The organism is Clavibacter sp. (assembly GCF_014802555.1).
Classification (GTDB): domain Bacteria; phylum Actinomycetota; class Actinomycetes; order Actinomycetales; family Microbacteriaceae; genus Clavibacter; species Clavibacter sepedonicus.
The window spans coordinates 1-49,815 of record NZ_JAAVCB010000060.1; the positions used below are offsets into that span (position 1 = coordinate 1).

Annotated in this window: 45 protein-coding genes; 20 read left to right on the forward strand and 25 right to left on the reverse strand. The window is 72.5% G+C overall.

The features are described 5' to 3' along the window. Positions 1 to 108: 108 nt before the first annotated feature. Positions 109 to 1,077, reverse strand: coding sequence for a UDP-glucose 4-epimerase GalE (galE, locus tag HDR73_RS06450; RefSeq protein ID WP_012298081.1), 969 nt, complete (start codon positions 1,075 to 1,077; stop codon positions 109 to 111). 34 nt (positions 1,078 to 1,111) lie between these two features. Beyond that, on the reverse strand, positions 1,112 to 2,419 hold the full coding sequence (gene manA, locus HDR73_RS06455) for a mannose-6-phosphate isomerase, class I (RefSeq protein WP_012298080.1): 1,308 nt from the start codon (positions 2,417 to 2,419) through the stop codon (positions 1,112 to 1,114). 165 nt (positions 2,420 to 2,584) lie between these two features. Between manA and HDR73_RS06460 the strand changes: the two genes are divergently transcribed. The 3 genes from HDR73_RS06460 (at position 2,585) to HDR73_RS06470 (ending at position 6,652) form a co-directional block, all read left to right on the forward strand. Beyond that, positions 2,585 to 3,763 (forward strand): acyl-CoA dehydrogenase family protein, encoded by a 1,179-nt coding sequence (locus HDR73_RS06460; protein ID WP_287136293.1) that lies wholly within the window; start codon positions 2,585 to 2,587, stop codon positions 3,761 to 3,763. Between the two features lie 99 nt (positions 3,764 to 3,862). Then, positions 3,863 to 5,311: an O-antigen ligase family protein gene (locus tag HDR73_RS06465; protein WP_223842711.1), complete on the forward strand. Its 1,449-nt coding sequence runs from the start codon at positions 3,863 to 3,865 to the stop codon at positions 5,309 to 5,311. Positions 5,312 to 5,359: 48 nt separating this feature from the next. Next, positions 5,360 to 6,652: an O-antigen ligase family protein gene (locus HDR73_RS06470; RefSeq protein WP_012298077.1), complete on the forward strand. Its 1,293-nt coding sequence runs from the start codon at positions 5,360 to 5,362 to the stop codon at positions 6,650 to 6,652. Positions 6,653 to 6,688: 36 nt separating this feature from the next. Here the strand turns inward: HDR73_RS06470 and HDR73_RS06475 are convergent, their stop codons facing one another. The 5 genes from HDR73_RS06475 to HDR73_RS06495 form a co-directional block, all read right to left on the reverse strand. Continuing rightward, positions 6,689 to 7,159, reverse strand: coding sequence for a GtrA family protein (locus HDR73_RS06475; protein WP_012298076.1), 471 nt, complete (start codon positions 7,157 to 7,159; stop codon positions 6,689 to 6,691). 137 nt (positions 7,160 to 7,296) lie between these two features. Beyond that, the gene (locus HDR73_RS06480; RefSeq protein ID WP_049791887.1) at positions 7,297 to 9,135 is read right to left on the reverse strand and encodes a hypothetical protein; all 1,839 of its coding nucleotides are present in this window, start codon (positions 9,133 to 9,135) and stop codon (positions 7,297 to 7,299) included. A 135-nt stretch (positions 9,136 to 9,270) separates the two neighbouring features. Then, positions 9,271 to 11,289: a glycosyltransferase gene (locus HDR73_RS06485; RefSeq protein ID WP_012298074.1), complete on the reverse strand. Its 2,019-nt coding sequence runs from the start codon at positions 11,287 to 11,289 to the stop codon at positions 9,271 to 9,273. Continuing rightward, entirely contained in the window at positions 11,289 to 12,452 is a 1,164-nt protein-coding gene (gene glf, locus HDR73_RS06490) for a UDP-galactopyranose mutase (RefSeq protein ID WP_012298073.1), read from the reverse strand. The genes HDR73_RS06485 and glf overlap by 1 nt, the downstream gene beginning before the upstream one ends. Positions 12,453 to 12,519: 67 nt before the next feature. Continuing rightward, positions 12,520 to 13,368: a glycosyltransferase gene (locus HDR73_RS06495; RefSeq protein ID WP_012298072.1), complete on the reverse strand. Its 849-nt coding sequence runs from the start codon at positions 13,366 to 13,368 to the stop codon at positions 12,520 to 12,522. 263 nt (positions 13,369 to 13,631) lie between these two features. Here HDR73_RS06495 and HDR73_RS06500 point away from each other — a divergent pair, with 263 nt between their 5' ends. Together HDR73_RS06500 and HDR73_RS06505 are read left to right on the forward strand one after the other, a co-directional pair. Then, positions 13,632 to 15,392 carry a hypothetical protein gene (locus tag HDR73_RS06500; RefSeq protein ID WP_041464357.1) on the forward strand — a complete coding sequence of 587 codons (1,761 nt, stop codon included), beginning with the start codon at positions 13,632 to 13,634 and terminating at the stop codon, positions 15,390 to 15,392. Between the two features lie 91 nt (positions 15,393 to 15,483). Beyond that, the gene (locus HDR73_RS06505) at positions 15,484 to 16,482 is read left to right on the forward strand and encodes a glycosyltransferase family 2 protein (protein WP_012298070.1); all 999 of its coding nucleotides are present in this window, start codon (positions 15,484 to 15,486) and stop codon (positions 16,480 to 16,482) included. 42 nt (positions 16,483 to 16,524) lie between these two features. On the opposite strand, the gene HDR73_RS06510 is transcribed toward HDR73_RS06505, so the two are convergent. Continuing rightward, the gene (locus HDR73_RS06510) at positions 16,525 to 17,487 is read right to left on the reverse strand and encodes a glycosyltransferase (protein WP_012298069.1); all 963 of its coding nucleotides are present in this window, start codon (positions 17,485 to 17,487) and stop codon (positions 16,525 to 16,527) included. After that, entirely contained in the window at positions 17,484 to 19,700 is a 2,217-nt protein-coding gene (locus HDR73_RS06515; RefSeq protein ID WP_133064110.1) for a glycosyltransferase family protein, read from the reverse strand. The genes HDR73_RS06510 and HDR73_RS06515 overlap by 4 nt, the downstream gene beginning before the upstream one ends. Positions 19,701 to 19,995: 295 nt before the next feature. Here HDR73_RS06515 and HDR73_RS06520 point away from each other — a divergent pair, with 295 nt between their 5' ends. Further along, a complete protein-coding gene (locus HDR73_RS06520; RefSeq protein ID WP_012298067.1) occupies positions 19,996 to 20,847 on the forward strand; it encodes a glycosyltransferase family 2 protein in 852 nt (283 codons plus the stop codon). A gap of 45 nt (positions 20,848 to 20,892) precedes the next feature. On the opposite strand, the gene rfbA is transcribed toward HDR73_RS06520, so the two are convergent. From rfbA to HDR73_RS06535, 3 genes are read right to left on the reverse strand one after another with little or no spacing between them, the layout of a single operon-like run. Then, complete coding sequence (gene rfbA, locus HDR73_RS06525) at positions 20,893 to 21,756, reverse strand: glucose-1-phosphate thymidylyltransferase RfbA (RefSeq protein ID WP_012298066.1); 864 nt, start codon at positions 21,754 to 21,756, stop codon at positions 20,893 to 20,895. Between the two features lie 3 nt (positions 21,757 to 21,759). Next, positions 21,760 to 22,365 (reverse strand): dTDP-4-dehydrorhamnose 3,5-epimerase family protein, encoded by a 606-nt coding sequence (locus HDR73_RS06530; protein ID WP_012298065.1) that lies wholly within the window; start codon positions 22,363 to 22,365, stop codon positions 21,760 to 21,762. A gap of 25 nt (positions 22,366 to 22,390) precedes the next feature. Then, on the reverse strand, positions 22,391 to 22,843 hold the full coding sequence (locus tag HDR73_RS06535; protein ID WP_012298064.1) for a GtrA family protein: 453 nt from the start codon (positions 22,841 to 22,843) through the stop codon (positions 22,391 to 22,393). Positions 22,844 to 23,020: 177 nt separating this feature from the next. Here HDR73_RS06535 and rfbB point away from each other — a divergent pair, with 177 nt between their 5' ends. From rfbB to HDR73_RS06560, 5 genes are all read left to right on the forward strand, one after another. Then, positions 23,021 to 24,010, forward strand: a complete 990-nt coding sequence (gene rfbB, locus HDR73_RS06540; RefSeq protein WP_012298063.1) for a dTDP-glucose 4,6-dehydratase — start codon at positions 23,021 to 23,023, stop codon at positions 24,008 to 24,010. Then, on the forward strand, positions 24,007 to 24,861 hold the full coding sequence (gene rfbD, locus HDR73_RS06545; RefSeq protein ID WP_012298062.1) for a dTDP-4-dehydrorhamnose reductase: 855 nt from the start codon (positions 24,007 to 24,009) through the stop codon (positions 24,859 to 24,861). Before rfbB ends, rfbD begins: the two co-directional genes overlap by 4 nt. A 95-nt stretch (positions 24,862 to 24,956) precedes the next feature. Next, the gene (locus tag HDR73_RS06550; RefSeq protein WP_012298061.1) at positions 24,957 to 25,826 is read left to right on the forward strand and encodes an ABC transporter permease; all 870 of its coding nucleotides are present in this window, start codon (positions 24,957 to 24,959) and stop codon (positions 25,824 to 25,826) included. Further along, on the forward strand, positions 25,810 to 26,556 hold the full coding sequence (locus tag HDR73_RS06555; RefSeq protein ID WP_041464355.1) for an ABC transporter ATP-binding protein: 747 nt from the start codon (positions 25,810 to 25,812) through the stop codon (positions 26,554 to 26,556). The genes HDR73_RS06550 and HDR73_RS06555 overlap by 17 nt, the downstream gene beginning before the upstream one ends. 91 nt (positions 26,557 to 26,647) lie before the next feature. Continuing rightward, entirely contained in the window at positions 26,648 to 27,787 is a 1,140-nt protein-coding gene (locus HDR73_RS06560; protein ID WP_012298059.1) for a glycosyltransferase family 4 protein, read from the forward strand. Between the two features lie 16 nt (positions 27,788 to 27,803). Here HDR73_RS06560 and HDR73_RS06565 read toward each other — a convergent pair whose 3' ends face one another. The 3 genes from HDR73_RS06565 to HDR73_RS06575 form a co-directional block, all read right to left on the reverse strand. Further along, positions 27,804 to 29,153, reverse strand: coding sequence for an LCP family protein (locus tag HDR73_RS06565; protein WP_041464354.1), 1,350 nt, complete (start codon positions 29,151 to 29,153; stop codon positions 27,804 to 27,806). Further along, entirely contained in the window at positions 29,150 to 29,674 is a 525-nt protein-coding gene (gene purE, locus HDR73_RS06570; RefSeq protein WP_041464353.1) for a 5-(carboxyamino)imidazole ribonucleotide mutase, read from the reverse strand. Before purE ends, HDR73_RS06565 begins: the two co-directional genes overlap by 4 nt. A 126-nt stretch (positions 29,675 to 29,800) precedes the next feature. Further along, on the reverse strand, positions 29,801 to 30,976 hold the full coding sequence (locus HDR73_RS06575; RefSeq protein WP_407637328.1) for a 5-(carboxyamino)imidazole ribonucleotide synthase: 1,176 nt from the start codon (positions 30,974 to 30,976) through the stop codon (positions 29,801 to 29,803). A 111-nt stretch (positions 30,977 to 31,087) separates the two neighbouring features. Here HDR73_RS06575 and HDR73_RS06580 point away from each other — a divergent pair, with 111 nt between their 5' ends. Beyond that, a complete protein-coding gene (locus HDR73_RS06580; protein ID WP_012298055.1) occupies positions 31,088 to 31,579 on the forward strand; it encodes a GtrA family protein in 492 nt (163 codons plus the stop codon). 49 nt (positions 31,580 to 31,628) lie between these two features. On the opposite strand, the gene HDR73_RS06585 is transcribed toward HDR73_RS06580, so the two are convergent. Further along, positions 31,629 to 32,423 carry a PH domain-containing protein gene (locus HDR73_RS06585; protein WP_012298054.1) on the reverse strand — a complete coding sequence of 265 codons (795 nt, stop codon included), beginning with the start codon at positions 32,421 to 32,423 and terminating at the stop codon, positions 31,629 to 31,631. 3 nt (positions 32,424 to 32,426) lie between these two features. Beyond that, positions 32,427 to 33,209 carry a biotin--[acetyl-CoA-carboxylase] ligase gene (locus tag HDR73_RS06590; protein ID WP_041464352.1) on the reverse strand — a complete coding sequence of 261 codons (783 nt, stop codon included), beginning with the start codon at positions 33,207 to 33,209 and terminating at the stop codon, positions 32,427 to 32,429. 101 nt (positions 33,210 to 33,310) lie between these two features. Here HDR73_RS06590 and HDR73_RS06595 point away from each other — a divergent pair, with 101 nt between their 5' ends. Both HDR73_RS06595 and HDR73_RS06600 read left to right on the forward strand, forming a co-directional pair. Next, on the forward strand, positions 33,311 to 34,930 hold the full coding sequence (locus HDR73_RS06595) for an acyl-CoA carboxylase subunit beta (protein ID WP_049791884.1): 1,620 nt from the start codon (positions 33,311 to 33,313) through the stop codon (positions 34,928 to 34,930). Next, on the forward strand, positions 34,927 to 35,160 hold the full coding sequence (locus HDR73_RS06600) for an acyl-CoA carboxylase subunit epsilon (protein ID WP_012298051.1): 234 nt from the start codon (positions 34,927 to 34,929) through the stop codon (positions 35,158 to 35,160). Before HDR73_RS06595 ends, HDR73_RS06600 begins: the two co-directional genes overlap by 4 nt. A 292-nt stretch (positions 35,161 to 35,452) precedes the next feature. Here HDR73_RS06600 and HDR73_RS06605 read toward each other — a convergent pair whose 3' ends face one another. The 4 genes from HDR73_RS06605 to HDR73_RS06620 form a co-directional block, all read right to left on the reverse strand. Continuing rightward, entirely contained in the window at positions 35,453 to 36,475 is a 1,023-nt protein-coding gene (locus HDR73_RS06605; RefSeq protein WP_012298050.1) for a DUF8320 family protein, read from the reverse strand. Then, positions 36,472 to 37,773 (reverse strand): sensor histidine kinase, encoded by a 1,302-nt coding sequence (locus tag HDR73_RS06610; RefSeq protein ID WP_223842710.1) that lies wholly within the window; start codon positions 37,771 to 37,773, stop codon positions 36,472 to 36,474. Before HDR73_RS06610 ends, HDR73_RS06605 begins: the two co-directional genes overlap by 4 nt. Before the next feature lie 34 nt (positions 37,774 to 37,807). Beyond that, positions 37,808 to 38,512, reverse strand: coding sequence for a response regulator transcription factor (locus tag HDR73_RS06615; RefSeq protein ID WP_041464349.1), 705 nt, complete (start codon positions 38,510 to 38,512; stop codon positions 37,808 to 37,810). Between the two features lie 98 nt (positions 38,513 to 38,610). Next, positions 38,611 to 39,858: a class I SAM-dependent RNA methyltransferase gene (locus HDR73_RS06620; protein ID WP_041464348.1), complete on the reverse strand. Its 1,248-nt coding sequence runs from the start codon at positions 39,856 to 39,858 to the stop codon at positions 38,611 to 38,613. Positions 39,859 to 39,942: 84 nt separating this feature from the next. On the opposite strand from HDR73_RS06620, the gene HDR73_RS06625 reads away from it, so the two are divergent. Then, positions 39,943 to 40,614 (forward strand): Maf family protein, encoded by a 672-nt coding sequence (locus HDR73_RS06625; protein WP_012298047.1) that lies wholly within the window; start codon positions 39,943 to 39,945, stop codon positions 40,612 to 40,614. Between the two features lie 10 nt (positions 40,615 to 40,624). Here the strand turns inward: HDR73_RS06625 and HDR73_RS06630 are convergent, their stop codons facing one another. Continuing rightward, positions 40,625 to 41,152, reverse strand: a complete 528-nt coding sequence (locus HDR73_RS06630) for a hypothetical protein (protein ID WP_012298046.1) — start codon at positions 41,150 to 41,152, stop codon at positions 40,625 to 40,627. Positions 41,153 to 41,274: 122 nt separating this feature from the next. On the opposite strand from HDR73_RS06630, the gene HDR73_RS06635 reads away from it, so the two are divergent. Continuing rightward, entirely contained in the window at positions 41,275 to 43,044 is a 1,770-nt protein-coding gene (locus tag HDR73_RS06635; RefSeq protein ID WP_012298045.1) for an acetyl/propionyl/methylcrotonyl-CoA carboxylase subunit alpha, read from the forward strand. Between the two features lie 80 nt (positions 43,045 to 43,124). Here the strand turns inward: HDR73_RS06635 and HDR73_RS06640 are convergent, their stop codons facing one another. Beyond that, complete coding sequence (locus tag HDR73_RS06640; protein WP_041464347.1) at positions 43,125 to 44,567, reverse strand: NAD(P)H-quinone dehydrogenase; 1,443 nt, start codon at positions 44,565 to 44,567, stop codon at positions 43,125 to 43,127. Between the two features lie 90 nt (positions 44,568 to 44,657). Here HDR73_RS06640 and HDR73_RS06645 point away from each other — a divergent pair, with 90 nt between their 5' ends. From HDR73_RS06645 to HDR73_RS06660, 4 genes are all read left to right on the forward strand, one after another. After that, positions 44,658 to 45,485: a purine-nucleoside phosphorylase gene (locus HDR73_RS06645; RefSeq protein WP_012298043.1), complete on the forward strand. Its 828-nt coding sequence runs from the start codon at positions 44,658 to 44,660 to the stop codon at positions 45,483 to 45,485. Beyond that, positions 45,482 to 47,185, forward strand: a complete 1,704-nt coding sequence (locus tag HDR73_RS06650; protein ID WP_012298042.1) for a phospho-sugar mutase — start codon at positions 45,482 to 45,484, stop codon at positions 47,183 to 47,185. Before HDR73_RS06645 ends, HDR73_RS06650 begins: the two co-directional genes overlap by 4 nt. A gap of 70 nt (positions 47,186 to 47,255) precedes the next feature. Then, positions 47,256 to 47,912 (forward strand): MerR family transcriptional regulator, encoded by a 657-nt coding sequence (locus HDR73_RS06655; RefSeq protein WP_012298041.1) that lies wholly within the window; start codon positions 47,256 to 47,258, stop codon positions 47,910 to 47,912. Beyond that, positions 47,909 to 48,952, forward strand: a complete 1,044-nt coding sequence (locus HDR73_RS06660) for a hypothetical protein (RefSeq protein WP_012298040.1) — start codon at positions 47,909 to 47,911, stop codon at positions 48,950 to 48,952. Before HDR73_RS06655 ends, HDR73_RS06660 begins: the two co-directional genes overlap by 4 nt. Here HDR73_RS06660 and HDR73_RS06665 read toward each other — a convergent pair. Together HDR73_RS06665 and HDR73_RS06670 are read right to left on the reverse strand one after the other, a co-directional pair. Next, the gene (locus HDR73_RS06665) at positions 48,901 to 49,173 is read right to left on the reverse strand and encodes a PTS sugar transporter subunit IIB (RefSeq protein ID WP_012298039.1); all 273 of its coding nucleotides are present in this window, start codon (positions 49,171 to 49,173) and stop codon (positions 48,901 to 48,903) included. The two genes, HDR73_RS06660 and HDR73_RS06665, sit on opposite strands and share 52 nt — an antisense overlap. Continuing rightward, a complete protein-coding gene (locus HDR73_RS06670; RefSeq protein ID WP_012298038.1) occupies positions 49,170 to 49,619 on the reverse strand; it encodes a PTS sugar transporter subunit IIA in 450 nt (149 codons plus the stop codon). Before HDR73_RS06670 ends, HDR73_RS06665 begins: the two co-directional genes overlap by 4 nt. Between the last annotated feature and the right edge of the window lie 196 nt (positions 49,620 to 49,815).

Below are 49,815 nucleotides of genomic sequence, written 5' to 3' on the forward strand. Positions count from 1 at the left end.
CCGACGCGCTTGACCCCTTCATCGAGCACTACAACACTGAACGAATCCACTCAAGCCACGGGCTCACGCCCGCGGCCCGAGTGTCACCAACGTCATGACCCAGTACAGCTAGACCGCGGTGCCGGCCTGGCGCGCGTCCCAGGCGCTCGTGACCATGTCGTCCAGGGAGTGGCGCATGGCCCAGTCGATGTCGCGCGCGGCGAGCTCGCCGGAGGCGACGATGCGCGCCGGGTCGCCGGGTCGGCGGTCCTCCACCTCGGGCTCGAACGCGATGCCCGTGGCGCTCGCGATGGCCGTCATGATCTCCCGGACGCTCACGCCGGCGCCGCTGCCGAGGCAGTACACGGGCTCGACGGGCTCCCCCGCCTCGAGGCGACGGGCGGCCGCCACGTGCGAGGCGGCGAGGTCGACGACGTGGATGTAGTCGCGGACGCACGTGCCGTCGGGCGTCGGGTAGTCGCTGCCGTAGATGCGGGGCGAGCGGCCGTCGAGGAGCGCGTCGAAGACGAGCGGGAAAAGGTTGTGCGGGCTGGTGTCGAAGTAGCCCTCCTCGCCGGATCCGACGACGTTGAAGTAGCGCAGCGACGCGTGGCGGAGGCCCGCGGCGACGCCCTGGTCGCGCAGCAGCCACTCGCCGATGAGCTTCGACTCGCCGTAGGGCGACTCGGGCGCCTTGGGCGTCCGCTCGTCGACCAGGTCGACGTGGGGCGTGCCGTACACGGCGGCGGAGGAGGAGAAGACGATGCTGTCGACGCCCGCTCGCTCCATCTCCTGCAGCAGGACGGCCGTGGCGGTCACGTTCTGCTCGTAGGTGTGGAGGGGGCGGCGCACGGAGACCCCGGGGTACTTGTAGCCCGCCACGTGCACGACGCCGCGGATGTCGCCGGAGCCGAGGACGCGGGCGAGGAGCTCGCGGTCGAGCACGGATCCTCGGTGGAACGGCACGCCGTCGGGCACGAACGCCTCGTGACCGCTCGAGAGGTCGTCGAGGACGACCGTGTCGATGCCCGCGCGCGCGAACGCGGAGACGATGTGCGAACCGATGTAGCCGGCGCCGCCGGTAACCAACCATGTCATGCGGCAACCCTATCGACGGCGATCCGGCCGCCTGTCACGCGCCGTCGCCGTCGCGGCCGTCCGCGGCGGCGGCGGGCGCCGGGGTCGTCGCGAGGAACGCCTCGCCCTCGCCCGTCACGACGAGCCGGCCCTCGTCGGGCGTGACGTACACCGCGTCGCCGCGGCGGACGACGACCGTCGACACCTCGCCGCAGACCGTCATCTCACCCGACGTGCACAGGAGGATCGCCGGCCCGTCGACCGTGACGACGCTCGCGCCCCCGTCGCCGTCGGCCGCGTCGCGCGTGGCCGGGGAGACGTGCGCCAGCAGGAAGTCGGGCACGTCGGGCCGGTACAGGTCGACGCCCGGCGCCGTGCGCTCGGGCTCGAGGTACGGCACCGGGAGCGCCTGGAACTCGAGCACGTCGAGGAGCTCGGGCACGTCCACGTGCTTGGGCGTGAGGCCGCCGCGCAGCACGTTGTCGGACGCCGCCATGAGCTCGATCCCGAGCCCGTGCAGGTACGCGTGGATGTTGCCGGCCGGCAGGTAGAGGGCCTCGCCGCGGCGCAGCGTCACGCGGTTGAGGAGGAGGGAGGTCACGATGCCGGGATCCCCCGGGTACGCCGCGGCGAGCTCGCGCACGGTGCGCATCTCGGTCGAGAACTCGCGGCACTGGCGGTCGGAGGCGAGGTTCGCGAGCAGCGTGACGCGGTCGACGAGGCGGCGCACCTCGGATCCGCCGCCCATGAGGAAGGCGAACACGTCGCGCAGCACGTCCGCCTCGGAGCCCGTCAGGCGCGACAGCACCGTGCGGATCACCGCCGGGTCGGAGTCCGGCCCGGACGCGTCGAGCGTGAGCAGCAGCGTGAACACGTCGCGCACCTCCGCGAGCGGGCGGAAGCCGCAGAGCGCGTGGAACTCGTCGCTGAGCGCGAAGATCAGCTCCGGCTTGTGCAGCGGGTCCTTGTAGTTGCGGTGCGGGGCGTCGACGGGGATGCCGCGCTCCTCCTCGTGGCGGAAGCCGAGGCGCGCGCGGTGCAGGTCCGGGTGCGCCTGCAGCGAGAGCGGGCCGTCCGCCGCCAGCACCTTGAGGAGGAAGGGGAGGCCGGGGCCGTCGCCCGGGCGGAGGCCGTGGGCGAGCGGGCCGAGGGTCGTCTCGGGGTCGGCCTGGATCCACTCGACCAGCGTCGTCGCGCCGCCCGCGGACGCGGGGTCGACCACGCGGGTCGGCGAGCCGTCGTGCGCTCCGAGCCAGAGCTCCGCCTCCGGGCCGCCGGACGGATCGCGTCCGAGGAGCTCGGCGATGGCGGTCGTCGACCCCCATGCGTAGTCGCGGGGCGTGTTGGCGAGGGAAGTGAACACTTCGGGATCCTGTCGGGCTTGGCGGCTACCTACAACGCCCGAGGGCGCACGTCCTGTCCGGACGCGACCAAAGTACCAACCGATGGCGGCGCCGCCCGGACGCCGACCTAGGCTCGGCCGCAGGCGCCCGTCCCCGAGGGCGCCGACGAACCGCAATGGAGCATCGTGTCCCTCACCCCCCTCATCGGCGACTTCTACGGCTACGAGTCCCGGCTCGGCGAGCGCGAGAAGGAGTCCCTCGCCGACCTGCGCGCCTACCTCGAGGCCGAGGTCAAGCCGCACGTCAACGGCCTCTGGGCCCGCGCCGAGTTCCCCCGGCACGTGGTCGGCGGGCTCGCGGAGCGCGGCCTCTTCGGCATGCCGTTCCCCGAGACCCGCCCGTTCGAGAACTCGGCCGTGTACCGCGGCTGGGCGGCGCTCGAGCTCGGCCGCGTCGACGCGAGCATCGCGACCCTCGTCGGCATGCAGAGCGGGCTCGTGATGGGCAGCGTCGCGGTCGCCGGATCCCCCGGGCAGCGCGCCGAGTGGCTGCCCCGGTTCGCGTCCGGCGAGATCCTCGGGTCGTTCGGGCTCACCGAGCCGCTCTCCGGATCCGACTCCGCCCGCGGCCTCCGCACGATCGCCACGCGTCGCGGCGACGAGTGGAGCATCACGGGATCCAAGCGCTGGATCGGCAACGGCACCGTGAGCGACGTCACCGTCATCTGGGCCAAGGACGCGGACGACGGCCAGGTCAAGGGCTTCCTCGTGCCGAACGACTCCCCCGGCTTCCGCGCCACGCGGATCGAGGACAAGCAGGCCCTGCGCATCGTGCAGAACGCCGACATCGAGCTCGACGGCGTGATCGTGCCGGACGCGAACCGCCTGCAGAACGGCACGTCCTTCGCCGACACGGCCGCGGTGCTGCGCCTCACGCGCGCCGAGGTGGCGTGGGCCGCCATCGGGATCTCCATCGGCGCCTACGAGGCGGCGGTCGCCTACACGGGCGAGCGCGTGCAGTTCGGCAAGCCGCTCGGCGCGCACCAGCTCATCCAGGACCTCCTCGTCCGCAGCCTCGGCAACATCACCGCGTCCATCGGCCTGGTGACCCGCGCGTCGGAGATGGTCGACGAGGGGACGCAGTCCGACGAGCACTCGGCCCTGGCCAAGGCCTACGCCACCAGCCGGATGCGCGAGACCGTCGCCTGGTGCCGCGAGGCGTTCGGCGGCAACGGCATCGTGCTCGACTACGACGTGGCCCGCTTCTTCGCCGACGCCGAGGCCATCTACTCCTACGAGGGCACCCGCGAGATGAACACGCTCATCGTCGGCCGCGCGATCACGGGACACGCGGCCTTCGTCTGATGGGCAGCGGGGGCGTCCGGCGCGCGGGCGATGCCGGCGCCGCCGCCTCCGCTCCGCCCCGGCGGCGGGACGCGGGCCCGGCGGGATACCCTGATGGGCATGCCCACCGCCAGCCGCCGAGCCCTCCGGAGCTTCGCGACCTTCGTCCTCGTCACCACGTTCGCCGGTGACATGTGGCGCGACAGCCTCAGCTGGTGGGGCTTCGGCGCCATCGCGCTCGCCGTGCTGGTCACCTGCGTCACGCTGCTGATGCGAGCCCGGCCCCTGCCGCGCGTGCGCGTGCTGCCGATCCCGCTGCTCGCGTTCACGGGGATCGCCGTGCTCTCCATCGCGTGGTCGCAGTACCGGCCGGAGTCGGCGCTCGGCGTCCTCATCCAGATGTCGACGTCCATCGCCGCGCTGACGCTCGTCGTGCTGCTGTCGTGGTCGGAGATCGTGCAGGGGCTCGGCCGCGCGTTCCGCATCATCCTGGGGCTGTCGCTCGCCTTCGAGCTGTTCGTCGCCGTCGTGGTGCGCGGGCCGGTCATGCCGTTCTTCACCGACTACGGGCCCCGGGCGCCCGCCGCGTTCGCGTGGACCCGCGGGGAGATCCTCAGCGGCGGCCGGATCCAGGGCGTCGTCGGCAACGCGAACCTGCTCGCCATGGTCGCGCTGCTCGGCCTCATCGTCTTCTCGCTGCAGTACGCGGCACGCACGGTCCGCCGCCGCGACTCGGGGCTCTGGATCCTCGTCGCCCTCCTCACCCTGACCCTCACCGGCAGCTCCACGGTCCTCGTCGCGCTGATGATGACGGGCATCGTGGCCGTGCTCGCGCTCGTCGCCCGTCGCGTCGGCATCCGCGGTCGGCTCGTGCTGGCGGGCGGCGTCGTCGTGGCGGCGGTGGTGGGCGCGGGAATCGTCGCCACGCGCACGGCCGAGGTCTTCGAGCTCCTCGGCCGCTCCCCCGACCTCACGGGCCGGTTCCAGATCTGGGAGTCCGTGCTCGGCCTCGCGCAGCAGCACCCCGTGGTCGGCTGGGGATGGATCGGCTACTGGGCGCCCTGGGTGCACCCGTTCCAGGGGCTCGCCGTGCGCAGCGGGGTCACCTACCTGCAGGCCCACGACGCGTACCTCGACGTCCTGCTGCAGGTGGGGGCGATCGGTCTCCTCGCTTTCGCGTGCTTCGTCGTCACCACCTACGTGCGCTCCTGGTGGGCCGCCATCGACCGCCCGCAGCAACGCCGCGACCGCGTCGAGCCGTACTCCACCCTCGCGCTCGCGCCGCTGCTGCTCATGACCGCGCTGGTCGTGCAGAGCCTCGCGGAGAGCCGGCTGCTGTACGAGGGCAACTGGCTCCTGCTCGTCGTCATCGCGATCGTCACGAAGTCCGGCATGGTCGCGCGCGAGGACGTGCCGGGGCCGGCGGCCTCCCGCCGGCGCCCGGTCCCGTCCGAGGCCGTCGCGCCTGCTCCGGGCGCGCCGTCCCCCCGGTCGGGTGCCGCGCTGCCCGCCCCCGCGCCCGTCCCGTCCGCCCCGGCACCCGCCGCCGTCGACCCGCGCGTCGCCTGATCCGCGCGGCCGCCAGGTGCCCCGCCGACCGCCCGTGACCACCGGCGCATGACCCACCCCGCCCGACTGCCGCTCCCCGAGCGCCTGCCCGACCTCCTGGGGTCGGCGCGCTTCTCCGCGGCGCTCACCCACTGCATCCTCGGCACGGCGGTCCTGTCGCACGCGCTCCGGTCCACCGTGGGCTGGGCCGGGCTCGTGGCGATCGTGGCCGCCCTGGTGGCGATGGCCGCGGGATCCCTCGCGGCCAAGCGCGGCGACTGGGAGTGGCGGGGCCTCCTCCCCATCTCCCTGCTCATCCTGGTGGGATGGTGCGCCGCGACGCTCCTCTGGACGGCGTACCAGCCGGACGCCGTCGGCGGCGTGCTCCACCTGGCGGCGTCCGCGTTCCTCGCGGTCTACGTGGGCGTCGTCCGCGACCTCATCCAGATCGTGCGCGCGGCCGGGGACGTGCTGCGGCTGGTGCTGGTGTCGTCCCTCGCGCTGGAGGTGCTCGCCGGGCTGCTCATCGACGGCCCCATCCCGTTCCTCGGGATCCGCGGCGCGCTCGAGCGCCTCGGCCCGATCCAGGGGCTGCTGGGCGAGCGCAACGCCCTGGGGATCGTGGCCCTGGTCGCCGCCGTGACCTTCGCCGTGGAGCTCTCGACCCGATCCGTCTCCCGCGGCCGCGGCGTCTTCTCCCTGGTCGTCGCGCTCCTCGTGGCGTCGCTCACGCGGTCGTCGGTGGTCCTCGGCACGTTCCTCGTGCTCGCCGTCGCCGCGCTCGCGATGCTCGGCCTCCGGCACCTCGCGCGGCAGGCGCGGCCCCTGGCGAACAGCGCGGTCCTCGTGCTCGCGGCGGTCGTCGCGGTGCTGGTCGTGGCGTTCCGCTCCCCCGTGCTGCAGGTGCTGCAGGCACGGCCCGACTACCTCCAGCGCGTGGCGCTCTGGCGGGAGATGCTGCGCCTCATCGACCTCAACACCATCGAGGGCTGGGGCTTCGTCGGCTTCTGGCGTCGCGACGCGTACCCGTACACGGCCCTCGACCTCGTGAGCCGTGGTGCGCAGGAGACGGGCCGCAACGCCTACCTCGACCTCTACCTGCAGGCGGGTCTCGTCGGGCTGGCGCTGTTCGCCGCCTTCTGCGCCCTCGCGCTCGGGCGGTCCTGGGTGCTGACCACGACGAAGCGCGGCGTCGGCTACGTCTGGACCCCGCTGGTGCTCGTGGTCCTCGTGGTCGCGTCGCTCGCCGAGAGCGTCACGATCGTGGAGTGGGGCTGGGTGCTGCTCGTGATCTGCGCCGTCAAGGCCGCGCAGGGCCGCAGCTGGCGGCACGGGCTGCCGGAGCAGCACCGTCCCGGGTGACGCCCCGAGCGCGGCCGCGCGTCGGCGGCCGCGGGATCAGCGGACCGCCTCGTCGCGCGGTCGGCGGAACGAGAAGAACTTGTGGCCCGTGTAGGTGGCCACGGTGATCACGATGGTGACGAGGATCTGCGCGACGATGGGCTCGAGCGGCGTCGTCTCCACCACCAGCGGCAGCAGCAGCATGTTGGCGAACAGCGGCACGAGGTTCACCAGCGTGTAGCGGGAGAAGTCCGGCAGCAGGTTGCCGCTCACCTTGAAGACGAGCTTGCGGTGCAGGGTGAACGAGACCGGCAGCTGCACCGCCCACGCGATGATCAGGACGACGGGGTACGGGATCAGGTGGCCCCACAGCAGGTAGAAGAGCGCGAACCAGGCCGTCCCGAGCACGGTGTTGAAGCCGCCGACCAGCAGGAACGCGATGCGCTCGTCCTTGATCAGCCGGAGCAGGACGCCCGGAGGGGCAGTCTGCTCGCGGGGGGCCTCGACGTCGTGCGCGTGCTGGTCCATGTGTCTCCTCGCCGCGCCGGGCGCTCGAGGGGCCGGCCGGTGGGCCGCGCCGTGGTCGTCCGGTGCGGCCCCACTGTATCCGGTGGAGCCTGGCCGCCCGGTCGGGCAGCCGGACCCGCGGTGTCAGCCGACGCGCGTCACGCTGCGGCGCCGACGGGGATGCGCGCGAGTGCCGGCGGCCCCAGGACCGTGATGGGGGGCGTCGAGGTGCCCGCGATGGCGACGAGCCTGTCCCAGGTGGCGACCGGCCGTGCCTGCCCGCCCTGGAGGAGCGACACCGTGTCCGACGTGCTGCTCTTGACGAATACGGGCCCGCTCACCGCCCGGCCCGTGGGGTCGAGCGCGGCGCACGTGGTGGACGCGAGGTCGGTGACGGCGAGGCCGGTCGACCCCGGCGACGACAGCGCGACGACGTTCCCCTGCGTGGCGAGCGAGGTGACGCCGGCGCAGCGGACGAGCAGCGACAGGTCGGCGGCCGCACGCGGATACCCGTCCATCGTGGCGGGAGCGACGGTCGCGAAGGACCGCCCGAGGCCGAGCTCGGCGGTGACGGCGAAGTCGGGTACGCGGATCTTGCGGTCCAGCCCGTCCACCAGGAAGACGTCCGCGCTGTTGGAGGCCTTCGCCAGGGTGCCCGGCTGCAGCGCCGCGTGACCCGTGGTGTACCTGGCTCCCACCGGCGCCCGCATGGTGGCGACGAAGGGCGAGCGTCCCCCGTTGAGGCCGAGCACGGCGGCCCACGTGGAGACCGGGTACTTGACCCCTCCGCTGAGCAGGTAGGTGACGGGGCTGCCCGGGAGGACGAAGAAGGCGCTCATCTCGCCCGCGTCCGGCAGCGCCTGCAGCTGGCCGGGGTCGAGGTTGACGGCGTCCCCGCATCCGTACCCGTAGGAGGCGACGAGGTCGCACGAGGCGAAGCGGTGCCGACGGTCGGCCTGCACGAGGGCGACGGCGCCCGACGAGGGGTCGCGCACCAGCTCGGACGCGGCGATTCCGGTGCCGAGCGCGTCGAGGTAGGAGCGCGGGACCGTGCTGATCCCGCCGAGGGCGTCGAGGGACTGGTAGACCCCGAAGTCGGGGACCTGGTGCTTCTGTCCGCCGCTCACGAGGTAGACGGTGTCGTCCGTCGCCGTCTTCACGAAGGAGGACGCGGGTCCGTCGCTCGTGCTGCCGAACCAGTTGGTGTAGAGGCGCCAGAAGTTGCGGTTGCCGTACGAGGAACAGGAGTCGCCGGTGCCGTAGAGATTCCGCAGCGCCGCCGCGTTGGGCTGGTAGGGCGTGTAGATGTAGAGGCCGGCTGTGGCCTGGTTGCGGATGGTGACCTGCGAGGATCCGCAGTCCGCGTTCGGGTGCCAGAGGATGCGGTTGCTGCGCCCGGCCTGGTAGTTCCAGCGGGTCGGCGTGGACTGGTACACCTTGAACTGGTGCGCCGCGTTGTAGACCTGGTTGAAGAAGCCGTAGTAGAGGGAGTCGCACGCGGCCGTGTCCGGGCAGCCGTAGCCCGTGGCGCTGCGGAACTGGCGGTCGGTGGGCGTGCTGTCGGTGACGAGGCCCTGCTCCTTCTCGAGGAGCACCAGGAGCGCGGCCTGGCTGACCCCGCACGCGCGGCCGACCCAGTAGACGATGTCTGCTCCGCTGAGGCGCGACGCCTGGAGGCTCGAGCAGCGGCTGTCCGCGGAGCGCGCGGGCGTGTTCTCCACGTAGTCCTTGAGGCACACGTAGCCGGAGGCGCAGCTCGGGACGCGCGCCCGCAGGAAGGACTGGATGTCGCCCTGCGACATCGCGTCGCCGTCGTAGAACTTGGCGTCGCTGATGATCATGCCGGGGTCGAAGTCGGCACCCGACGCCGCCTGCGCGGGCTCGGCGGGGCCGCCGATCGTGCCCGTGCCGACGAGACCGACGCCGAGCGCGACGGCCCAGACGGCCAGGCAGGCGATCAGCCGCGATCGTCGGCGAGCACGCCGGACGTGGTCCACCCCGTTGTCCAACAAAAGATCCCCCTGCGTCCCCGTGCCATGAGATGCGATTCTCACACACGAGGAGGCATCCGCCGCACCGTGGTGCGGATCGGACGCCCCTCGACGTTCACCGGATGCCGGGTCGGAAGATGCCTACCCCTTGCGGCGCGAGGTCGTCGGCTGGTCGACGCCGAAGGTCCGGGCCCAGGACTCGGGGCTCGTGACCGTCGGCAAGGCCGCGCGGTACGCAGCCTTGAGCTGCGGCCACCGGGCGAGGATCCGCCAGCGGAGGACGATGCTCGTCCAGAGCATGCGGCGGAACAGCACCGGGTCGCGACGGTGCAGGAGCGCCGCCGACCCTTCCGCGTTGGAGACGAGCACGCTGTCGAACGAGGGGACGACCCACCAGCGGGCGTCCTCGAACGCGAGGTGCGCCTCTGGGCCGCGCGTCGCGGCCGGGCTGAGCGGGGCGAACGCGTGGCGCGCCACCGTGCGGGCGAGCCACACGATGCGGGCGATGCCCGAGGGGGCGCCTCCCCCGCGCCGACGCTGCGGCTTGTCCGGCGCGACGATCTCGGGCAGGGCGGCGCGGTCCTTGATGGGGACGCCGTCCGTGAAGCCCTTCGCCAGCTCCCGGGTGCGGGCCAGGCGCGTCACCATGTCCTGGTGCAGGCCGCGCGGCCCGCGGAGGATGTTGCGGTACGCCTCATGGCGTGCGGCGAGCGCGAAGTACTGCATCGAGACCAGGTGCCGGACGTCCGTGGCGAGGTTGGCCGTGAGGAACCGGCCCCCGCGCTCGTAGGGCGAGTGCAGCAGCGCCGCGATGAGGCGGTTGCGCGCGTGGAAGAACGCCTGCCAGTCCTGCGAGTCGTCCTTGTCGACCCAGGACACGTGCCAGACGGCGGCTCCCGGGAGCGTGACGGTCGGCACGCCGACCTCCTTCGCCCGCAGCGCGTACTCGGCGTCGTCCCACTTGATGAAGACGGGCAGCGACAGGCCGACCTGCTTGATCGTCGAGACGGGGATGAGGCACATCCACCAGCCGTTGTACTCGGCGTCGACGCGGCGGTGCATCCACCGGGTCTGGCGGAGGTTCGACGCGCTGAAGTCGTGGCGCGTGGGCGTGACGGGACCCCACATGAAGTTCCACATGTCGAAGCCCTCGGCGTACGCGTGGAGCTTGCTCTTGTCGTACATGTCGAACATGTGGCCGCCGACGATGGTGGGCGTCCGCGCGTAGTCCGCGAACTTCACGGCACGGCGGATGCTCTCCGGCTCGAGCGTGATGTCGTCGTCCATGACGAGGACGTAGTCGCTCGCGCCCTCCTTGAGCGTCTCGTACATGCCACGGGAGAAGCCTCCGGATCCGCCGAGGTTGGCCTGGTCGATGACGCGGAGCTTCGCGCCGAGCAGCTCCTGCGCCCGCGGGAAGGCGGGCTGGTCGGCGACCTTCTGGGTGCCCTGGTCGGTGACGTACACGTGATCGAGGAGCGCCGCCACGTCCGGCTTCTCGCCGATGTCGGTGAGGAGCTTCACGCAGTACTCGGCACGGTTGAGCGTCGTGATGGCGATGCTGACGGAGCCCGCGGCGCCCACCGTGGGCGCGGTGCCGGCGGGGGCGTACCAGCCGGCCTCGACGAGCGCGAAGTCGGCCTCCTCGCCCATCAGGTCGAACCAGTACCAGCCGCCATCCGCGAAGAACGTGAACGGGAGCTCGAAGCGGGAGGTGGTGGACCCGGTAACGGACGCGCCGTCGACCTTCTGGATCACGCCGCGCGCGTTCGAGCGGTAGACGATGACCTGGCCCTCGCCTTGGGTCTCGACCTCGAGCACGACGCCGTCGAGCGTGGTGCTCGCGCGCCAGTAGGAGGCGGGGAACGCGTTGAAGTACGTGCCGAACGACACCTTGCGTCGGTGGGGCACCTGGAAGCCGCGGTCGCCGCGGATCGCGCTGATGATGCCCATGTCGCTGAGGCGGACGACGGCGTTGTGCGTGTCGGCGTCGACCACGCGCAGCGGCGAGCGCCGGCGCTTCTCGGGCGCGACGGGGATGCTCGTCCAGTAGTCCGCGTCGACGTACAGCGGGACGATGTCCGGGTCGTGCTCGGACGGCAGGATGACGCGCTGGATGAGGTCGAGCTCGGCGGGTGCGCCCGCGAGGTCGGCGGCCATCAGGAGGCGTCCTTCGCGAGCACGGGCTTGAGCTTGTTCTCGTACATCGAGAGCGCCGCCCCGATCGCCATGTGCATGTCGAGGTACTGGTACGTGCCGAGGCGGCCGCCGAAGAAGACGCCCTCCTCCTGCTTGGCGAGCTCGCGGTACTTGAGCAGGCCCTCGCGGTCGGCGGCCGTGTTGACCGGGTAGTACGGCTCGTCCTCGCCCTCGGCGAAGCGCGAGTACTCGCGCATGATGACCGTCTTGTCCGCTGGGGCGTCGCGCTCCGGGTGGAAGTGCCGGAACTCGTGGATGCGCGTGAACGGCACGTCGGCATCCGCGTAGTTCATCACGGGCGTGCCCTGGAAGTCGCCGACCGGGAGCACCTCGCGCTCGAAGTCGAGCGTGCGCCACGACAGCGCGCCCTCCGAGTAGTCGAAGTAGCGGTCGATGGCGCCCGTGTAGACGACGGGCACCTTTCCCACGACGGAGGCCCGGTTGACCTCCTGGGTCTCGTCGAAGAAGTCGGTCTCGAGGCGGACCTCGATGTTCGGGTGGTCGGCCATGCGCTCGAGCCACGCGGTGTACCCCTCGACGGGGAGGCCCTCATGCGTGTCGTTGAAGTAGCGGTTGTCGTACGTGTAGCGCACGGGGAGGCGGCTGATGACCTCGGCCGGCAGGTCCGTGGGATCCGTCTGCCACTGCTTCGCCGTGTAGTCGCGGATGAACGCCTCGTAGAGCGGGCGCCCGATGAGGGAGATGCCCTTCCCCTCGAGGTTCCGCGCCTCGCCGGCGTCGAGCTCGGACGCCTGCTCGGCGATGAGCTCGCGGGCTGCCTGGGGGCCGTGCGCGGAGCGGAAGAACTGGTTGATGGTGCCGAGGTTGATCGGCAGCGGGAAGACCTCCCCCTCGTGCTCCGTGTAGACGCGGTGCACGTAGGGCGTGAAGTCCGTGAAGCGGTTGACGTACTCCCACACCGTCTCGTTCGACGTGTGGAACAGGTGCGCGCCGTAGCGGTGCACCTCGATGCCGGTCTCCGGGTCCTTCTCGCTGTACGCGTTGCCGCCGATGTGGTCGCGGCGGTCGATGACGAGGACCTTGAGGCCCAGCTCCTCGGCGACGCGCTCCGCGATCGTGAGTCCGAAGAAACCGGACCCGACCACTACGAGATCAGGGCTCATGGCACATTCCTTTGCTGGGGTGGCGCCCGACGGGCGCTCGACGGGACGGGTCAAGGGTAACGGGGGATCAGGCGCGGGCCCGCGGGGCCGTCCGGTCGCGCGTGATCAGGCGACGGTACAGCCCGCGGCGCACGGCCTCGGGGATGAGGCGGTAGCTGCCGCGGACCAGCACGTTGCGCAGGGCCTGCGCGAGCGACGTGAACCGGCGACGGCGGAACTCCCGCTGGAGGCGGAGCTCGGCGCGCAGCTGGGCCACGCCGCCGCGGCGGGCGTAGGCGCCGGCGCTCACGCGGTACATGACGAGCGGATCCGCGAGGTTCTCCACGCGCGCGCCCGACTGGATCATGCGGGCGAAGAGGTAGTAGTCCTCCATCAGCCCCAGCGGGAGGTACCCGCCCGCGCGCTTCACCGCCTGGCGCCGGTACACGACAGTGGGGTGGTTGAACGGGTCGTGGAAGCGCGCGTAGCGGGAGATGGCGTCGGCGCCGACCGGCGGGGTGCGGCGCCCGGCGATGGTGCCGACCTCGTCCGCGAACTCGTACATGCCGGTGCCGACGAGGTCGAGGCCGCTCGAGATGAGCTCCAGCTGGCGCGCGAACCGCTCGGGGAGGCTGATGTCGTCGGCGTCCATGCGGGCGACGACGTCGTGCGCGCAGGCCTCGAGCCCGCGCTCGAGCGCGTAGGCGAGTCCCATGTTGCGGGCGAGCTCGACCGTGACGACGGGGACGGGCGACGCCTCCGCGAGCTCCGCCATGGTGCGCGCGAGCTCCGCGGACACCGGGCCGTCGCGGACGACGACGACCTCGTCGGGCCGCAGGGTCTGGTCGTCGACGCTGCTGCGGAACGCCCTCCGGAGGAACTCGGGACGATCGCCCCGGTACACGGGGAGGAGGAGCGAGAAGGCCTCGGTGGGCATGCGCGTCCCCTCTGCTGCCGCGGCAGCGTCACGTCCGGTGGATGGGCGGACCCTGCCGTCAGGGCGACGGGGGTCGAGCCGCCAAGTGTAGCCGGGGGCGGGGTGGAGCACCGGGACCCTCGGGGCGGACCGGCCGGGCCAGGCGTCCCGGAGGACCCGGCTGATAGCATCGGCGCCCGTGCCCTCCCCCGACGCCCCCCGCCCGGATCGACCGGAGGAAGCCGGCAGGACCACTGACGTCGGCCATCGCCATCGCGCTCGCCGTGCTCCTCTTCCTCGTGACGCAGGTGGGCATGCTCGTGCACCGCACGGGCAGCGTCGTGGCCTCGTTCCGCGACTACTTCGTCTACGACCAGCTGTCGTACCTCTCCATGGTGGTGAACTTCGCCCGCGGCGACTTCGCGTCCGTCGAGCCGTTCACCGAGACCGGCAGGAACACGTACCCGCACCTCTACTACCTCGTCCTGGGCGCATCCGCCCACCTCACGGGCCTCGGACCCGTCGAGGCCTGGAACGTCGTCGGGACCATCCTGCAGGCCGGGCTCGTCGCGGCCATCGCCATCGCGTGCATCCGCGTCACCGGCCGCGCGTGGACCGGCGCGCTCGGCTTCGTGCCGCTGCTGCTCGGGACGTTCGCGTGGACGCAGGGCCCCGGTCAGTGGTTCTGGCAGATGAGCTCGCACGCGGTCCTGTGGGGCCCGTTCGGGGTGCTGTTCACCCTCAACGGCGAGGCCGCGGCGCTCTCCGTCGCGGGCATCGCGTTCCTCGGGGGGCTCGTGCCCTTCCTCCGCGGCTCGTCGCGTCGCGCGCGCCTCGTCGCGATGACCGTCGTCGCGGTCGTCGTCGGCGGCCTGCTCAACGTGCACGTCTACTCGTTCCTCGCCACCGTGTTCCTCTCCTTCTACGTGGTCGCGGCCTACGCCGTGCTCGAGCGCCCGCGTCGTCGGCTCCTCGCCCTCTCGGCGGCCCTGGTCCCCGTGTCGCTCGGGCTGGCCGTCGTGGTCGCCGGAGCGGTCGGACCGCTCCCGGCGTTCGTGGTCGGCCTCCTGCCGACGGTGCCGGGACTCCTCGCCACCATCGGCCGCACCCGCGGCCTCGCCCTGATCCCGATGGGCGCCGCGCTCGCCGCGACGCTCCCGCAGATCGTCACGACCGTCCTGGCCTCGGCGGCGGGCGATCCGTTCCTCTCGTACCGCGTCGCGTCGAGCAAGGACCTCGGCGTCGACCTCCCGCTCGGGCCGATCGCCGGGGCCGCCCTCATCGTCCCGCTCGTCGTGATCCTCGTGGCGGGGATCCGCGCACGGCGCACGGTGTGGACCGCGTACGCGGGCGGCGCGATGCTCGCCTGGGCGATCACGTCGACCAACGACCTGTGGCGCGCGAACCAGGAGCCCTACCGGCTGTGGATCGACTCGTTCCTGCTCATCGCGGTGACGATCGTGCCGGTCCTCCTCGACGTGGCCGTACGGACCCTCCGGGCTGGGACCACGGACGCCGAGGCGGCGCACGGGGAGTCGACCGGCCCCGCGCGCGCGCCTCGGCGGACCCGCGTGCTGGTCGCGTCCTGCGCCGCGCTCGTCGTCGCCGTCGGCGCCACGAGCGCGCTCGACTGGGGGCGGTTCTTCTCCGCCGGACGCGAGCTCCGGCAGATCACCTTCGCCGAGCCGCTGGACCGCGCGATCGCCGAGGTCACCGCGGGCGCGACGGACGGCTCGATCGTCGCCGGGCCGTGCCTCGATCCGCAGATCGTGAAGGTCGACTCGGGACGCTCCGTCGCCCACTACAACCTGGGCATGGCGTGGCCTGCCGACCGCGACGCCGTCGACGCGGTGCGGACCTCCGCCGCGGACGGCCAGGTCGACGTCGACGCAGCCCGCGTCGCCGGCGTCGCCTGGCTGGTGGCGGACTCCTCCTGCACGACCGGCCCCTCGCCCGCCTCCGACCCCGGGCTCACCGAGGTCGCCGCCGCCGTCTACGACGACGTGACGGGCGCACGCGCGGTGCTGTACCGCATCGGCGGCTGATGCCCGGGCCGGTGGATAAGCTCGTCCACGCTCCTCCCGCTCGCCCGCGAGAGCACGACCCCGAGACCGAGATCCGAGGATTGAACAGCCTGTGAATGCCACCCCCGTCCGACCGCTCGTCAGCTTCATCCTCCCGTCCTACAACGAGGCGGGTAGCGTCGACGTCTTCTATCGGACGCTCGTCGAGACGATCGAGGGCGCCGACCTGGACCTCGACATGGAGCTGATCTACGTCAACGACGGCTCCCGCGACGACACGCTCCAGAAGCTCCTCGCCATCGCCGCGACGGACGACCGGGTGCAGGTCATCGACTTCTCCCGCAACTTCGGCCACCAGATCGCCGTGACGGCTGGACTGGACCACGCCCGTGGTGACGCAGCGATCATCATGGACACGGACCTGCAGGACCCTCCCCGCGTCGCCGTCGAGCTCATCCGCACGTGGCGGGAGGGCTACAACGTGGTCTACGCGCAGAGGCGGACCCGCAAGGACACGTTCTTCAAGAAGGTGACGGCGGACGCGTTCTACCGGGTGCTGCAGCTCGTCGCCGAGATCGAGATCCCCCGCAACACGGGCGACTTCCGCCTCATCGACCGCAAGGTGATCGACGCGATCCGCCGCTTCCCCGAGCGCAACCGCTTCCTGCGCGGCATGGTCTCCTACGTGGGGTTCCGGCAGACGAGCGTCCAGTTCGACCGCGACGAGCGCCATTCCGGCGAGACCGGGTATCCGCTCCGGAAGATGCTCAAGTTCGCCGCCGACGGCATCCTCGGGTTCTCGACCTTCCCGCTCAAGCTCATCCAGCTCGTGGGGTGGATCGTCTCGGCCATCAGCGCGCTCCTGGTCGTCTACGTGCTGATCAGCCGGCTCGTGGCGCCCGAGAACACGGTGCCGGGCTGGACGTTCACGGTCATCGCCATCCTGTTCGTGGGCGGCGTGCAGATCATCATGCTGAGCGTGCTCGGCAGCTATCTGGGGCGGGTCTACGACGAAGTGCAGAACCGGCCGCTGTACCTGATCGACACGCACCACGGCGCCCGGCCGATCCAGAAGACGGTCGCCGTCGATCCGCTCCGCCCGGAGGTGTGATCCCCGTCGGGCGACAGCAGGTCGGGACGCGGCCCGGCGCCGTCAGGCCCGGCCCGCACCCCGCTCCAGGCGCGCGACGCCTTCGGTGATCCCGCCGAGGTCCGCCAGCACTGCCGCCGACTCCCGCGGCCCCGAGGCGAAGCCGTCCCGGAGGCCCCGCCGCAGCCCGTCGGCGAGCACCGCCCGGTCGGATGAGCGGAGGAAGGTGCGCGCCCACGACCGCGTCGCGGCGCCGGCATACAGGACCCGCTCCACGGGAGAGAGCGCGCGACTGCGCGTCAGCAGCCACACCTTGTTGCGGACCTCGAAGTAGAAGCGCGCGCCCGGATCCACGTCCGTCGAACCGAACGTGCGCGTGCGGTGCTCCACCGTGCTGTCGACGACGAGGTGCCCTCGTCCGCGACGGAGCAGGCGGGTGCTGTACTCGAAGTCGTCGTTCCACAGGAAGTAGTCGGCGACGGGGAGGCCGTGCCTGCGGACCGCGTCGGCCTCGACCATGAACGAGACGAACGACGCCGAGCGCACCGGGACGCACCCGTGGGCGGCGGCGCGCTCGCGCTCGCGGCGGCCCGCCGAGGGTCGGGTCCGCGGCGTGTTCATGGGATGGGGACGTCCGTCGACCCAACGGACCGCCGACGCGAGGACGACCGTTCGCGCGGGCGCCTGGGCTCGCGCGCGCAGCAGAGCGGCCAGAGCGCCTGGATCCGGGACCGTGTCGTCGTCCATGAGCCACACAAGGTCGGCCTCGTGCGCATGCAGGGCACGCTCGATGCCCACGGCGAACCCGCCGGCACCGCCTGTGTTGCGGGCGAGCCGCGTCAGGTTCGCGTCGGGGAACGCGGCGGCGACCGCGTCAGCGGATCCGTCCGTCGACGCGTTGTCCACCACGACGACCGCATCCGGCTGCCGGCTCTGCCTGCCCAGGGCGCCGAGGGTCTCCATCACCAGCTCGCGGCGGTTGTAGGCGACGACCACGGCGACCACGCGCGGCGGAGCGACGGTCACGCGCGCACCCCGGCCGGTCGCGAGGATGTCGAGGCACTGCGGCGGCAACGGCCGCGGAAGCGGTGGACCTCGATCACGCCGAGGCCGATCAGGACGAGGAGCCCGGCGACGGACTGCACCTGCCAACCGGGGCTGCGGAACGTCACATCCACGACGTCGCCGGGTCGGACCCCGTCGAGGTCGACGCGGGTGAGGAAGCCGGCGATGGGCCGCTTCTCGACCTCGCCCTCCGAAGCCGCGTAGCCGGGCCAGGGGATGCGGCTGAGCGCGACCGAGCCCCCGTCCGACGGGACCGCGTCGACGCGGAAACGCACCCCGGAGTCGTCCCTGTCGACCTCGGTCACGCGCGTGCCGTCGGACTCCCACACGACGCCACCCGCGGTCGGCAGCGGCTCGTCCCGGACGAGGAGCCGGGTCAGGGACGTGTCCGAGGCGACGTGCCAGCCGTCCGGCACCCGCGACCAGTCGGCGTCCGTCGGGAAGGACTCCTTGATGAGCTGGATGGAGCTGACGGACAGCAGGTCGACGTACTGCTCACCCGTCTGAGGCTCCACGGTGAAGAGACGCGAGAAGAGCTGGTAGCAGGTGTACCCGTTGTAGGCCATGCAGAGCGTGTCCTGGTAGGCGGGGAAGTAGACGGACGAGTAGGCGTTCTGCACGTTCGCCGGGTTGACGTACCAGAGGTTGGCGACGAGAGTGTCGGCCCACTGCTTCCGCTCCGCCGCGTCATCCGCGACGGTCCCGATGACGAGCACGTCCCCCTCCGCTCCCGCCAGCTGCCGCTGGTAGTCGGCGACGTCCGCCGGGACGTCGTAGTTCCGGAGCGGCGAGCTGGGGTGGGCGACGTGCTGCGGGATCAGGAAGAGCAGCGTCCCGGCGATGGCGAGCACGGCGAGCGAGCGGGTGACGCCGTCCCTCGAGATGGGAGCGGACGCGGACGCCGCCGCGGGTCCCTGCCTCCGGTGGATGACGTGCGCGGCGAGGAGGACCCCGGCTACGGACGCGAGCCCCGCGAGCACGATGACCTTCCAGTACGCGGGCGTCTGGCTGTCGGTCAGGGCCGAGCTGGCGAGGACGAAGCCGACCGCGAAGAGGACCCGCCGCCTCGACAGGCGCGCGATCCGCGCCCGGCTCAGGGCGAGCGCGGTGATGAGGAGCACCGCGAGCGTGAGGTACGGCATCATGCGCACCGGGAAGCGGAACACCGCGAAGTCGCTGGGCAGCAGCACGCCGATGGTCGCGGCGACCAGCACGACCACGATGCCGCGCCGCGTCCGCGAACGGAGCAGGCGCATGAGCGCCGCCCAGTCCACGAACGCCAGGAGGGGCAGGAACCACGCGATGTAGAGCATGGGCACGAGCGGGAAGTACCGGTCGAAGATGTAGATCTGCGGGCTGCCCACCGGGGTGCTCGACGTGAAGAGGCCGCTGAGGTTGACGGTCAGGAGGCCGGTGTTGATGATGCCGTCCGTCCGACCCGTGACCGGTGCGGTGAGGAGGCCCGGTAGGTGGACGACGACGGCGAAGGATCCCAGCGAGACCGACAGCCAGAACGCCCGCAGGACCATCCCCGGTCTCTTCAGGCGCCACGCCTCGAACAGCGTGGAGCCGAGGACGAGCCCGAGGAAGATCGTGGCGGCGGCGTAGCTGAAGCCGATGAGCGTCGCGCCCACGAGCACGGCGGGGACGGCGGATCGGCCGAGCAGGACGGTGCGTCGGGCCAGGGCCCACGCGAGCGGCCAGAGGCAGTAGGCCATCAGCCCGTTGGCCCAGGACGGCGCGTCCATGTACAAGGTGAATCCCGCGAGCGGGGCGGCTATGCCGGTCACGGCGGCCCACGACCTCGGGATGCCGAAGGTGCGGGCGAGGAGCTGCGCGCCCAGCCCGGCCACGACCAGGAAGACGAGCTTGACCAGGGTGACGTAGAGCGCGGCGTCGGCGAGCTGGTGGGAGCCGACGCCGATGAGCCAGAGGACCGGGCTGAACAGCCCCCACGCCCCCTCCGCCAGGTAGTTCCCCGACTGCCACACCTGCGGCACCACGAGCGCCCACTGGCCGGCGAGCACGCGGTTGCCGATCTCGTACCACTGCCCGAAGAGGCCGGATTGGCTGTCGTCCACGAAGTAGTAGCCGGGTTCCACGAGCAGGGGGATGACGGCGCCCACCAGGACCCCGACCACGACCACCAGGGGCCACACGACTCTCTTCGACACGTTCAGCTGATTCCTCCACACGTTGGCGCCCGCTCGGACCGGCGGTCACGCTCCGACGGACGTTCCCGGAGCTGTGCGGGGCGGACGGTCTCACCCCGGGCGCTCGGAAGCCTCCTCAGGGTATACGTTCGCCGCCCTCCGTCCGGGACACGCACCGGGGGCCGCGGATGTCCCTCGTGCATGCCCGAGGAGCAGCGTGAGACGATGGTCGTCGCCTCCCGCTGCCGCGACCCGGCGACCCCCTCGCGGAGCCGACGGGACGCGGCCGACAGCCCCCATCAGATCCGGAGCCACCGTGTCCGCACCTCGCGTGTCCATCGTCATCCCCGCCTACAATAACGCCGACTACCTCGCCGAGACGGTGGACTCCGTGTTGGCGCAGACGTTCACCGACTTCGAGGTCGTGATCGCGGACCACGCGTCCACCGACGGCACCTGGGACGTCATGCACCGCTACGCCGACGAGCCGCGCGTCCGTCTGCTCCGCACCGACGCGGGCGGCGGCGCGCTCCGCAACTGGAACCGCGTGAGCCAGGAGGCCCGCGGCGAGCTGATCAAGCTGGTCTGCGGCGACGACCTCCTCTACCCCACCATCCTGGAGCGGCAGGTGGCCGAGCTCGACGCGTCGCCGTCGGTCGTGCTCGTCGCGTCCCCGCGGGACATCGTCGACGCCGACAGCCGTCCGATCGTGCGCGACCACGGCGTCTCCGGATCCCGCATCGCCATCTCCGGCGCCGCGGCCGTCCGCCGCACCGTCCGCTCGGGCACCAACATCTTCGGCGAGCCGGGCTGCGTGCTCATGCGCCGAGCCGACCTCGAGGCCGTGGGTTGGTGGGACTCGCGCTGGCCCTACCTCATCGACGAGACCACCTACGCGAAGGTGCTGCTCCGCGGCGACTTCGCGTCGGTCGGCCCGAAGGCCCTCGCGGGGTTCCGGATCTCCGACTCGCAGTGGAGCGTGCGCCTCGCGGGTGAGCAGGCCAGCGCCGCCGCGGGCTTCCATCACTGGGTGCTCGACGAGCACCCCGGCGTGGTGTCCCGGGCCGACGTCCGTCTGGGCGACGCGATGGCCCGCGCCAAGGCGCTCTCCCGCCGGCTCGTGTACCTCTACCTCGGTCGGCGCATGTCGCGCTCCGAGGTGCGCTGATCACGCCGGGCACGACCCTCGGGACGCGCCCGGCCGATGGGCGCCCTAGGAGTCGAGCAGCGTGACGAGGTAGCGCCCGTAGCCGCTCTTGATGAGCGGTCGCGCGAGCTCCTCGAGGGCGTCCCGGTCGATCCAGCCGGCGCGGTAGGCGATCTCCTCGATGCAGCCGATCTTGAACCCCTGGCGGTCCTCGATGACCTTCACGTACTCGGAGGCCTGCATCATGCTCTCGAACGTGCCGGTGTCGAGCCATGCGGTGCCGCGGTCGAGCACCTGGACGCGGAGACGACCGGCCTGGAGGTAGTGGTCGTTGACGGCCGTGATCTCGAGCTCGCCGCGCTCGCTCGGCTGGATGCCTTTCGCGATCTCGACCACGTCGTTGTCGAAGAAGTAGAGGCCGGGCACGGCGTACGCGCTCTTCGGCTTCGCGGGCTTCTCCTCGATGGAGACGGCCGTGAAGTCCTCGTCGAACTCGACGACCCCGTAGGCCGTGGGATCCGCCACGTGGTACGCGAAGATCAGCGCGCCGTCGATTTCGGTGTTCTTCCTGAGGCTCGTGCCGAGGCCCGCGCCGTGGAAGATGTTGTCGCCGAGGACGAGCGCGACCGAGTCGTCGCCGATGAACTCCTCGCCGATGACGAAGGCCTGCGCGAGGCCGTCGGGCGAGGGCTGCACGGCGTACTCGATGCGCATGCCGAGGTGCGAGCCGTCGCCGAGCAGGGCCCGGAACTGGTCGTTGTACTCGGGGGTCGTGATGATGAGCACCTCGCGGATGTCCGCCATCATCAGCGTCGACAGGGGGTAGTAGATCATCGGCTTGTCGTAGATCGGCATCAGCTGCTTGCTGATGCCCTTCGTGATCGGCCAGAGCCGGGTGCCGGATCCGCCGGCCAGGATGATGCCCTTCATGGGTCAGCTCACCTTCTGCGCGTCGTGGAAGGCGCGCATGTCCGACCAGGTGGGGAGGAGGCCGGCGGCCGCCGCCTCGGCGAGCGTCGGCGCCTCGAGGTCCTTCGGGGAGAGGAGCGGCTCGCCGGCCTCCTCGGGGAAGACGAGGCCGAGCTCGGGGTCGAGCGGCGTGATGCCGTGCTCGGCGCCGGGGTTGTAGACGTCGCTCACGAGGTAGGTGACGGCCGCGTCGTCGGTGAGAGCGACGAAGCAATGGCCGAGGCCCTCGGAGATGTAGACGGCCTTGTGCGTCTCGGTGTTGAGCCGCACGCTGTCCCACTGGCCGAAGGTCGGGGACCCGACGCGGATGTCCACGATGAAGTCGAGCACGGCGCCGGAGACGGCCTTCACGTGCTTGGCCTGGCCGCGCGGCACGTCGGCGAAGTGCACGCCGCGGACGACACCGCGCCTGGACACGCTCATGTTGGCCTGGCGGAGGTCGAGCGGGTGGCCGACCGCCTCCTGGATCTCGTCGAACCGGTACCACTCGAGGAACACGCCCCGGTCGTCCGTGCGCTGGATGGGGGTGAGCTCGTACGCGTCGGGTACGGCGAGTTCGCGGATCTGCACGGGTCGGAGTCTAGCAACGGGCCCGTCAGCGACCGGCCCGGCCTTCGCCGGGCGGCCTGCGGAACGAGAACCAGCGGTGCCCGACGTAGCTGATGACGGTGATCGCCACCACGATGAGCGCCTGCGCGACCAGGCGCTCGACGCCGAACGAGACGAGCAGCGGGAGCGAGACGGCGTTCAGCGTGATCGACACGGCGTACACCGAGACGAACCGCGCCAGGTCGCGCAGCACGTGGCCGCGCACGCGGAAGACGAACCGCCGGTAGAGGAGGAACGCCACGAGGATGGCGACCGCGTAGCTGCCGGCGAGGGGCACGAGGCTGCCGGCGACCGGATGGCCGGCGTCGTCCAGCGCACGACCGGCCGTCGCGGCGAGCCCCGCGAACAGGAGGAACGCGAAGGCGGTGTTGAACCCGCCGACGAGGAGGAACGCCACGCGCTCGTCGCGGAGGAGCGCGCGGATCCGGGAGGCGGCCATCCCCGCATCCTGCCCGCCTCTCCTCGGGATCCCCCGCGCGGATCGCCCCTCCCCCGCACGGGGACGTGGCCGCGCGGGCCGCCGCCGGTACACTCGCAGGCGGTCCGCCCCTACGGCAGCGGACTCTCCCCCGACGTCGGCCACCCGCCCGGCGTCTCGACGACAGGACGTACCCCCATGAGGATCCTCGTGACCGGCGGCGCCGGCTTCATCGGCTCCAACTTCGTGCGCCACGCGCTCCAGGACCACTACGCCGGGCTCGAGGGCGCGGACGTCGTCGTGCTCGACGCGCTGACCTACTCCGGCAACCTCGAGAACCTCGCGCCCGTCAGCGACTCGCCGCGCTACACGTTCGTCCAGGGCGACATCCGCGACGACGCCGTGCTCGACGAGTGGATCCCGCAGGTCGACGCGGTCGTGCACTTCGCGGCCGAGAGCCACGTCGACCGCTCCGTGCGCGACGCGAGCATCTTCGTCGAGACCAACGTGCTCGGCACGCAGAAGCTCCTCGACGCCGCGCTCCGCCACGACCTCAAGCGCTTCGTCCACGTCTCCACCGACGAGGTCTACGGATCCATCGCCGAGGGCTCGTGGGACGAGGAGCGGCCGCTCGAGCCGAACTCGCCCTACTCCGCGTCGAAGGCCGGCAGCGACCTGCTCGCCCGCTCGTACCACCGCACGCACGGGCTGAACGTGTCCATCACGCGCTGCTCGAACAACTACGGGCCGTACCACTTCCCCGAGAAGGTCATCCCGCTCTTCGTCACGAACCTCATCGACGACAAGCACGTGCCGCTCTACGGCGAGGGCCTCAACATCCGCGACTGGCTGCACGTCGACGACCACTGCCGCGGCATCGCGCTCGTGCTCGTGCAGGGCGCGCCCGGCGAGATCTACAACATCGGCGGCGGCACCGAGCTCACCAACCGCGAGCTCACGCAGCTGCTCCTCGACGCCACCGGCCGCGACTGGTCGTACGTCGACCGCGTCGAGGACCGCAAGGGCCACGACCTGCGCTACTCGGTCGACATCTCCAAGATCCAGCGCGAGCTCGGCTACGCGCCGCAGGTGCCGTTCGCCGAGGGCCTCGCCGACGTGGTGCAGTGGTACCGCGACAACCGCGCGTGGTGGGAGCCGCTGAAGGCGCGCGCCGAGCTACCCGCGTGAGCCGGATCCTCGTCACGGGCGGCCGCGGCATGCTCGGCCAAGACCTCGTCCCGGCCCTCGCCGCCCACGACGTGACGGCGCCCGCGCGCGCCGAGCTCGACATCACCGACGAGGCCGCCGTCCGCGCGGCCGTCGCCGGGCACGACGTGGTCGTCAACCTCGCCGCGTACACGGCGGTGGACGCGGCCGAGGAGCACGAGGACGAGGCCCGCGCGATCAACGCGACCGGCGCCGGCGTGCTCGCGCGCGCCGCCGCGGAGGCGGGCGCCCGCATCGTGCACGTCTCCACCGACTACGTCTTCGACGGATCGGCGACCACCCCCTATCCCGAGGATGCCCCGCACGCGCCGGTGTCCGCCTACGGCCGCACCAAGGCCGAGGGCGAGCGGCTCGTGCTCGACGGACACCCCGACGGCGCGAGCATCGTGCGCACCGCGTGGCTGTACGGCGCAGGCGGCCCCTCCTTCCCGTCGACGATGCTGCGGCTCGCCGCGTCGCACGACACGGTCTCCGTGGTCGACGACCAGCGCGGCCAGCCCACCTGGACGGTCGACCTCGCGGCGCGCATCGTGGAGCTCGTCGACGCCGGGGCGCCCGCGGGCGTCTTCCACGGCACGGCCACCGGCGAGACGACCTGGTTCGGGCTCGCGCAGGCCGTCTTCGCGGAGGCGGGACTGGATCCCGAGCGCGTCCGCCCCACCGACAGCGCCTCCTTCGTGCGGCCGGCCCCGCGCCCCGCCTACTCGATGCTCGGGCACGACGCCTGGGGCCGCGTCGGCCTGGCGCCCCTGCGCGACTGGCGCGAGGCCCTGTCCGACGCCGCCGGGCACGGCGTCCTCCGGGCACGCTGACGGTTACACTCGTGTCCGGTCCGATCCCGGACACCCCAGCCGCTCCCGCTCCGCTCCCCGCGCGGGCCCCACGCAGTTACGAAGGGCACCATCACGTGTCGAGCATGACGAGCACCCAGTCCCGGGAGTTCTCGAGGCCCGGCACGGGCGCGGGGCTCCTGGACGTGTACCGCCGCCGCTACCTCCTCTCCCTCCTCGTGAAGAAGGAGGTGCAGGTCAGGTACCGCGGGTCCGTCCTCGGCTGGCTCTGGTCGTACGTGAAGCCGGCGGCCCAGTTCGCCGTCTTCTTCGTGGCGATGGGGGTGTTCCTCCAGCTGAACCGCAACCAGGTCAACTACCCCGTCTACCTGTTCTCGGGCATCATCCTCATCAACTTCTACACGGAGGCGTTCTCGAACTCCACGAAGTCGCTCGTGGACAACGGGGCCCTGATCAAGAAGATCTACCTGCCGCGCGAGCTGTTCCCGGTGTCGAGCACGTTCGTGGCGCTGGTCAACTTCCTGCCGCAGCTCGTGATCCTGCTGGTCGTCTGCCTCCTCGTCGGCTGGGCGCCCACCCCCGTGCAGGTGCTCGGCATCTTCCTCGCGGTCGCCATCATCGGCACGCTGGCCATCGGCCTGGGCATGCTCTTCGGCGCGGCCAACGTGTCGTTCCGCGACTCGCAGAACTTCGTCGAGCTGATCGTCATGGTCGTCGTCTGGGCCTCGCCCGTGCTCTACCCCTACGCCCAGGTCGCCAAGGTGCTGCCGGACTGGCTGCTCGTGATCTACCAGCTCAACCCCGTCACCGCGGCGGTCGAGCTGTTCCACGCCGCGTTCTGGTACCCCACCACGGGCGGCAGCGGCGAGCTGCCGCCGAACCTCTGGGTGTACGGGTTCATCGCCCTCGGCGTCTCGCTCCTGAGCCTCCTGCTCGGGCAGCTCGTCTTCAAGAAGCTGGAGGGGCGCTTTGCCCAGGACCTCTGAGTCGGACGCGCTCCCGCGCATCATCGTGGAGAACGTGCGCAAGTCGTTCCTCCTCCGCCACACGCACTCCATCAAGGAGACGGTCATCGCGGCCGTCCGCCGGAAGCCGCTCGCCTCGACGTTCAACGCGCTGGAGGACGTGAGCTTCGAGGTGCGGCCCGGCGAGTCCGTCGCGCTCATGGGATTCAACGGATCCGGCAAGTCGACGCTGCTCAAGCTCATCTCGGGCGTCTACCAGCCCGACAGCGGCGACGTGCTCGCCCGCGGGCGCATCGCCGGGCTCATCGAGGTGGGCGCGGGCTTCCACCCCGACCTCTCGGGCCGCGAGAACATCTACCTCAACGCCGCGATCCTCGGCATGGACCAGCACGAGATCGACGCGCGCTTCGACCAGATCGTCGAGTTCAGCGAGATCGAGAAGTTCATCGACACCGAGGTCAAGCACTACTCCTCGGGCATGTTCCTGCGCCTCGCGTTCTCCGTCGCGATCCACACCGAGGTCGACATCCTGCTGGTGGACGAGATCCTCTCGGTGGGCGACGAGCCGTTCCAGCGCAAGTGCCTCGCGAAGATCCGGGAGCTGCATGACCAGGGCAAGACGCTCGTGGTCGTGAGCCACGACCTCGACATGGTGTCGGACCTGTGCGAGCGCGGGATCCTCATCCAGTCGGGCAGGGTCGCGTTCGACGGGCCGTCGAAGGACGCGGTCGAGCGGATGCGCCAGGGCTGACCCCGCCGGGCGCTCCTCCCGGATCCCGCGGGCGAGCGCCGGTACGATGGTCCTCCCGCGGGCCGACCCGACACCCGCGCGATGGAGGACCGTGACCACCACGCTGCGCGTGATCATCGACCAGCTGACCGGCCCCACGCCCGGCGGCATCGGCCGCTACGCCGAGGACCTGACGAGCGCGATCGTCGCGACGACGCCGAGCGGCTGCGAGGTCGAGGGCGTCGTCTCCGCGATCACGCCCGAGCAGACGGCCGACCTCGAGGAGCGCCTGCCCGGGCTCGCCCGCATCACGCGCGTCCCGCTCCCCCGCCGCGAGCTCTCCCGCGCCTGGCAGCTCGGCCTCCCGACGCCCGGCACGACCGGCATGGTCCACGCCCCCGGCCTCCTCGCGCCGCTGCGCCGCCACGACCGCGTGAACACGAACGACCAGATCGTCGCCACCATCCACGACGTCAACGCGTGGACGCACCCCGAGAGCATGACGAGCGCGTCCGTCTCCTGGACGAAGGCCATGGCCAAGCGCGCCCGCAAGCACGCCGACGCCGTGGTCGTGCCGTCGCACGCGCTGGCCGATGAGCTCGCGCGGTACGTCGACCTGGGCGACCGCGTGCGGGTGATCGGCGGGGCCGTGAGCCCGCGCATCGCCCTGCCCGAGGACCCGGCCGCCCGTGCGGCCGAGCTGGACCTGCCTGCCGACTACCTGCTCACCGTCGGGAGCCTCGAGCCGCGCAAGGGCGTCCAGGCGCTCGTGCAGGCGCTGGTCCGGCCCGAGACCGGCGACCTGCCACTCCTCATCGTCGGGCCCGCCACGTGGGGCGACGTCGAGCTCGCGCAGGTGGCGGACGAGGCGGGCGTCGACCCGTCGCGCGTGCGGAGCCTGGGATCCCTCACCGACGCCGACCTGGCCGTCGCCCTCGACCGCGCCACGGTCTTCGTGCACCCGAGCCTCTCGGAGGGCTTCGGCCTGCCGGTCGTGGAGGCGCTGTCCTTCGGCACGCCCGTCGTGCACTCGGACGCGCCGGCCCTCCTCGAGGTCGCGGCCGACGCGGGCGTCGTGGTGCCGCGCGAGGATCCCGACGGCTACCCTCTGCGCCTCGCCGAGGCCATCGGCGGCCTCCTGTCCGACACGGCCGCGCGCGAGCGCCTCGCGGTCGTCGGGCAGGATCGCGCCCGCGCGTTCAGCTGGCGCGACGCCGCCGAGAAGGTCTGGCAGCTGCACGCCGACCTGTAGGCCGGGCGCCGGAGGATCAGCCCGCGGAGCCGTTCGCGAACTGCTGCTGGATCGCCTGGCGGACGGCCGGGAAGTCGGGCTTCTGCGAGTCGAACCGCGGCGGCACGATCTCCAGGTCGTCGATGGGCTGATCCTTCGTCTTCAGCGCCAGCTGCGTGAAGTAGCCGAGCATGCCGCGCGGGATGTCGGTCTTGACCACCTGCTGACCTGCCTGCGCGATCGCGTCGAACTTGGTGAGCACGTTGGCCGGGTCGAACTGCTTCAGCACCGCCTGCTGCACCTCGCGCTGGCGCGACATGCGGTCGTAGTCCGTGGCCTGGTAGCGCGAGCGCGCGTACCAGAGCGCGTGGTAGCCGTCGAGCTTCTGCTGCCCCGGCTCGATCCACTCCGGGATCGGCACCGGGCGGAACTTGTCGTCGTGCCCCGAGCCCATGCCGATGCGGCGCTTCACGTCGATGTCGATGCCGCCGAGCGCGTCCACCATCTCGGAGAAGCCCTGCATGTCGATGAGCGCGTAGTACTGGATCGTGAGCCCCGTGACGCCCTGCACGGCCTCGCGCATCGCCTCGATGCCGGGGAGGCTGCCCTTCTCCTCCGCGTCGGGGTAGAGGTCCTTCTTGTAGACCTCGACCTCGGTGTAGATGGAGTTGAGCATGCAGGCGTCCACGTCGCAGCGCTGGTAGCCGTTCGGGTAGCGCTCCTTGAGGGGCGAGCCGTCGGAGAACGGCACCTTCTCCATGTCGCGCGGCAGGCCCACCATCGTGGCGCGCCCGGTGTCGGCGTCGATGCTGACCACGGTGATGCTGTCCGGGCGCAGGCCCGCGCGGTCGCTGCCCGCGTCGCCGCCGAGCAGCATGATGTTGTACCGGCCGTCGACGGGGGCCTCGGTGGCGTAGTCGCCGAAGATCCCGCCGAGGGCGCCGCGGCCGACGCCGACGACGTAGGCGGCGTAGCCCGCGGATCCGGCCGTGCCGACCATGAGCAGCACCGACAGCGCCGCGATGACCGGGCGGGCCCGCGGCGCGACGCGGATGATGCGCGCGAGCCGCAGCGTGTCGAGCGCGAGCACGACCCACAGCACGGCGTAGGCCGCGAGGAGCAGCTGCAGCACGACGAGCAGCCACTCCTGGGACACGACCTGGATGAGCGCGCCGCGCGCGAAGAGCGCGAGCCCGCCCGCGACGACGGCGAGCCCCCACACGACCATCGTGGAGACCAGGCCGACGCGGCCGAGGCGACGGCTCCCCGCGAGGACCTGGGCGGATCCGGGGATGAGGACGTTCAGCACCACGAGCCACCAGGCCCGGGTGGTCATGATGCGCGGCGACCGGCTGTCCGGGTGCCGGATGGGCTGGGTGAGGCTCACGTGCGCGACGACACCTTCTGCTGCAGGGCAGCGTTCTTCCGCTCCACGAGCTCGGCGAGCTCGGCGCGATGGCGTGCGAGGGCGTCCGCGATGCGGTCGTCGGAGGTGGAGAGGATGCGCGCGGCGAGCAGCCCGGCGTTCTCCGCCCCGCCAATGGAGACGGTGGCGACGGGGACGCCGGCCGGCATCTGCACGATCGACAGCAGGGAGTCCATGCCGTCGAGGGTCGCGAGGGGCACGGGCACGCCGATGACGGGGAGGGTCGTGACCGAGGCGATCATGCCTGGCAGGTGCGCGGCGCCGCCGGCGCCCGCGATGATGACGCGGATCCCCCGCTCACGGGCGCTCTGCCCGTAGGCGATCATGCGCTCGGGCGTGCGGTGCGCGGACAGCACCTCGACCTCGAGGGCGATTCCGAGGGCGTCGAGCGCGAGGGACGCCTTCTCTATCACGTTCCAGTCGGAGTCGGAGCCCATGACGAGGCCGACGAGTGCAGGGGTGTCGGGATTCACGGGCTCCATGCTAGGTGCCGGATCCCGGGTGCCCGCCCGCGCCACGCAGCCCGGACGCGACCGGTCGGCGGAGGGCCGCTGCGCCCCCGCGGGATCCGGCCGCGCGCCCCCGTGCGCACCGGGCGGCGTCCCCGGTCAGCCCCGGAAGAACGCCGCGGCCGCGCGCGCCCGGTAGGCGGTCTCGTCGAGGTCGTCGCCCACCACGGTCACGTGCCCTACCTTGCGGCCGGGCCGCGGATCCTTGCCGTAGAAGTGGAAGCGCGCCTCCGGCTGGTCGGCGAGCGCCCGCGGGTAGCGGTCGGCGATGTCGCCGGCCTCCGGGCCGCCCAGCACGTTGATCATGACCGACCACGGCGCGAGCGGCCGGGTGGATCCGAGCGGCAGGTCGAGCACGGCCCGAAGGTGCTGCTCGAACTGGCCGGTGACTGCGCCGTCCATCGACCAGTGGCCGGTGTTGTGCGGGCGCATGGCCAGCTCGTTGACGAGCAGGCGCCCGTCGACCGTCTCGAACAGCTCGACCGCGAGGACGCCCGTGACGCCGAGCCCCTCCGCGATTCCGCGGGCCATCTCCTCCGCCGTCTCGCGGAGCCGCGCGCTCGCGCCGTGCGCGGGCGCGATGACCTCGGCGCACACGCCGTCGCGCTGGATCGACTCGACGACGGGCCACGCGGCGATGTCGCCGGAGGGCCGGCGCGCGACGGACTGCGCGAGCTCGCGCGCGTAGTCGACGAGCTCCTCGGCGAGCAGCGCGTCCCCCGCGCCGAGCGCGTCGAACCAGTCGCCGGCCTCGTCCGCGGAGCGCACGACCCGGACGCCCTTGCCGTCGTAGCCGCCGCGCGGCGTCTTCACGACCGCGACGCCGCCGTTGTCGGCGAGGAACGCGGCGAGCGCCTCCCGGTCGGCGACGCGCGCCCACACGGGCACCGGGACGCCCAGCTGCTCGAGCCGCTCGCGCATGAGCAGCTTATCCTGGGCGACGAGAAGCGCATCCGGTCCCGGGTGCACGGCGACGCCCTCGGCGACGAGCGCGCGGAGGACGTGCTGCGGCACGTGCTCGTGGTCGAACGTGATCACGTCCACGTCGCGGGCGAAGGCGCGGACCGCGTCGAGGTCGCGGTAGTCCCCGACGGCCGATGCGGCGAGCCCGGCGGACATGCCGTCCGCCTCGGCGAGCACGCGGATCCCGATGCCGAGCTCCACGGCGGGGGCGATCATCATCCGGGCGAGCTGTCCGCCTCCGACGACTCCGACGGTGGGCGTCATGGTGTCCTCCTCCTGCAGGTGGGTGGGCCCGCCCGATGCGGCGGGAATGCCGGCACCCGGGACCACCGGTAACGTGGTCCGTCGCGCCACCCGACATCCTCCCCCATCCAGGACGGACCCCGCCCATGTCCCCCCCGCCGCTCCCTCGCCTCGCTCGGCGTGCAGATCGCGCAGTTCGGGCTCGTCGGCGGCGCGGGCTTCCTGGTCGACCTCGCGGTCTTCAACCTGCTGCGCGCCACGGTCCTCCACCCCGACGCCGTCGAGGCCGGCCCGCTGCTCGCCAAGGTCGCCTCGACCGTCGTCGCCATCGCCGTCAACTGGGTGGGCAACCGCTACTGGACCTTCGGGAAGCAGCGCACCACGCGCCGCGGCCGCGAGGCGCTCGAGTTCCTCGCGGTCAGCGTGCTCGGCATGGTCATCGGGCTCGCGTGCCTCTACGTCTCGCACTACGTGCTGGGGCTCACTTCGCCGCTGGCCGACAACGTCTCGGCCAACGTCATCGGCCTGGGGCTCGGATCCGCGGTGCGCTTCGTGCTCTACCGCCAGTGGGTCTACTCCCCCGCCCGTCGCCACGCGGCACCGCAGGCGGAACCAGCTCGCGCCCCACGCGCCGACCGGATCGAGGACGCGGACCGGATCGCGGTCCCCTAGGTCGGCGGCCCGCTCATCCACCGTAGGGACCGTAGGGACCGTAGGGACCTCAGCCGCGCTGCCAGGGCTGCGTGTCGTCCGGCCACACGGAGCGGGCCTCGTCCTGCTGACGCCAGGCCGGGTCGCCGGGCCGACCACGGCGCGACTCCTCCTGGCGTCGGCGCTCGGCCACCATGTTGGCGTTCTCCTCCATGAGGTCCTGCAGGGCCTGGACGACGAGCACCGCGGACGGCACGTCCCGGAGCACGACGGGCGACTCGAGGCCGGCGTTGATGGAGACGTGGCCGCTGCGGTGCAGGTGCTGCAGGGGGCCGCGGCGGAGGGTCACGTCGTACCCGCGCGAGTGCAGCAGCTCCTGGCGGGTCCGCACGAAGAAGCCGTGCGAGACGATGAGGCGCCGGGTCGTCACCGTGTAGCGCCGGTTGAGCCACACGAGCACGGGGAGCAGCGTGACGAAGACCGCGACGCCCGCGAGCGAGACCAGCAGCAGCGCGTTCTCCCACGGCTCCGGGAACCAGGCGCCGAAGTAGCCGCCCGCGAGGCAGATCGCGAGGAGCAGCAGCACGGGGAGGGTGAGCGCGCGGCCGTGCGGTCGGAGGCGGACGAGGACGCGCTCGGGGTCGGCGGCCGTCACCTGCTGGGCCGGGGCGGCAGGAGGGGCGGCAGGGCGGCCGAGGCGCGGATCCACGTCGTGCGACGCGGTCAGGCGGCCGGCCTCGTCCTCGGCGACGCGACGGCGCTCCTCCTTCTCGGCCTTACGACGGGCCCGGCGTCCGCCGCGGACGGGGAGCGCCCGCCCGCCCTCTCCGGGTGCGTACCGCTGCGTGTCACCCGTGTGCGCCATGCCTCATTGATACCGCAGATGCGTCACGTCCCCGGCGGCGACAGACGTGACGGCCGGATCCCCGGCGGACTCCACGGTCAGCCGCCCGTCGTCGTCGACCCCGGTGGCGCGCCCGAGGAGCTCGCCGCCGCCCGGCAGCTCGACGCGGACGTCGCGGCCGATGGTGGCGCAGGTGCGGGTCAGCTCGTCGACGAGTCCGCACGCGCGCGCGTCGCCGTCGGCGTCCACCCACGCCAGGTACCGGGCGCGGAGCTCCCGCAGGTACGCGGCCAGGAGCGCGTCCACGTCCGGATCCTGCACGCCCGACAGCCGCAGCGACGTGGAGGTGGGCGTCGGCAGCTCGGCCTCCTCGAGCGTGAGGTTGAGGCCCGTCCCCACGAGCATGCGGCCGGGCGCGACTATCTCGCCGAGGATCCCGGACACCTTCCGCCCGTCCACGTGCACGTCGTTCGGCCACTTGAGCGTGACCTCGGCCGGTGCGGGCACGAGGTCGCGGAGGGTCGCGACGAGCGCGAGGCCGGCCACGAGCGGCAGCCAGCCGGGGTCGAGGTCCGTGCGCCCCGGGGCGCAGAGGACGCTGACCGCGAGGCATCGCCCGGGCGGCGCCGTCCAGACGCGGCCGCGACGGCCGCGTCCCGCCGTCTGGTCGAGCGTGAGCACGACGGATCCGTCCGGCCACGCGGCCGGATCAGCGGACGCCCGCCGGGACAGCTCGTCGTTGGTCGAGCCGGCCGAGTCCAGGGCGAGGAGGCGCGGGGCGGCGAGTCGGCTGAGCGGGAGGTCCATGCCGCCACCGTACCGAGCGGACCAGGAGGACATCGCACCCCGGACGCGCGGTCTTCTGTGCGTGGTCCACAAGTGCGGGGTCCATGCCCGCCGGTACAGTGATGCGGGTGACTTCACACGAGCCAGACGAGGACGCCGGCGCCCCGGACATGTACACGACCGCGGGCAAGCTCGCCGACCTGAAGCGGCGCTACCACGAGGCCGTCACCGCGAGCGGCGAGGCCGCCATCCAGAAGCAGCACGCGCGCGGCAAGATGACCGCCCGCGAGCGCATCGACCAGCTGCTCGACCACGGGTCGTTCGTCGAGCTCGACGAGTTCGTCCGCCACCGCACGCACGCGTTCGGCATGGACACCAAGCGGCCCTACGGCGACTCGGTCGTCACGGGCACGGGCACCATCAACGGCCGACAAGTCGCCGTCTACTCGCAGGACTTCACGATCTTCGGCGGATCCCTCGGCGAGGTCGCGGGCGAGAAGATCATCAAGGTCATGGAGCTCGCCATCAAGACGGGCGTCCCCATCATCGGCATCCTCGACTCGGGCGGCGCGCGCATCCAGGAGGGCGTGGTCGCGCTCGGCAAGTACGGCGAGATCTTCCGCCTGAACACGCGCGCCTCGGGCGTCATCCCGCAGATCTCGCTCATCATGGGCCCGGCAGCGGGCGGTGCCGTGTACTCCCCGGCGCTCACCGACTTCGTGATCATGGTCGACAAGACCAGCCACATGTTCGTCACGGGCCCCGACGTCATCAAGACGGTCACGGGCGAGGAGGTCGGCTTCGAGGAGCTCGGCGGTGCGCTCACCCACAACAAGGTCTCCGGCGTCGCGCACTATCTCGCGAGCGACGAGGACGACGCGCTCGACTACGCGCGCACCCTCCTCGGGTTCCTGCCCGACAACAACCTCGCGGAGCTGCCGGAGTTCCCGCGCACGGCGGACCTCGAGATAACGGCGCAGGACAGCAAGCTCGACACGATCATCCCGGACAGCCCGAACCAGCCGTACGACATGAAGACGATCATCGAGCTCATCGTCGACGACGGCGAGTTCCTCGAGACGCAGCCGCTGTTCGCGCCCAACATCATCGTCGGGTTCGCGCGCGTCGAAGGCCGCTCAGTCGGCATCGTCGCCAACCAGCCGAACGCGATGGCCGGCACGCTCAACATCGAGGCGGGCGAGAAGGCCAGCCGGTTCGTGCGGTTCTGCGACGCGTTCTCCATCCCGATCCTCACGCTCGTGGACGTGCCCGGGTACCTGCCCGGCACCGAGCAGGAGTGGACGGGCGTCATCCGCCGCGGCGCGAAGCTGCTGTACGCGTACGCCGAGGCGACCGTTCCGCTCGTCACCGTCATCACGCGGAAGGCCTACGGCGGCGCCTACATCGTCATGGGATCCAAGCAGCTCGGCGCCGACATCAACCTCGCGTGGCCGACGGCCGAGATCGCGGTGATGGGCGGACAGGGTGCCGTCAACATCCTCTACCGCGGCGAGATCAAGGGCGCCGAGCAGGCCGGCGAGGACGTCGCGGCGGTCCGCACCCGGCTCGCCAACGAGTACACGTACAACGTCGCGAGCCCGTTCCTCGCGGCCGAGCGCGGCGAGCTCGACAACGTCATCCAGCCGGCCGCCACGCGCGCGTCGGTCGTCAAGGCCCTGCGGGCGCTGCGCACCAAGCGCGCGAGCCTGCCGCCCAAGAAGCACGGGAACATCCCGCTGTGACCGACGCGCACGGGTCGGCTGGCGCCGCGGGGGGCGGATTCCGCGTCCTCGGCGGCTCCCCCACGGAGGAGGAGCTCGCCGCCGCCACCGCGGTCATCGCGGCGCTGGCGGCGCAGCCCGCCGCCGAGCAGCCCGCGCGTCGGGTGCCGGACGCCTGGCAGCGCTCGCAGCGCGGCGTCCGCGGCACGCTCGTGCCGGGTCCCGGTCGCTGGCGCGGCTTCTCCGGCTGACCGGGTCGGCGACGATCCCGCGGGGTGCGTTCGCCACAGGCTGTGTCCTCGCAAATGACGACTTGGCCCGCCTCCCCCGCTCCGTGAGACTCGACGTGCTGGGGGACCTGCATCGCGGGTCAGTCAACACGGCGTCGTCCATCTGTGGTGAGCAGACGGCGCCAGGGGGCGGATCATCTCGATGCTCGGGTCATCGGGATGACCGGAGAGGCGCGGGGGCGGTCGGTGGATGCACCGGCCCCCGCGCCTCTCAGCACCACCAGCGGACTGCGCGCCACCGGCGGCCGGCGCCTCAGATGCGCGGCCTTGGGATCTCCAGCCACAGGTCGACCTCGTCGTCCAGGTCGTCGCTGCCCAGGAGGCTCGCGCTGCCGTCGCCCGCCACGCTGAGGCCGACGACGGTGATCGCCGTGTCGGATCCCTCGGGCACCGTGCGGGCGATGATCTTGTCCGCCTGCGTGTCCCGGATGGCGGCGGCCAGCCGGTCGAGCACGACGTCGCGCGTGGTGTCGTCGAGGTCGTCGATGCCGCCCTCGTCGAGGAGCGTGACGACCGTCCCGCGACGCCGGGCGAGCATGACCTGCTCGCGCACCGCGTCGTTCAGCAGCGTGCGCCCGCGGATCTCATCGCGGATCGCGCCCTCGAGGTAGAGGCACTCCTGCCGCTCCTCCGGGGAGAGGTCGCCGCCGGTCTCCACGATGCGGCGGAGCATGGGGACCGCCATGCGGCTCGTCTGGCGGAGCCGGAACTGGCGCTCGTAGAGGTGCGCCTCCTGCGCGGCCTGCCAGTCCGCGGCCTCGCGCTCGGCGCGGTGGAACTGCCGGGCGTCGCGCGCGGCCTTGGCGAGCGCGTGCGCCAGCACGTGCGAGACGGCGACCCACAGCGCGCTGCCCGTGACGCCGTAGGCGACGAGACCGGCCGGCCCGCCCCAGAGCACCGTCTGGGCCGCCAGGATGACGATGCCCGACCACGCGAAGCCCTGCCTCCGGCGGGCGGACGTGATGGTCATCAGCGTGCCGACGGCGGCGACGTGCCACGTGGTGAACGGGGCGAGAGGTCCGGGCGCGAGCTGGCTGGTCACCAGGACGGGCACGACGGTCGCCACGGCGAGGTTGAAGGACGCGAGCCACACGGGCATGACCGTGGGGCTCGTCGGCCAGAGGCTCATGAGCGTGGCGACGAGGTAGAGCGCGACCGCGACGAGCGTGACGGCCGGATCAGCGGGGGCGGAGATCGCGACGAGCGCGAGCACCACGTGGTACGCCGAGAAGAGGGCGGCGAGGCCGAGGACGATGGAGCGCGGGACGACGATCACCGGTCGCCCCTCTCGCGTTCGGGACGCTCGAGCGGTTGCGCGTCGAGGTCGTCGGGGAGGGGAGGGACCGTGAGCGCCGCGGCGTCGACCGGGGCGGGCCAGCGGATCCGCACCGCCGTGCCCTCCCCCGGCGCCGAGTCGATCGTGACGAGCCCGCCCGCCTGCGCCACGCGCTCCTTGATGGACACGCGGAGCCCCAGGCGCTCCGTGGGGATGCGGCGCTGGTCGAAGCCGACGCCGTCGTCGACGACGTCGATCGCCACGCCCTCGTCGCCGTGGCCCGAGATGACGAGCATCCGGGTGATGGTCTCGGCCGAGGTGCCCGCGTGCTGGAGGCTGTTCATCATCGCCTGCACCGCCGCGGAGTAGATGGCCTCCGCGGTGGCCACCGGGACCGTGCGCGCGCCGAGGTCGCGCGTCTCGAGGACGAACGGCGCGGAGAGCGCGGATGCGGCGTCGACGATGCGCTTCGCGACGGCGCGAAGCGGCACCGAGGCGTCGTCGTCGGTGCCCTGCTCCGCGGCGGCCAGGTGCCCCATCGCGTTGGCGGCCATCGTGGCGGCGAGCGTGCGGGCGGCCGGATCCCCGGTGCGGGCCGCCGAGAGCAGCGTCGTGAGGACGCTGTCGTGCACGATCGCGTCGACCTGCACGCGCTCCACCTCCGTGGCGTGCTGCCGCACCGCGTGCGAGTAGCGCGTCAGCGCCGTGCCCTGCGCCCAGTCGACGCCGAGGGCCGCCTGGCGGAGCACCGTGACGATCATCAGGACGGATCCGCCCAAGATGATCGAGTAGAGGACCTGCAGGAACGAGTCGAGCGGCGTGATGACTCCGTGGCGCAGCACCACCTCCATGAAGCCGAGCCCGAGCGGCACCGCGACCGTGTAGATCACGGCGATCCACAGGCGGAAGGCCATCGCCGCGCACGTCGTCGCGACCGTGAGCTCCTGGTAGAGGAACGGCTGCGGGACGGTCGCGAGGGTCTCCGGGACGATCGCGAACGGCCACGTCGCGAGCGCGAGCACGAAGACCAGGGCGACGGTCGCGTGCGCGGGCACGACCCCGCGGCGGATCACGCCGGCGACGCACGTCCAGACGAGGCTGCCGAAGAACACCAGCAGGAAGGCGATGCTCCAGGCCGGGCGCATGGCGTCCAGCTGCTCGCTGATGACCTGCAGCGACTGCAGGGCGAAGAGGAGGCCGAACGCACCCGCGCCGCGACCGAGGATCGTCTCGATGCGGGCGAGGCTGATGGGGTTGTCGGGGGTGCGTGGTGGGGCGCCGGCGATGGCGCGCGTCACGGGAGCCGCGGAGGGCGGCGCGCTGGCCGGAGGCCTAGCGGCCATCGCCGCCGTCCTGGTCCAGGCCGGGGAGGATGCCGTCCTCCACGGCGCGGCGGAGCAGATCGACCTTGGTGGGGGCGGGGCGGCCGACCTCGACGTACTTGACGCGGATCCGGTCGAGGTACTCGCGCGCCGTGCTGTTCGCGATGCCCAGCTGCTGCGCCACCAGCTTGAGCGGCAGGCCGGATGCGTAGAGGTGCAGCACGTCGCGCTCGCGCCGGCCGAGCTGGGCCTTCGCGAAGTCGCGGTCCGCGTCGATGGCGGTGGCCCACTCCAGGTTGTTGAGCACGTCGCCGCGCGCGACGGTGGCGACGGCGGCCATCACGGTCTGCGTGGCCGAGGACTTCGGGATCACGCCCGCGGCGCCGGCGGCGAGCGCCTCGCGGACGCTCGCGACGCGGTCGGCGATGCTGTGGACGAGCACCGCGGCACCCGTGCCCTGCGCGGCCTTGACGTTGTCGGTGACGGACGAGCCGTCGCCCAGCGAGAGGTCGAGCACGACCACGTCGCACTCCCGACCCACCAGGCCCTCGACGAGCTCGCGGGCGTTCGCGGCCGCGAGGATGAACTCGAACCCAGCGTCGAGGCACGCGGCCTTGAGCCCGAGCCGCACCGACTCGTGGTCGTCGACGACGGCGACGCGGACGGGCGGGCGGCCCTCGGCCGCCTGGTCGGATCCCTGCATGGTCTCGGTCATCCGGATCCCCCTCGTCGCGTGGCGCCGTCGAGCTCCGACAGCCGCCTCGCCCACTGTATCGCCCGGCTGCCGCCACCCCTCGGCGGCGGATCCCCCGGTCAGGAGCCGGCGGGCACCAGCACGGCCACGCTCTCGACGTGGTGGGTGTGCGGGAAGAGGTCGTACGACCGCACCGAGCGGAGCTCGTAGCCGCGCTCGGCGAACAGCGCCACGTCGCGGGCCAGCGCGACGGGATCGCACGCCACGTAGACGACCTGCGCCGGGTGCAGCTCGGCGAGCGCGTCGACGACGGGCTTCTTCGCCCCCGCGCGCGGCGGGTCGAGCACGACGGTCGCGCCCTGGAGGCGACGGCGCTCGGCGGGGGTCGCCTCGCGTGCCAGCTGCTGCAGGTAGCGGTCGACGCGCGACGTGAGGGACGCGGCGCCCACCCACTCCGCCAGGTTGTCGCCGGCGAACTCGGTGGCGACCTCGTCGCTCTCGACGCTCGTGATCCGCGTGGTGTCGCCGAACCGGTCTCCCACGGCGGCGGCCAGCAGCCCGACTCCCCCGTAGAGGTCGAGGTTGGCGGCGCGCGGATCGAAGAGGGCCTCGTCGATGGACGACTGGACGGCGTCGTAGAGCGTCTCGGCCGCCCGGCGGTGCACCTGCCAGAAGCCGCCGGCCTCGAGCTTGAACTCGCGGTCGCGGACGCGCTCGGTGATGGTGTCGCGGCGCTGCGCCTTGCCGTCGATGAGGAGCATGCGGACGTGGCCGTCCGAGGGCGCGACGAGGTCGATGCCCTCGACGCCGGGGAAGCGCTGGCCGAAGGGCGCCGCGCCGTTGACGCCGGCGGTGGCGAGCGGCAGCGACTGCACGGGGATCACGCGGTGCGAGCGCGACGCGTACGGGCCGACCGTGCCGTCGTCGGCCACGTGCAGGCTGACGCGCGTGCGCCAGCCGAGCCCGTCGGACTCGTCGTCGCCGGGGAGCGCCTGCACCCGGACGTCGTGGTCGACGTGCGCCATGCGGGAGAGCGAGTCGACGACGACCTGGCGCTTGAGCTCGCGCTGGTGGGAGAGGCGGATGTGGCCGAGCTCGGCGCCGCCGACGCGGTCCTCGGGGGCGCGGTCGACGGAGGCCTCGGCCCACACGTGCGGTCGGCGGTGCGGCGACGCGTCGAGCACCTCGACCGTGTCGGCGCGCCAGAACGACTTCTTGGAGTCCTCGGTGATGCGCGCGCGCACCCGCTCGCCGGGGATCGCGTCCGAGACGAAGATCACCCGACCGTCGTGCCTGGCGACGGAGACCCCTCCGTGCGCCATGTTCGTCACGTCCACCTCGACCTCGCGGCCCACCTGCTCACCCATCCCGCAACCCTGACACACACGGAGGCGGCACGGACACACGGGGCGTGCGGCCGGGGGCCCGGATCCGCGTGCCACCATGTCCCCGTGACCACGCGCCTCCACCTCGCCTCCACCTCCCCCGCCCGCCTGGCCCTGCTGCGATCCGCCGGCATCGAGCCCGTCGTGCTGCCCTCCGACGTCGACGAGCCCGCGGCGGTCGCGGCCACCGAGGCGCAGCGGGGACCGCTCGGACCGGAGGACATGGTGCAGCTGCTCGCGCGCTCCAAGGCGGAGGCGGTCGTCGGGCAGCTCGTCGCCGGCGCGCCCCTCACCGGCCTCGTGCTCGGCGGCGACTCCGCCTTCGAGATCGACGGCGTCGTGCACGGCAAGCCGCACACGGTCGCGCGCGCCACGGAGCGCTGGCGGGCGCAGCGCGGCCGCGAGGGGCGGCTGCACTCCGGGCACTGGCTGATCGAGGTGGCCGAGGGCCGCATCGTGCGCGGCATCGGGCGCGCGGCCGTCGCGGACGTGCGCTTCCGCGCCGACATCACCGACGCGGAGATCGACGCCTACGTCGCGACGGGCGAGCCGCTGCTGGTCGCCGGGTCGTTCACCATCGACAGCCTGGGCGCCGCCTTCATCGAGCGGATCCAGGGCGACCCGAGCACGGTCGTCGGCCTGTCGCTGCCCACCCTCCGCGGGCTCGTGCGCGAGCTCGGCACGGAATGGACGGACCTCTGGAACCGGCAGGGCGCCGTGGAGGCGCGCCTCGTCTGACGCCCGGGCGTCAGCCCATCCCGAGGACCTCGATGCGGTCGGCGAGGTAGGCGGCCAGCGGCCGGGTCTCGTGCGCGTTCGGCCCCCACTGCACGCGGAGCTCGCGGCCACGGAGGGACAGGGGCCCGGATCCCGCGGCGAGCGACTCCGCGTCGAGCGCGATGGGCTCCCAGTCGTAGTCGACCGCGTCGCCCTCCTCGAAGGCGCGGACGGCCTGGCGCCTGGCCTCCTTGCGCGCCTCGACGCCGGAGTCGAGGCCCTGGGATCGCGTGGGCTCCACGGCGCGCGTGATGCTGCCGGTGCGGCGGAGGGATCCGTCGGCGGAGAGCAGGAGGACGCCGAGCCGCCAGGCCCGGCCGACCGGCACCATGGCCGGCTGCCGCTTGATGGGCCCGAAGGACCGCTTGACGCGCACCTCCGCGAGCGCCTCGTCGGGCGACCGTCGCGCCCGCAGCTCGCCGACCGTCGCCCGCAGCAGCTCTTGGAGGTCGGCCGCGGCGGCTCGCGCGTCGTCGTCGCCGGTGCCGGATGCGGTCATGCGTCGATCATGCCAGGGGCGCGCGGGGACCGGCCGGTTGTGGGCACGCGTACCCGTCGGCCCCGCATGTTTGTGCGCACCCTCCGAAGCCGGGCACATCCCAGACCCTAGGCTGGGGTCCCATGACGCGTGTGAACAAGGTCCTCATCGCCAACCGGGGCGAGATCGCCGTCCGCATCATCCGGGCGGCGAGGGATGCGGGGATCGGATCGGTCGCCGTCTACGCCGACCAGGACCGCGACGCCCTGCACGTGACGCTCGCCGACGAGGCGTACGCCCTCGACGGGCAGTCGAGCGCGGACACGTACCTCGTCATCGCGAAGCTCCTCTCCATCGCCCGCCGCTCCGGCGCGGACGCCGTCCACCCGGGCTACGGGTTCCTCGCCGAGAACGCCGACTTCGCGCAGCAGGTCATCGACGCCGGCCTCATCTGGATCGGCCCCTCGCCGAGCGCCATCCAGCAGCTCGGCGACAAGACCACGGCCCGCCACGTGGCCGAGCGCGTCGGAGCGCCCCTCGCGCCCGGCACGCTCAACCCGGTGTCGGGCGCCGACGAGGTGCTCGACTTCGTCGACGTGCACGGCCTGCCGGTCGCCATCAAGGCGGCGTTCGGCGGCGGCGGCCGCGGCCTCAAGGTCGCCCGCACGCGCGAGGAGGTGCCGGAGCTGTTCGAGTCCGCCACCCGCGAGGCCGTCGCCGCGTTCGGCCGCGGCGAGTGCTTCGTCGAGAAGTACCTCGACCGCCCCCGCCACGTCGAGACCCAGTGCCTCGCCGACTCTGCCGGCACCGTCGTCGTCATCTCCACGCGCGACTGCTCGCTCCAGCGCCGCCACCAGAAGCTCGTGGAGGAGGCGCCCGCGCCCTTCCTCACCGACGAGCAGAACGCCCAGCTCTACGCCGCGTCCAAGGCGATCCTCCGCGAGGTCGGGTACATCGGCGCCGGCACGTGCGAGTTCCTCGTCGCGCAGGACGGCACCATCTCCTTCCTCGAGGTCAACACGCGCCTCCAGGTGGAGCACCCGGTCTCCGAGGAGGTCACGGGCATCGACCTCGTGCGCGAGCAGTTCCGCATCGCCGCGGGCGGCCTCATCGACTACGACGACCCGGCCCCGCGCGGCCACTCGTTCGAGTTCCGAATCAACGGCGAGGACCCGGGCCGCGGCTTCTTCCCCGCGCCCGGCCCGGTGCACGTGTTCCAGGCGCCGGGCGGCCCCGGCGTCCGGGTCGACTCCGGCGTCCGCGCGGGCGACGTGGTCTCCGGCGCGTTCGACTCGCTGCTCGCGAAGCTCATCGTCACGGGATCCAGCCGCGAGGACGCCCTCGAGCGCTCGCGCCGCGCCCTCGACGAGTTCGAGGTGCAGGGCCTGCCCACCGTGCTCCCCTTCCACCGCGCGATCGTGCGCGACGCGGCCTTCGCCCCCGCCGACGGTGCGCCCTTCTCCGTCTACACGCGCTGGATCGAGACCGAGTTCGACAACACCATCGAGCCCTGGTCGGGCGCCCTCGAGGACGCCGCCGAGGCGCCCGCACGGCACACGGTCGTGGTCGAGGTCGGCGGCAAGCGCATCGAGGTCAGCCTCCCGGAGGACCTCGCTCCGGCGGCCGGCGCCTCGGCGTCGCGTCGCGCGTCGGCGGCCCCCGCCCGCCGCAAGCAGTCCGGCTCAGTCGACACCTCGGGCGGCGGATCCGTCACCTCGCCCATGCAGGCCACCGTGGTCAAGCTCGCCGTCGAGGAGGGCCAGCAGGTCGTCAAGGGCGACCTGCTCGTGGTCCTCGAGGCGATGAAGATGGAGCAGCCGCTCACGGCGCACCGCGACGGCACCGTCACGGGCCTCCAGGCCCAGGTCGGCGAGACCGTGCCCTCGGGGCACCGCCTCCTCGACATCGTCTGACCCCGCGCACCACGCGACGACGGCCGGTCCCCGCGGGGCCGGCCGTCGTCGCGTGCGGGCCGCACGGGGCGGCCGGAGGGTCAGAGGACGATGTGCATGGCGCGCGCCGCGTCGGAGATGCTGCCCGACAGCGACGGGTACACCGTGAACGCGCGCGCGACGTCGTCGACCGTGAGCCGGTGCTCGACCGCGAGCGCCAGCGGGAAGATCAGCTCGGAGGCCTTGGGCGCCACGATGACGCCGCCGATGACCGTGCCCGAGCCCGTGCGCGCGAACAGCTTCACGAAGCCGTCCTTCACGTTCTGCATCTTCGCGCGAGGGTTCGAGGCGAGCGGCAGCTTGTAGATGTCGCCCTGCGCGAGCCCCTCCTCGATCTGCTTCTGCGACCAGCCGAGGGTCGCGATCTCGGGCTGCGTGAAGATGTTCGACGTCACGTTGCGGAGCTCCGTGGGACTGACCGCGTCGCCCATCGCGTGGTACACCGCGGTGCGGCCCTGCATCGACGCGACGGACGCGAGCGGCAGGAACGTCGTGCAGTCGCCCGCGGCGTAGACGCTCGGCACCGAGGTGCGCGCGACGCGGTTCACGCGGATGTGGCCGGAGTCGCTCATCTGCACGCCCGCCTCCTCGAGGCCGATCCCCGCGGTGTTCGGCACGGATCCGACCGCCATGAGGCAGTGGCTGCCCTCGACGACCCGGCCGTCGCTGAGGGTCGCGACCACGCCGTCGCCCTGGCGGACGACCGACTCGGCGCGGGACTTCGACAGCACCGTCATGCCGTTGCGCGTGAAGACGTCCTCGATCACGCGGGCGGCGTCGGCGTCCTCGCCCGGCAGCACCTGGTCACGGGAGGAGATGAGCGTGACCTTGGCGCCGAGCGCCGTGTAGGCCGAGGCGAACTCGGCGCCCGTGACGCCGGATCCCACGACGATGAGGTGCTCGGGCACGCAGTCCATCGTGTAGAGCTGCGTCCAGGTGAGGATCCGCTCCCCGTCGGGCTTGGCGGTGTCGAGGATGCGGGGGCTCGCGCCCGTGGAGATGACCGTGGTGTCCGCGTCGATCTCGTCGAAGTCGGTGCCCCGGCCGCCGCCGCGGCCGGTGGAGACGATGATGCGGTTGGGCCCGTCGAGCCGCCCCTCGCCCTGCACGATGCGGACGCCCGCGCGGATGAGGCTCGACTTCATGTCCTCGGACTGCTGGCGCGCGAGCCGCAGCAGGCGGTTGTTGACGGCCTGCAGGTTGACGGCAACCTCGGGGCGCACGGGCCGGCGGGTCTGCTCGCCGCGGGAGAAGAACTGCACGCCGAGGTCGGCGGCCTCGCCGATCGCGTTGGTGGCCTCCGCGGTGGCGATGAGGGTCTTGGAGGGGACGACGTCGGTCATCACGGCCGAGCCGCCGACGCCCACGCGCTCCACCAGCGTCACCTCCGCGCCGAGCTGCGCTCCGGCGATGGCGGCCTCGTAGCCGCCGGGACCCCCTCCGAGGACGGCGATCCGCTGGTTGGCCTCGAACTCGTATCCCATGCGCACATCATCCCGCAGGCCCCCGCCCCGCGCGAACCCGCCCGCCGTCGTGGCCCGGGTCGCGCGGGCGCGCGCATTTAGGATCGGGGCATGACCTACAGCAACCCCCTCGAGTCGCCCGACGCGGACCCCCAGGAGATCGCGCGGCAGGCCGCCCGGCAGATCGCCGAGCTGACCGGCGTCGAGCGCCACGACATCGCCCTCACGCTCGGCAGCGGATGGGGGAAGGCGGCGGATCTCATCGGCGAGACCACCGCCACCATCCCGGCCACCGAGGTCGTCGGCTTCTCGAAGCCCGCCCTGGAAGGCCACGTCGGATCGCTCCGCAGCGTGCTGCTCCCGTCCGGCCGCCGCGCCCTCGTCATCGGCGCGCGCACCCACTACTACGAGGGCCACGGCGTCCGCCGGGTCGTGCACAGCGTGCGCACCGCGGCGGCGACCGGCGCGACCACGATGATCCTCACCAACGGCGCGGGCGGCATCAAGGAGCACTGGACGCCCGGCACACCCGTCCTCATCAGCGACCACATCAACCTCACCGCCGACTCGCCACTCGAGGGCGCGACCTTCATCGACCTCACCGACCTCTACTCGGCGAGGCTCCTGGCGATCGCCCACGAGGTCGAGCCCGACCTCGACGAGGGCGTGTACTGCCAGTTCCGCGGACCCCACTACGAGACGCCGGCCGAGGTGCGGATGGCGAAGGCGATCGGCGGCCACATCGTCGGCATGTCCACCGCGCTCGAGGCCATCGCCGCGCGCGAGGCCGGCATGGAGGTGCTCGGCATGTCGCTCATCACGAACCTCGCGGCGGGGATCCAGAAGACGCCCCTCAGCCACGAGGAGGTCATCGAGGCCGGCCGCGCCGCCGAGGGGCGCATCGGCGGGATGCTCGCCCGCATCGTGGGCGCCCTGTGAGCCGCGAGGAGACCGCGGCGCTGGTCGCCGCCGCGCGCGCCTGGCAGGCGCAGGACCCGGATCCCGTCACGCGCGCCGAGGTCGACGAGCTGCTCGCCCTCGTCGAGGGCACCGCTGCCGGGGCATCCGCGGCAGACCGCGAGCAGGCGGCCGCCGGGATCCGCGACCGCTTCCAGACGCGCCTCCAGTTCGGCACCGCCGGGCTCCGCGGCGAGCTGGGCGCGGGTCCCAACCGGATGAACCGCGTGCTCGTCTCGCAGGCCGCCGCCGGCTTCGCCGACTACCTGCGCAGCCGCAGCCCGCGCCCGAGCATCGTCATCGGGTACGACGGGCGACACAACTCCAGGGTCTTCGCGGAGGACACCGCGCGCATCATGGCCGGAGCAGGCGTCCGCACGGTCCTGCTCCCTCGGGCACTCCCCACGCCCGTGCTCGCGTACGCGGTGAAGCACCTCGCCGTGAGCGCCGGCGTCATGGTCACGGCGTCGCACAACCCCGCGCGCGACAACGGCTACAAGGTCTACCTCGGGGACGAGGACCACGGCGCGCAGATCGTCAGCCCGGCCGACCGCGACATCGCGGCCTTCATCCACAAGGCCGCAGGCGAGCGCACCGTGCAGCAGCTGCCGGTGGCGGACGACTTCGAGATCGCGCCCGAGACGCTCATCGACTCCTACGTGCGGGAGACGGCTGACCTGTTCGCGGCTCCGCTCGCCCCCCTGACCTGGGTCTACACACCGCTGCACGGCGTCGGGTGGGAGACCGCGGCGCGCGTGTTCGACGCGGTCGGCGTCGACGCGCCCATCGTCGTCGCCGCCCAGGCGGATCCGGACCCCGACTTCCCCACGGTCGACTTCCCGAACCCCGAGGAGCCGGGCGCGCTCGACCTCGCGTTCGAGGCCGCCGTTCGGTCCGACGCCGAGCTCATCATCGCCAACGACCCGGACGCCGACCGCCTCGCGGTCGCCATCGCCGACGAGCACGGCGCCTGGCGCCGCCTCTCGGGCAACGAGGTCGGCATGCTGCTCGGCCTGGGCATCGCCGAGCGCTACATCGAGGAGGGCAAGACGGGCACGTTCGCCTCGTCGCTGGTGTCCTCGCCCGCGCTCGAGGTCGTCGCGCGCGAGCTCGGCTTCGGCTACCGCGAGACGCTCACGGGCTTCAAGTGGATCAGCCGCGTGCCGGACCTCGTCTACGGCTACGAGGAGGCCCTCGGCTATCTCGTCGCGCCCTGGATCACGAGCGACAAGGACGGGATCTCCGCCGCCGTCGCCGTGCTCCACGGCGTGATGCTGCTGAAGTCGCGCGGGCAGACCATCGACGACTACGACCGCGGGTTCGCCGAGCGGTTCGGCTCGTTCGCGAGCGACCAGATCTCGGTGCGCGTCACGGACCTCGCGGTCATCCCGCGCATCATGGCGAAGCTCCGGCAGTCGCCGCCGACCTCCATCGGATCCCGGCGCGTCGAGCGCATGGACGACCTCGCCGAGGGGACCGCCGACCTCCCGCCGAGCGACGTGCTCCGGTTCCACCTGGGCGACGGCGCGCGGCTCATCGTGCGGCCGAGCGGCACGGAGCCGAAGATCAAGGTGTACCTCGACGCGCAGAGCACCGAGGGCACCGTGGCCGAGCGCCGCGACGCCGCGCGCGCCATCGTCGCCGACATGGCGCAGGCCGTGCCGCTGCTCCTCGAGGTCTAGCCGACGGGATCCGCGGGCCGCCAGCCGGCCCGCGGCGTCCGAGCGGCCGCCACTGGTAGCGGCACTATCAGTGCGCTACCCTCGCCGCATCCGCATCACCGAGCTGGCCGAGGCCACGGGCGTGGCCCCCGCGACCGTCAAGTACTACGTCCGCGAGGGCCTGCTCCCCGCGGGCACGCGCGTGAGCGACAACCGCACCGACTACGACGACGAGCACGCGCGCCGCGTCCGGCTGATCCGCGCCCTCATCGACGTAGGACGGCTGCCCGTCGCCCGCGCGCGGGAGGTGCTGGCCGTGCTCGACGACGACGGCCGTCGCGTGCAGGAGGTCTTCACCGTGGCGCAGGACGCGCTGACGCCCGGTCCGGCCACCGCGGATGCGCCGCCCGCCGACGCCCTCGCCCGCGTCGACGCCGCCACCGCGGACGCCGGCTGGTGCGTCCTCGAGGGGCACGCCGGCCGCACGCAGGCGGCGCGCGCCGTCGACGCGTTCGCGCGCTCGGGCCACCCCCTCGGCGACGACTACCTCGCGCGCTACGCGGAAGCCGCATCGATCCAGGCCGAGGCCGACCTCGCGGCGGTGCGGGGCCGCCCCGACCGCACGGCCATGGCGGAGCTCATGGTGGTCGGCACGGTGCTGGGCGACCAGCTGGCGGCGGGGCTGCGGCGGATCTCGCAGGCGACGGTCTCCATGACCGCGCAGGCCGCGGCGGGCGGCGCATCGTGATCCGGCGGGCCTTCGGCTGGCACCGCCCGCTCATGGCGGTCGCGGCGCTCATGGTCGTGGTCGCGGCGGCGTGCCTCGTGGGCGGCCTGGTCGGCCACCGCGTCGTGACGGGCGCGCCCGTCTGGGACAAGCCCGCCAAGTTCTCGCTGTCGATCCTCGTCTACGCGGTCTCCTGGGCCTGGCTGATCGCGCGCCTCCCCCGCTTCCGGCGCACGGCCCATCGGCTCGGCACGGTCGTGGCCGTCGCGCTCGTCGTGGAGCAGGCGGTGATCGTGGGCGCGGCGGCGGCTGGGACGACGAGCCACTTCAACGTCTCGACGCCGCTCGCGACGGCGCTGTGGGCTGTGATGGCCGCGTCGGTCACCGTGCTCTACCTCTGCACGTTCGTCACGAGCCTCACCGTGCTGCGGCTCCGGCTCCCCGACAAGGCGCTCACCCTCGGGATCCGCGCGGGGGCCCTCATCGCGCTCGTCGGCATCGGGCTCGCCTACCTGATGACGTCGCCGACCGCGGCTCAGCTCGCCGACTTCCACGGCGTGGTCGGCGCGCACGCGGTCGGCTCGGCCGACGGCGGACCCGGGATCCCCGTGCTCGGCTGGAGCACGACCGCGGGCGACCTGCGGATCCCGCACTTCGTCGGCATGCACGCGCTGCAGCTGCTGCCCGTCGCCGCCCTCCTCGTCGGCGCGGCGGGCCGCCGAATCCCCGCGCTCGCACCCGACCGCGTGCGCGTGCGGCTCACGGCGATCGCGGCGGTCGCGTACCTGGCGGTGATCGCGATCGTCACCGTGCAGGCGCTCCGCGGCGAGCCCGTCACGGAACCCTCCCCCATGATCGCGACGGCCGCCGTCGCGGTGGCGGCGGCATCCCTCGTCGCGGCCGTCGCGGTGGTGCTGCGCGGCGGCGGGCGGCCGGCGACCACCGCTCCGAACACGGATCACCCCCACGAGCCGCACGGGCACGGCGCGGATGCACCGGCGCCGACCGCTCAGCCGAGCGCGGCGTCGAGCTTGGCCGAGATCTCCTCGAGGTCGAAGTAGTTCTCGATCACGACGACGTCGGCGTACGTGGGCCCGAGCCGGTCCACGAGCTCCGGGGACGTGAGGATCACCTGCGCGTCCTCGCCGAGGGAGGCGACGCTCGCGAGGTCGGCCGCGGTCACGTCCGCCTCGATGCCGAGGCGCGCGAGCGCCCGCTCGGCGTTGACCTTGAGGATGCCGGACGTGCCGATCCCCACGCCGCAGATCGCGACGACCTTCATGCGCCCTCCTCGCCGGCCATGATGCGCCGGACCTCGTCGACGGTGGTGGCGGCGCGCAGCCGCGGGATGGCGGTGGCGTCGTTGAAGATGTTGGCCATGTCGGCGACCGAGGAGACGTGCCGGTCGACCGTGGTGACCGCGAGGCCGACGATGACGTCGACGGGATCGTTGTGCGCGTGCCCGAACGCCACCGGATCCGTGAGGGTGACGACCGCGAGGCCGTCCGCGAGCGTCTCCGGCCCCGGCCGGGCGTGCGCGAGCGCGAGACCCGGGGCGATGACGACGTAGGCGCCGAACTCCTCGACCACGCGGATCATCGCGTCCCCGTACTCCGGGGTGGCCGCGCCCGAGCGGACGAGCGCGTCGCCCACGAGGCGCACGGCGGCACGCCAGTCGGCGGCCTCGGCACCGAGGGTGACGGCGTCGTCCGGGAGCGGTGGGAGCACGGGGTGCGGTCTCTCTGTCGAAGCGAGCGGATGGATCGTGGGGACGCGAGGCCGTGGCGGGCCGGCGCTAGATGTACTCGGCCGTGACGTTGGTGACACTTCGGGGCGTGTGAAGAGGCCTCCTGGCTTGATGGAGCTGTTCAGTTCAACCATCGCCAGGAGGCCTCGATGTCCCACGGTAATGCTCGTCTGACGG

Excerpts from the sequence above, each read along its gene's own strand:
- HDR73_RS06615 (WP_041464349.1), bottom strand. The coding sequence starts at position 38,512 with ATGACCGAGACCATGCAGGGATCCGACCAGGCGGCCGAGGGCCGCCCG.
- rfbA (WP_012298066.1), bottom strand. The coding sequence starts at position 21,756 with ATGAAGGGCATCATCCTGGCCGGCGGATCCGGCACCCGGCTCTGGCCG.
- HDR73_RS06590 (WP_041464352.1), bottom strand. The coding sequence starts at position 33,209 with ATGGACCTCCCGCTCAGCCGACTCGCCGCCCCGCGCCTCCTCGCCCTG.
- purE (WP_041464353.1), bottom strand. The coding sequence starts at position 29,674 with ATGGAGCCCGTGAATCCCGACACCCCTGCACTCGTCGGCCTCGTCATG.
- HDR73_RS06535 (WP_012298064.1), bottom strand. The coding sequence starts at position 22,843 with ATGGCCGCCTCCCGGATCCGCGCGCTCCTCCGCGACGAGCGCGTGGCG.
- HDR73_RS06465 (WP_223842711.1), top strand. The coding sequence starts at position 3,863 with ATGCCCACCGCCAGCCGCCGAGCCCTCCGGAGCTTCGCGACCTTCGTC.
- rfbB (WP_012298063.1), top strand. The coding sequence starts at position 23,021 with ATGAGGATCCTCGTGACCGGCGGCGCCGGCTTCATCGGCTCCAACTTC.
- HDR73_RS06595 (WP_049791884.1), top strand. The coding sequence starts at position 33,311 with ATGCGGGTGACTTCACACGAGCCAGACGAGGACGCCGGCGCCCCGGAC.
- HDR73_RS06645 (WP_012298043.1), top strand. The coding sequence starts at position 44,658 with ATGACCTACAGCAACCCCCTCGAGTCGCCCGACGCGGACCCCCAGGAG.
- glf (WP_012298073.1), bottom strand. The coding sequence starts at position 12,452 with ATGAGCCCTGATCTCGTAGTGGTCGGGTCCGGTTTCTTCGGACTCACG.
- HDR73_RS06495 (WP_012298072.1), bottom strand. The coding sequence starts at position 13,368 with ATGCCCACCGAGGCCTTCTCGCTCCTCCTCCCCGTGTACCGGGGCGAT.
- HDR73_RS06470 (WP_012298077.1), top strand. The coding sequence starts at position 5,360 with ATGACCCACCCCGCCCGACTGCCGCTCCCCGAGCGCCTGCCCGACCTC.
- HDR73_RS06630 (WP_012298046.1), bottom strand. The coding sequence starts at position 41,152 with ATGACCGCATCCGGCACCGGCGACGACGACGCGCGAGCCGCCGCGGCC.
- HDR73_RS06620 (WP_041464348.1), bottom strand. The coding sequence starts at position 39,858 with ATGGGTGAGCAGGTGGGCCGCGAGGTCGAGGTGGACGTGACGAACATG.
- HDR73_RS06585 (WP_012298054.1), bottom strand. The coding sequence starts at position 32,423 with ATGGCGCACACGGGTGACACGCAGCGGTACGCACCCGGAGAGGGCGGG.
- HDR73_RS06485 (WP_012298074.1), bottom strand. The coding sequence starts at position 11,289 with ATGGCCGCCGACCTCGCGGGCGCACCCGCCGAGCTCGACCTCATCCAG.
- HDR73_RS06640 (WP_041464347.1), bottom strand. The coding sequence starts at position 44,567 with ATGGGATACGAGTTCGAGGCCAACCAGCGGATCGCCGTCCTCGGAGGG.
- HDR73_RS06665 (WP_012298039.1), bottom strand. The coding sequence starts at position 49,173 with ATGAAGGTCGTCGCGATCTGCGGCGTGGGGATCGGCACGTCCGGCATC.
- galE (WP_012298081.1), bottom strand. The coding sequence starts at position 1,077 with ATGACATGGTTGGTTACCGGCGGCGCCGGCTACATCGGTTCGCACATC.
- HDR73_RS06635 (WP_012298045.1), top strand. The coding sequence starts at position 41,275 with ATGACGCGTGTGAACAAGGTCCTCATCGCCAACCGGGGCGAGATCGCC.
- HDR73_RS06475 (WP_012298076.1), bottom strand. The coding sequence starts at position 7,159 with ATGGACCAGCACGCGCACGACGTCGAGGCCCCCCGCGAGCAGACTGCC.